Source organism: Pseudoxanthomonas sp. 68-E7 (assembly GCF_057773145.1).
Window position 1 is genome coordinate 870,025 of record NZ_JBYMTI010000001.1, and the last position, 56,491, is coordinate 926,515.

A 56,491-nucleotide genomic window follows, 5' to 3' on the forward strand; every position below is an offset into this window, starting at 1 on the left:
GTGGAGGGCGTGTCATGTCGGGACTGCCGGGAAGGACGATGGGCCGCTACGGCGTGGTGTTGGTGGCGGGGGCGGCGTTATGGCTGCTGATGGCCGGGCCCCGGAAGGTACTGGGCCTGGATCCCGGCCATCTGGGCATGATCCTGCTCGTGGCCAGTGCCTGGGCTGCCCTGTATTTCGTGCAGTTCTCTTCGCGGGATGAAGCGGAACACGCGATTTCGCCGGGCGAATGGCGCGCCCGCATCGGTTTCGCGTTCATGCTGGGGGCGGTGGCCTACTTCGTGGCCAAGCTGGATCTGTTCGCCGGGCCCGGTGCGGCGGACAGCGCCGACGCCCGCGCGGTGGCTCGCAACCTGGTCATGCTGGGCATTGCCTGGGCGGTGCTGGGCCAGGCCATGGCCTCGCGCTGGAAGGGCAGGATCCAGGAAGACGAGCGGGATCGCGAGATTGCCCGGCACGCGGGCCAGTGGGGACGCGGCATGCTGGTGTTCTGCATGATCGCGCTGGCCGTCACGCTGGGTTTCTCCCCCGCGCACCGGCTGCAATGGGCCACGCCCTTCCTGCTGGCCAACCTGCTGGTGCTGGCCCTGATGTGGGGTTGGCTGTGCGAGTACGCGGCCACCGCCGTGTATTACTGGCGGGATCGCCGATGACCGGAACCCCGATCGCCAACGACATCCGCCGCCTGCGGACCGAGCGCGGCGACATGACCCAGCAGGGGCTGGCCGATGTCTGTGGAGTGACCCGGCAAACTATCATTGCGTTGGAGGCGGGGCGTTACGCGCCCTCGCTGGAACTGGCGTTCCGCATCGCGCGGGCGTTTGGCGTGGGCGTGGAAGAGGTGTTCCGTTGGGAATCGAAATGAATCGCTGGCTGCCGCTGGCCGGCATCGCCGGCCTGGTGGTGTTCACCGCCGCCGTGGTCGGCTTCGGCGCCGCGCTGCCCGGTTTTTCGCATGTGACCCATCCGGTCGCGGTGCTGGGCGCCAAGGGCATCCCGCACGCCAATGCCTTCAATCTGCTGGGCCTGATGCTGCCGGGCCTGCTGGCGTGCTCGGCGATGCTGGCGCTGCGCCAGCGCCTGCCGCGCGATGCCGGCTGGACCGTGCGGATCGGCGCGCAGTTGCTGCTGCTGTCGGCGCTGGGCGTGGTGGCGCTGGGATTGCTTCCGCTGGATCCGACGGACCTGCACAACCCCGCCAGCAGCTACCACGCCACCGCGTGGATGCTGTGGTGGGTGGCGTTCGTGCCGGGTGCGTTGCTACTGGCGGCGGGACTGCGGGGCAGGGATGGCTGGTGGCTCGTTGCCCGCCTCAGCGTGCTGGCCGCGGCGGGCGTGCTCTACGCGGTGCTGTTCGCGGTCGACACGCTGCCGGCCGGTATCGCCCAGCGGCTGGGTTTCGGGATCTGGTGGCTGTGGATCGCCTTTGCCGGCTGGGTCGCGTGGCGGGCCTCGTCCCGATCCGCCTGACCGCTCACGGCTGCTTGAACAGGACGCCGTCCTTCATCACCAGCGCGACTTCGAGCACGCGCTGGATGTCGGCGATCGGATCCCCGGGCACGGCGACGATGTCGGCGCGCTTGCCGGCCTCGATCACGCCCTGATCATCCACGCCCAGCACTTCGGCCGCGCGCACGGTGGCGGCCTGCAGGGCCTCGGCGGCGGGAATGCCGGCTTCCACCATGTAGATGAACTCGCGTGCGTTGTCGCCGTGCGGACCCACGCCCATGTCGGTGCCGAAGGCGATCTTCACCCCGTTGCGATACGCCTTGGCGGCGGTGTCCTGGATCTGCGCGCCGATGCGGGCGGCCTTGGGCCGCACCACGTCCGGGAAGTAGCCATCCACCTTGGCCTTGTCGGCCACGAAACGGCCGGCGTAGATCGTCGGCACGTACCAGGTGCCGTGCTGCTTCATCAGCCGCATCACCTCGTCGCTCATGTAGGTGCCATGTTCGATGCTGGTCACGCCGCCCAGCACTGCGCGCTTCATGCCCTCGGTGCCGTGCGCGTGCGCGGCGACCTTGTAGCCATAGTCGCGCGCGGTCTCGACGATGGCCTTGACCTCGTCCACGGTGAACTGCGGCGCGTCGCCGGACCTGGCGTAACTGAGCACGCCGCCGGTGGCGGTGATCTTGATGACATCGCTGCCATCCTTGTAGCGCTGGCGCACCGCCTGGCGGGCGTCATCGATGGAATTGATCACACCTTCGGTCGGGCCGGGCGGACCGATCAGGTGGGCCAGATGGTCGTTGTAGCCGTTGCTGGGATCGGCGTGCCCGCCGGTGGTGGCGATGGACTTGCCGGCCGCGAAGATGCGCGGCCCCTTGACCAGGCCCTGGTTGACCGCGTCACGCAGATGGGGCGCGATTTCGCCCCCCAGGTCGCGCACGCTGGTGAATCCCGCCATCAGGGTCTTTTCGGCGTAGCCCACCGAGCGGTAGGCGAAGTCGACGGGATCCAGGCGGAATCCCTCGGAGTAGCTCTGCGGGTTGGATTGGCTGCCCAGGTGGACATGCAGATCGGTCCAGCCGGGCAGGCAGGTGTGGCCGGCCAGATCGACGGTGCGGGCGCCAGGAACCTCCACCCGGCCCTCCAGCACCTCGGCGACACGGCCGTCGCGCACCACCACCGTCTGCGCCGGCAGCAGTTTTCCGCTGCGCGCCTCGAACAGCCGCTCGCATTGGAGCGCCAGCGGTTCGGCGGCGGTGGCTGACAACGGGACGAGCAGGAAGGTCAGGGCCAGGGGCAGGGCGGGACGGGACATGCGGCTCTCCGGAGCGGGTCCGGCCCATGGTATCGGAGCCCCCGGCGCGGATCCGCCAATCGGCCCGTGACCTTCCGGAGTGGAGCCCCCTGCTGCACTGCGGTACCCTTGCCGACTTTGCCGTCGCCTTTCCCGCCAACGCCTGCCATGTCCGCTGCCGAACCCGTCGCCTACGAACCGAAATCCGTCGAATCCGCCGCCCAATCGTTCTGGGAGACTCGCCGGGCCTTCGAGGTCGACGAACAGTCCGACAAGCCCAAGTATTACTGCCTGTCGATGCTGCCGTATCCGTCGGGCGCGCTGCACATGGGCCACGTGCGTAACTACACCATCGGCGACGTGATCAGCCGCTACAAGCGCATGACCGGCCACAACGTGCTGCAGCCGATGGGCTGGGACGCGTTCGGCCTGCCGGCCGAGAACGCGGCGATCAAGAACCGGACCGCGCCGGCCAAGTGGACCTACGCCAACATCGATCACATGCGCAGCCAGCTGAAGCTGCTGGGCTACGCCATCGACTGGTCGCGCGAATTCGCCACCTGCCGCCCGGAGTACTACGTCCACGAGCAGCGCATGTTCACCCGCCTGCTGCGCAAGGGCCTGGCCTACCGCAAGAACTCGGTGGTGAACTGGGATCCGGTCGACCAGACCGTGCTGGCCAACGAGCAGGTCATCGATGGCCGGGGCTGGCGTTCCGGCGCGGTGGTCGAGAAGCGCGAGATTCCGCAGTGGTTCCTGCGCATCACCGATTACGCCCAGGAACTGCTGGACGGCCTGGATGAACTGCCGGGCTGGCCCGACGCGGTCAAGACCATGCAGCGCAACTGGATCGGCCGTTCCGAGGGCCTGGAGATCCAGTTCGCCGTCGAAGGCAACGAGCCGCTGACCGTGTTCACCACCCGCCCGGACACCCTGATGGGCGTGACCTTCGTGTCGATCGCCGGCGAGCATCCGTTGGCGCAGAAGGCTGCCGCGTCCAATCCGGCACTGGCGGCCTTCCTGGCCGAACTGAAGCAGGGCGGTGTGTCCGAGGCCGAACTGGAAACCCAGGAAAAGCGTGGCATGGATACCGGCCTGCGCGCCGTGCATCCGATCACCGGCGAGAAGCTGCCGGTGTGGGTGGCCAACTTCGTGCTGATGGGCTACGGCACCGGCGCGGTGATGGCGGTACCCGGCCACGACCAGCGCGACTTTGAATTCGCCACCAAGTACGGACTGCCGATCCAGCAGGTCATCGCGCTGAAGTCGCCGCGCAACGAGGAAGAGGCCAGCTACGACGCCACCACCTGGCGCGACTGGTATGGCGACAAGACCCGCGAGGATCTGGAACTGGTCAACTCCGGCGAGTTCGACGGCCTGGGCTACCAGGGCGCCTTCGAGGCGCTGGCCGAGCGCTTCGAACGCCAGGGCCGTGGCCAGCGCCGGGTCAACTACCGCCTGCGCGACTGGGGCGTGAGCCGCCAGCGCTACTGGGGCTGCCCGATTCCGGTGATCTACTGCGACAAGTGCGGCGCGGTGCCGGTGCCGGATTCGCAGCTGCCGGTGGTGCTGCCGGAGAACGTCACCCTGGACGGGGTGAAGTCGCCGCTCAAGGCGGATCCGGAGTGGCGCAAGACCGCCTGCCCGGAGTGCGGCGGCGCGGCCGAACGCGAGACCGACACCTTCGACACCTTCATGGAGTCGAGCTGGTACTACGCGCGCTACACCTCGCCGGGCGCCAAGGACATGGTCGACAAGCGCGGCAACTACTGGCTGCCGGTCGATCAGTACATCGGCGGAATCGAGCACGCGATCCTGCACCTGATGTACTTCCGCTTCTATCACAAGCTCCTGCGCGACGCGCGGCTGGTGGACAGCGACGAGCCGGCGACCAACCTGCTGACCCAGGGCATGGTCATCGCCGAAACCTTCTATCGCGACAATCCGGATGGTTCCAAGGACTGGATCAATCCCGCCGACGTGGACGTGCAGCGCGACGAGCGCGGCCGCATCACCGGCGCCACCCTGCGCGCGGACGGCGCGCCGGTGCGCATCGGCGCGGTCGAGAAGATGTCCAAGTCGAAGAACAACGGCGTGGATCCGCAGGCGATGGTCGACCGCTTCGGCGCCGACACCGTGCGCCTGTTCTCGATGTTCGCCGCGCCGCCGGAACAGTCGCTGGAATGGAACGAAGCCGGCGTGGAAGGCATGGCGCGGTTCCTGCGCCGCCTGTGGACCCAGGTGCAGAAGCACGCCGCCGATGGCCCGGCGCCGGCGGCCGACCTGGCCGCGCTGAGCGCCGGGCAGAAGGCGCTGCGCCGCAAGACCCACGAGACCATCGACAAGGTCGGCAACGACTACGGCAAGCGGCACAGCTTCAACACCGCGATCGCCGCGGTGATGGAACTGTCCAACGCGGTGTCGAAGTTCGACGACGCCAGCGGCAATGGCCGCGCCGTGCGCCAGGAAGCGCTGGAGGCGGCGGTGCTGCTGCTCAATCCGATCACCCCGCACGCCAGCCACGCGCTGTGGCAGGCGCTGGGCCATGCGGAGACGCTGCTTGAGGATGTCGCGTTCCCGCAGGTGGACCCGGCCGCGCTGGTACGCGATTCGGTGACCCTGGCGGTGCAGGTCAACGGCAAGCTGCGCGGCACCATCGAGGTCGCCGCCGACGCCGCCCGCGACCACATCGAAGCGTTGGCGAAGGCCGAGCCCAATACCGCCAAGTTCCTCGACGGCGCGACCATCCGCAAGGTCATCATCGTTCCGGGCAAGATCGTCAACATCGTCGCCGGCTGATCGCCGGCGACGGGCCAGCCGCCCGCGCCGCATCCGGCACTCGCGCGCCCACGCCGCCATGTGTCCCGCCATCCCGGCGAACGCCGGGATCCATTTGGGGTGTACGGGAAACGTTCCGGATGGCCGATGCGTTCCGCGAAGAATGGATTCCAGCGTTCGCTGGAATGACGGTGGTGGTTTGGCGCCGGTATTGAATGAAGGCATTGCGCGCCCGACAGGGGGCCGCTTGGGCTCCACCCACGGCCCACGCCGTCATCCCGGCGGACGCCGGGATCCATTTGCACGGACGGATGAAGCGTCCCAGGCCGCCCGGGGATTCCGCAAGGCCTGGATTCCAGCGTTCGCGGCAACGGGCGGCCAGGACGCATCACGCGCGACCCGGGTCCATTCCCGGACGTGATCGGGCCGGATCCTCACCGGTATTCACCTGCGGGCGGGCTAGGCTATTGCCGCCTTCCACGGCCTCGTCCAGACTTCGCCCATGATCCGAACCCGACTCATCGCCGCCGCCGCCCTGGCCCTGTTGCTGGCCGGCTGCGGTTTCCACCTGCGCAGCCGCATCGCGCTGCCGTCCGATCTGGGACCGGTCCTGGTCCGCTCCTCCTCGACCTACAGCGATCTGGCCTACAAGCTGGTACGGGGCCTGCAGGTGGCGGGCGCAGACGCCCGCACCCTGACGACGGCGGATGTGGACGTGGAGAAGGCCGCCGCCGCGCGTGGCGAAACGGCGCCCAGGAAGGCCGAACTGGTGATCGTCTCCGAGCGCTGGGGCGACCTGCCGATCGCGGTGGACGCATTGGGCCGCGCCCAGGAATACAGCCTGCGCTACGCGGTCGTGTTCGCGTTCCGCAAGGCCGACGGTACCGACCTGGTACCGCAACAGGTCGTCGAGTTGTCGCGCGATTACGTGTCGCCGCCCGAGAACGCCACCGGCACCACCACCGAACGCGAAATCCTCGCCGACGAACTGCGCCGGGAAATGTCCGCCTCGATCCTGCGCCGCATCGACGGCGTGGTGCGCGCCGGCCAGATGGTCCAGCCGGTCGATGGAACTTAAGCCCGAACAGATCGCCGGGCGCGCCGACGAGCCGCTGCGTCCGGCCTATCTGATCGCCGGGCCGGAAATGCTGCGGGTGCTGGAAGCCGCCGACGCGGTGCGTGCGCAGGCACGCGCCCAGGGCATCGGCGAGCGCGAGGTATTCGATGCCGATGGCCGCGATTTCGACTGGGACGAACTGGATGCCAGTTTCAACGCGCCCAGCCTGTTCAGCGCCCGCCGCCTGGTCGAGGTGCGCCTGCCGGGCGGCAAGCCGGGCAAGGAGGGCGCCGAGGTCATCAGCCGGTTCTGCGCGAACCCGCCACCGGATGTCGTCCTGCTGATCACCGCCGGCGAATGGTCCAAGGCGCACCACGGCAAATGGGCCGACGCGGTCGCGCAGATCGGAATCATTGCCGTTGCGTGGGCGATCAAGCCACACGAATTGCCCGGCTGGATCGAAAGCCGCCTGCGCGTGCGCGGCCTGAAGGCGGATCGTGACGCGGTGCAGACCCTGGCCGAGCGGGTCGAAGGCAACCTGCTGGCCGCCGCGCAGGAAATCGACAAGCTCGCGCTGCTGGCGCAGGGTGAAAGCCTGACGGCGCAGGCCATGCAATTGCTGGTGGCCGACGCCGCCCGCTACGACGTGTTCCGCCTGACCGACGCGATGCTGGCCGGGCAGGGACCGCAGGTGTCGCGGATGCTCGCGGGCCTGCGCGCCGAAGGCGACGTGGTGGCAGGATTGATGCCGATGGTGGTCAAGGAATTGCTGCGCACCGCCCAACTGGCGCGGGTGCAGGCCGCGGGCGGCAACCTGACCGCGGAAATGAAGGCCCAGGGCATCTGGGAATCCAAGCAGGCGCCGTTCAAGCGGGCCCTGCAGCGACATGCTGCGCCACAGCGCTGGGAGCGTTTCGTCGCCGAGGCCTCGCGCATCGATCGCATCGCCAAGGGACGCGCGCCGGGCGATGCCTGGGTCGCGATGGAACGCCTGCTGCTGGCGGTGGCCGAGGCGCGCGCGGTGCGCCTGCTGGTGGCCTGAGCCGGGGCCTTCCCCGGCGACGGCGATCCCCGCACACTGGCTTCCGGTTCCCGGCGAGCAGCCCCAGACACCGCATGCTCCATCTCTTCTATGGCGGCACCTTCGACCCCGTCCACAACGGACACCTGGCGATCGCACGCGCCGCCCGCGACGAACTCGACACGCTGGTCGCGCTGACGCCCGCGGCGGACCCGCCGCACCGCGCACCGCCCGGCGCCAACGCCGCGCAACGCGCGCGGATGCTGGAGCTGGCCATCGAAGGCGAGGCCGGGCTGCACCTGGACCGACGCGAACTGCGGCGCGCGCTGCGTCATCCCGGGCGCCGTTCCTACACCGTCGACACCCTGCGCGAACTGCGCGGCGAGCTGGGGCCGCGGACACCGATCGCGTGGCTGGTGGGAGCGGACAGCCTGGTCGGACTGCCGGGCTGGCATGAATGGCGGGCGCTGTTCGATCTGGCCCATTTCGTGGTGGCCGAGCGCCCGGGCAGCCCGCTGGACGGTGAATTGCCCGCCGCGCTCGCCATCGCGACCGCCGGCCGCTGGGCCACCGATGCCGGCGACCTGCGCGCGTCTCCCGCCGGCCGGATACACCGGCTGCACCAGCCGCTCCAGCCCGAATCCGCCAGCGACGTGCGCCGGCGCATCGCCGGGGGAGGGGACTGGGAGGATCTGGTCCCCCCCGCCGTGGCCGCCTATATCGCGGACGAACGGCTGTACTTCACGTCGGCCGCCGCGAACGGTCCGGTATAATCGCGGCCGAGTACCCGGAGTCACCACGCCTTTGTCCAGCCAAGCGCAAGTCATCAAGACCCGTCTTCCCAGCCCACCGCCGGCCGTGCCGGTCCTGCTCGCCAACGTGCATGCGGCGGTCGAAGAACTGAAAGCCAAGGATGTCGTCGAAATCGATGTGCGCGGCAAGTCCAGCGTCGCCGATTTCCTGGTGATTGCCTCGGGCACCTCCACCCGCCACGTCAAGTCGATCGCCGACGAGGTGGTCAAGTTCGCCAAGAAGCTCGACGTGATGCCGCTGGGCGTGGAAGGCGAGCGCGAGGCGGAATGGGTGCTGGTGGACCTGGGCGACGTGATCGTCCACATCATGCTGCCGCGCGTGCGCGAGTTCTATGCGCTGGAACGCCTGTGGACCGTTGGCGACCAGCCGCCGGAGCATGACGAAGTCGAAACCGGAGCCGAGGATCGGCTGTAACGTTCCGCCCCGCGATGCCAACGAAACAACGGCGCCGAAGGGCGCCGTTGTCGTTTCCGTGATGCCTGCGCGGGCTTACAGCGGCCCGCGTTCCCACGGCCCGGTGATGGCGAAGGTGATACCCGGGGTCTGGATGTTGACGAACAGGGTGCGCGACATCGGATCCCAGCAGGCGCCGCAGAACTCGCTGTCGCGGTAGTCGCCCTCGGCAATCGTCTTGCCGGCGTCGGCAATCTCGGTCGAGGTCACCTGCGCGTTGTTCTTGCACAGGTAGAACGATTCGCCCGCGCGGGTGAGACCGATCAGGCGCGCACCGGGACCGTACTCGTCCGGGCTCTCGCCGCCGTCCTCGCACAGCACCACGCCACCGCGCGCGCTGACGGTGATGTTGTCGGGGTTGTGCGCGGCCAACTGGTGGCCGCTGACGAACAGCGCCTTCAGCTGCTGGGTGAACAGATCCAGCACCCACACCGCGCCGTTGCCGCGGCCCTTGCGGCCACGCTCGTCGACGCCGGTGCTGGTGTCGACGATGAACATCTTGCCGTAGCTGTACCAGATGCCCTCGCCACGGCTCATGCGCAACGCGCCATCGCTCCAGGCCTGCGCGAACGGGCCACTGAGGGTTTCACCTGCGGAAATGTCCGGGAAGCCGGCGGGTGCGGCGATGGTGTCCAGATCCGGTTCCGGAACGTCGACCCATTCCAGCTGGTAGCGGTCGCCGATGGTGGCCACGGTGAGATCGGCGTTGCGCTTGCCGCGCACCCGCGCCGCCTGCAGGCGGCCGCCGTTTTCCAGCGAGCCGTTGCGGCCGCGGCGATCATTGGGAATGAAGCGGTAGAGGCCGGCCTTGTTGCGGTCGTCCTCGGTCAGATAGACGATGCCGGTGCGCGGATCCACCGCGACCGCCTCGTGGCTGAAACGGCCCAGGCCGACCAGCGGACGGCCGCTGGTGCGCTCGTTGTCCGGATCCACTTCGAACACGTAGCCGTGCTTGCGGCCGGCGCTGGAGGTCGCGTCGGTCTTGATCTCCTCGCAGCTCAGCCAGGTGCCCCAGGGGGTCAGGCCGCCCGCGCAATTGACCAGGGTGCCGCCGAGGCTGGGCTCCAGCGCGTTCCAGCCATCGCCGACACGATAAGTCAGCGTGGTCGTGCCGCCGCCGGCCACCTGGCTACCGTCGACGGTACCGGTGTCGTACATGCCTGGCGCGCGGATGGGCGCGCCCGCGCCGCGTTCGTGATTGCGGATGAGCACGTATTCCAGGCCGCCGTGGCCATGGCCATGCCCGCGTCCATGCCCGTGGCCGCGACCACGGTGGGCCAATCGGGTGGCGACCACGGCCATGCCGTCATGCCGATCCGGGCAGGGCTGGCCGTCGTCCATGCGGTCGCCGCTCCAGCCGAACGAGCGATAGCTGAATCCGCGCGGCAACTGCAGCAGCGGCAGGCCGGTGGTGCGGTCGGCGACCGGCGCGATCGGGCCGTAGCGACTGGGAATGGGGGACAGGCGCACCGACTCGGTGGCGGCGAGGGCCTGGCGCGAATACAGCGCGCCCAGGCTGCCGACGGCGCCCATCGCCATGGCGGCGGCGCTGCCTTTCAGGACGTTTCGGCGGGCAGGATCGAACACGGTCATCATGCGACTCCAGCTGGCGGGGAGTCGGTGACGCTAGGCATCGCGTGTAACCGCTGGATGACAAAGGCATGACGCTTGCATGCGGCCCGACGAAAGCGTGGCGCCGGTATCATTGCCGCATGAAGAGCAGGTTGATCGCCACCGGTGAACGCGCCCCGGCCTGGGTCGCGCAGGGATTCGCCGAATACCAGAAACGCCTGTCGCACTGGCTGCCGTTCGAACTGGTGGAAATCGAGCCCGGCCTGCGCGGCAAGGGCCGGGATCCGCAGCGCGCCATCGAGGACGAGGGCAAGCGGGTGCTGGCGGCGGTGCCGAAGAACGCCCACATCGTCGCCCTGGAAGTCACCGGGAAACCGTATTCCTCCGAACAACTCGCGCAGCGCCTGGAGCATTGGCGCGGCCAGGGCAGGGACCTCGCCTTCCTGATCGGCGGCCCCGAGGGCCACGCGACGGACGTGCTGGCCGCCGCGCACGAGAAGTGGTCATTGAGCCCGCTGACCCTGCCGCACATGCTGGTGCGGCTGGTGGTGGCCGAACAGATCTACCGCGCCGCGGCGATGCTGGCGAACCATCCTTACCATCGCGCGTGAGTATCGAGAATATCGCGCACATCCGGGAAATGAAGGCAACCAGATAGGCTCGGGTACTTGTATCGCTCACATTTGCTGAAGATCGCCAACTTTCACGGTCGGTTTTCCACCGCCGCAGTTTCCGTAGCAATCGCCCCCGATTACAGCGAAGCCACTGCCACCGCTGGAGCCGCCGCCGCCGTTGGCACTGCTGCCTCCGTCGTTGGGAGGGCGCGATTGTTCTGTTTCTCGGTCCGCAGCCCTCTGTCCACATTCTTTTTCAAAGTAGACCGTATTGAGGCCACCGGCCGGCGTTGAATACGTTATTTGGCCCTTCCAGCCATTGTCCCGCCAAATATTCGCGCCTAGCAGTGTTTCAGCGCGTTTATCCAATGATTTCAAGAATGCTCGATATAGAGCGCGATTGACGTCGCCAGATTTGATTTCCTGGATGATCGAAAGAGCGCTGACCTTGATGACGCCCATCGGGGGAATCGCGTTGAACGAACACGCCAGGCCAATGGCAGTGACCAGTACCAGAGGGAGACAAGGGAATATCTTTGTTTTGATTTTCATTCCCCTTCAATCCTCGAGTTCAACCACGGGCCTGCGAACGGGGGGAGGGGGCGGCGAGCCGTGCTTGTCCTGGTACATTCGATCCAGCTGGTTGTTCATTCTTATGGCGTCGGCTTCCGCCTGCATCTTTTCAAGATCATCCAGTCTCCTTGGCATCCCGACGTCACGTGCCATCGCGAGGCGGGAGTCGCCGCGCATTTCCGCGACGCGTGAAAGGGAGTAGCCAACTTGAAGGTTGCCATCCTTGCTGCCCATCATGTAGGCGGCGAGGCTGTTGAGAGCAAAAATATTTCCTTCCGCACCGGCCGAGAACAGTCTTGTCTTTGCCTCCGGATCCTCGCGAAGACGGCGTGCGTCGAGCATCGTTCTGGCGACCTGGTCGCCGGAATTTGCGGCCTGCTCCAGTAGATAGTCGGAAGCAGTGGTGTAGGTTTCCCATTGCCTTGCATTGGGGAATCCGTGGGCGTCCAGCCATCTTTGCTCGGCTTCGCTTGTTGGCCCAAATGGATCACTTTCAAGGTCAAGGTTTTTTCGACTCTGGGGTACTTCCGGGAAAGGAGTTCTGGTGGAGAGCGCCGCTGGCGCTTGGGCAGTGCTTGAATCAGCGGTGGCTGGTGTTGCAGGCTTGATTGGAGTATGCGGAATGATCGTGGATTCGTTTGAAAAGGCCACGTTTTCGTGGTGCGCCGTGTCGTTGGTGCTGGAGCCGGAGCCATCGCGATTGCACGCGGCCGCAAGAGAGGCCAGTACGACAAGAGTGATTCCTTTGTAGGTTTTCTCTCTCACAGTTGCATTCCCTCTGGCCGCGAGACGGCATCAATTCCTGGTGTGTCGACGGGTTCTATTTCGATCGATGTCAATCGTCAACTAACATTGAATGCAAGTGCGCAAGGCATCTCTCGAGGCTGGATTTGAAACCGGAAATCCATGCTTGCCGGCGCGGCGAAATCGTTCTGCCTGTTTCATGAAAAAGGCCCGCCGAAGCGGGCCTTTGCGCATCTCGCTGCAATGGCAGTCAGCGCAGCACGAAATCGATGGGGACCAGGCCGTAGGCCTGCACGGCGATGCCGTCGCGCACGGCGGGCTTGAAGCGCCAATGCTTCAACACATGCTGGCGTGCTTCGCGATCCAGATTGCGATTTCCGCTGCTGGTTTCGATCATCACGTCCAATGGCTTGCCGTCCACGTCCACCAGTACGCGCAGCACGACGGTGCCTTCAACGCCGGCTCGGGCCTCACCGCGCGGATACGGCGGTGCCGGGGCTTTTACGTATTGCAACTGCGAACCGACCATCGGGGATGTGTCGGGAGGCGCGATGTTGCCGACAGGCGCGGTGTCCAGTGTGTCGCTGGTGGCTGGAAGCGTGCCCTGATCGACGGCAGGCGCGGTGTCCGGAGTCTGCGTCGGTACCACGGAAACGGGCGGTGTCACCGGTTTGGGCAGCAACTTGTCCTTGATGGGTTCGACGGGTTGCGGCGGCAACGGCGGTGGCTTGATGGGATCGGCCTGCAGGGGCGGCACCGGAACCCGTTGCTCGACGATCGGCGCAAGCTGCGGCGCCGCCATCGGCATCAGCAGCAGCAGGAGGGCGAACACATGCAGGGCGATGGCCGCGGCGATGGCCAGGATGCGGCCGAGGTCCAGACGGGTCGGGGTGCGGAAAGGTAGTGCGCGAACCATGGTCCACCTCCTGAAGGGCTGTGACAGGTACAACGCTCGGCCGCGGGGAGTGGGGTTGCAACGTCCCCCGCGCCGCACCTCCAGACTGTACTCCGCCGTGTGGTGGCCGCAAGAGGGGGGCGACCAAGGTCGAATGGCCAGCCGGGGGCCGGAAACGGCAACGGCGCCCGCAGGCGCCGTTGCGTATGTCGGGACGGGGGGCTCAGCGGCCCAGTTCGAACACCACGTCCAGGTTCACCGACAGGGTGGTTTCGCCCGGGGAGACCGGGGTGGATTCCATCCGACCGGCCTTGGCGTCCATCGCCATCGCCATCATCGGGGCCGGGCGGAAGCCGCCGCCGCCCTCGGAGATGCTGACGATGCGGCGGACGCGCAGGCCCAGCGCCTTGGCGTAGGTCTCGGCGCGGGCCTGGGCCTTCTTCAGCGCCGCCAGGCGGGCCTCGTCATAGACCGGCTCGGGCTGGTCGATCTCGAAGCTGGGGCCGTTGATCTGGTTGGCGCCGACCGCCGCCAGGGCGTCCAGCACCTTGCCGAGCTTGGCGATGTCGCGGACCTTCAGGCTGACGGTGTTGCTGGCCTGGTAGCCGGTGATCTTCGGTGGCTCGTTCTCGGCGTAGCGGTACTGCGGATTGAGGCTGATGCCGCTGGTCTGCACGTCCTTCTCCGGGATGCCGGCGGCCTTGATCGCCGCGACCACCTTGGCCATCTGCTCGGCGTTCTGGCGCATGGCGGCGTTGCCGTCGGCGGCCTGGGTGACCACGCCGGCGGACAGGGTCGCCACATCGGGCACGCGCGAGGCTTCGGCCTGGGCCGAGACATTCAGCAGGGTGCCGTCGGCGGGCACGGCGTAGGCGGGGGCGGTCTGGGCTTGGGCGGTCATCGTGACGGTTCCTAGGGCCAGGGACAGGGCGAGCAGCAGTGGGCGGAGCGGGTGGTGGCGCATGGGATCTCCTTGTATGCGTCGGTGGCCAGGGGCCAGTGGGAGTGAAGCGTGTTCAGTACACGATGAACGCGTTGTGAGCCGAATCGGGTTTCGCCGTCCACGGGAACGCTCAACCGGCGTTCAGTCAGTCGCCTCAGGTTATCCTTTCCCGATGCTGCATCTGGCCTCCCAATCTCCCCGCCGCGCCGAATTGCTCACCCGTCTGGGCCTGGACTTCGGCCGCATCGATCTCGACATTCCGGAGCATCGCCAGCCCGGCGAGTCCGCGGAAGATTACGTCCGCCGGGTCGCCCGCGAAAAGGCCGGGGCCGGGTTGCTGAAGGTGATGACCGTGCCGGGCGCGGTGGTGCTGGGCGCGGATACCGAAGTGATCCTGGACGACGAGGTGTTCGGCAAGCCGGCCGACGCCGCCGATGCCGCCGCCATGCTGCGGCGCCTGTCGGGGCGGACCCATCGGGTCATCTCGGCCGTTTCGGTGGTCAGCGCCGCCCGCGAGGAGCAGGCGGTGTCCACTTCCGAGGTGAGCTTCGCCGAACTGTCGGAAGCGGACATCGCCGCCTACGTCGCCAGCGGCGAGGCGATGGGCAAGGCGGGCGCCTATGGCATCCAGGGCCGTGCCGAACAATACGTGACCCGTCTTTCGGGCAGCTTCTCGGGTGTCATGGGGTTGCCCCTGCACGAGACCGCCCGCCTGCTGCGCGCGTTCGGGGTGCTGGCATGACGGCAGGTGCGGCGCAGGCCGCCCGCCGCCGCGACTCCCTGTTTTTTCCTTCCAACGGACGGTGACATGAGCGAAGAAATCCTGGTCAATGTCACCCCCCGCGAAACCCGCGTCGCCGTCATCGAGAACGGCATGCTGCAGGAACTGCACATCGAGCGCGGCTGGCGGCGCGGCGTGGTCGGCAACCTGTACAAGGGCAAGGTCCAGCGGGTGATGCCCGGCATGCAGGCGGCGTTCGTCGAGGTCGGCCTGGATCGCGCGGCGTTCCTGCATGCCAACGACATCGTCCGGCCGGCGCCGGTCGCCAACGGCGAGGCGGTCGAGGCCCCGCTGCCGCAGCCGCCCTCGGTACCGATCATGGACCTGCTGCGCGACGGCCAGGACGTGGTGGTGCAGGTGGTCAAGGACCCCATCGGCAGCAAGGGCGCGCGCCTGACCACCCAGATCAGCATTCCCTCGCGCTATCTGGTGCTGCTGCCGCAGTCCAAGGTGGTGGGCGTTTCGGCGCGCATCGAGGACGAGGCCGAACGCCAGCGCCTGAAGTCGCTGGTGACGGATCTGGCGGCCGCGCACGGCGGCCACGGCTACATCATCCGCACCAATGCCGAGGGCCAGCCGGCCGAGGCGCTGGCCGAGGATATTTCCTACCTGGCGCGGGTCTGGGCGCTGGTGGAGCAGCGCAGCCGCGACGCCGCGGTGGGCGCCTGCATCTACGAGGACCTGACCCTGCCGTTGCGCGCGGTGCGTGACCTGATGCGGCGCGACGTGGAAAAGGTGCGGGTCGATTCGCGCGAGACCAGCGAACGGCTGCAGGCCTTCGCCGCCAAGTACATGCCGGTGCTGGCCGAGCGCATCGAGCACTACAGCGGCGAACGCCCCATTTTCGATCTGTATGGCGTGGAGGACGAAATCGGCCGCGCGCTGGACAAGGAAGTGCCGCTGAAGTCCGGCGGCTACCTGGTCATCGACCAGACCGAGGCGATGACCACCATCGACGTGAACACCGGTTCGTTCCTCGGCCAGCGCAATCTGGAAGAGACCGTCTACCGCACCAACCTGGAGGCGGCGCAGGCGGTGGCGCGGCAGCTTCGCCTGCGCAACCTGGGCGGCATCATCATCATCGATTTCATCGACATGGATGATCCTGAGCATCGCCGCCAGGTGCTGCGCACGCTGGAGAAAGCGCTCTCGCGCGATCACGCCAAGACCACGGTGTACGAGTTCTCGCCGCTGGGCCTGGTGGAGATGACCCGCAAGCGCACGGTGGAGAGCCTGGAACGGCAGTTATCCGAACCGTGCCCGGAGTGCGGCGGACGCGGCAGCATCAAGACCGCCGAAACGGTCACCTACGAAATCTTCCGCGAGATCACCCGCGCGGTGCGCCAGTTCGAGGCCGCCCGCCTGCTGGTGATCGCCTCGCCCAAGGTGGTGGCGCGCATCACCGACGAGGAATCCCAGTCGGTGGCCGAACTGGAGGAATTCCTCGGCAAGTCGATCCGCTTCCAGGCGGACGAGCAGTACCTGCAGGAGCAGTTCGATGTCGTGCTGCTTTGACGGGAGTCGGGAATGGGGAATGGGGAATCGTAAGAGCGCTTCGCGCTTGAACGGCAACTGTTTCCACGTGCTGGAGAAAAATCCTGCGCGGCATTCGCTTTTCCGATTCCCCATTCCCCATTCCCCATTCCCGGCGAAAGCCTGATGCCGACCCCGTTGCGCCGTCGCCTGCGTCTGGCCCGCCGTGGTGCCGTTTACGGCATCGCGATCGTGCTGGTGTGCATGGCCGTGGTGCTGGGCGTGGCCAGCCAGGTGCTGCCACTGGCCGAGCGCCATCCGGAGCGTGTCGCCGCATGGCTGAGCGAGCGTGCGGGACGGCCGGTGGCGTTCGATCGGGTGCAGACGCAATGGACCCGGCGCGGCCCGCTGCTGCAACTGGACGGGCTGCGGATCGGCGAAGGCGAGGGGGGCGTGCGCATCGGCCAGGCCGAAGTGCTGGTCTCGATGTATGGCGGATTGTTGCCGGGACATTCGTTCACCGAACTGCGCCTGCGTGGCCTGTCGCTCACCCTGCAGCGCGCCGACGACGGCGCGTGGTCGGTGCGTGGCCTGCCGGGACAGCAGCAACCGGGCGGGGATCCGCTTTCCAGCCTGGAAGGCCTGGGCGAGCTGCAGATCATCGATGGTCGCCTGACCGTCGATGCCCCTTCGATCGGCTGGCAGTTGCAGGTACCGGACATCGATCTGCGCCTGCGGGTGAACGGCGATCGCGTACGGGTCGGCGCGCGCGCGCGCATCCGCGCCGACAGCGCGCCGCTCCACGTCGCGGTCGACTTCGATCGCCGCAAGGGCGATGGCCGCGCCTACGCAGAGGTCACCGCCCCGGACATCGGCGCCTGGTCGCCGCTGCTGCGGTACGCCGGCGTGGTGGCCGATCGCGGCAGTGGCCAGTTGCAGGGCTGGGTGTCCCTGCATCGCCACCGCGTGGTGATGGTCACCGCCGAGGCCCACGTACAGGAACTGGGCCTGCGTGGCGCGCCGCTGGTGGGCGGCGGCGCGCTGCCGCGGGTGGCTTTCGACCAACTGGACGCCCGTGCGCGCTGGCGCCTGGCCAGCGGCGGCTGGCGCCTGGATGCGCCGCTGCTCCGGGTGGGCGGCGACGGGCGTACCCAGACCCTGGATGGCCTGCTGCTGGCCGGTGGCCGTGATCTGGCGCTGGTCGCGCGACAGGTCGATGCGGCGCCGCTGTTCGCGGTGCTGGGCTTGAGTGACCGGGTTGATGACGGCATGCGCCGCTGGCTCGGCCAGGCCCGGCCCACCGCGCGGCTGGCGCGGCTGGAGATCGCCGGCAATCGCCAGGACGGCCTGCGCGGACATGGCGAGGTGGTGGAGGTCGGATTCGCCCCGGTCGGCCGTTCGCCCGGCCTGAGCGGACTCGCCGGTGACTTCGAGGGCGATGCCGACGGCATGCGCCTGCGCCTGAAACCGGCGTCGCGGCTCAAGTTCGACTGGCCCAGCGGTTTCGGCGTGGTCCACGACGTCACCCTGGATGGCGAAATCGTCGGCTGGCGCGAAGGCGCGGGCTGGCGCGTGGGGACTCCCGCGCTGCGGGTGCGCGGCAAGGACTACGGCGCGCACGTCCGCGGCGGCCTGTGGTTCCAGAACGATGGCACCCGGCCGTGGATCGATCTGGCGGCCGATCTCGATCAGGCGCAGGTGCCGGCCGCCAAGGGATTCTGGATTCACCACCAGATGCCGAAGGCGGCGGTGGACTGGCTCAACGCCGCGCTGGTCGGCGGCCAGGTGAACCATGGCCGCGCGATCGTGTCCGGCGATCTCGACGATTGGCCGTTCACCCGCCACAACGGCCGCTTCGAGGCGGTCGCGCACATCAATGGCGGACAGTTCAAGTTCCAGCCGGACTGGCCGGCGCTGGAACAGGTGGATGCGGACATCGCCTTCATCGGCAATGGTTTCTCGCTGGATGGACGCGGCAGCCTGGGCGGCGTGGCGGTCGAGAAGTTCAGTGCAGGCATCGCCGATTTCCACGCGTCCAACCTGCAGGTCGACGCGGTGACCCGTACCGATGCCGGCCGGCTGTTGGCGATGCTGCGCCAGAGCGCGCTGCAGAAAACCTACGGCGAGACGCTGTCCGATCTGGAAGCCTCCGGCAGCACCCATGCGACCTTCCACCTGCTGCAACCCTTGAAGAAGGATTCGCCCACCCGCGCGCGGCTGGAGGGCGAGGTGGAACTGACCGCGGCCAGGCTGACCGGGAAGCGCTGGAACCTGGCGTTCACCGATGTCACCGGCAAGGCCCGCTACGACAATGGCGGTTTCGCGTCCGAACCGATGAAGGTGATGCTGCAGGGCCAGCCCGGGATGCTGTCGCTGCGCGCGGGCAGTGGCGTGCGGGATCCGCTGCAGGCATTCGAAGCCGAACTGGCCGCGCGCCTGGATGCGAAGGAATTGCTGGACCGCGCGCCGGAAATGGCGTGGCTGAAGCCCTACGTCGATGGGCGCTCGGACTGGAACGTCGGCGTCACCATTCCGCGTGGCGCGGCCAGCGACGCTCCCAGCCAGTTGCAGTTGCGTTCGCAACTGGTGGGCACCACCTTGGGCCTGCCCGCGCCGCTGGAAAAGCCGGCGTTCGCCGCCTTGCCGACCGTGGTGCGCACCTCGATGCCGCTCGGCAGCGGACAGATCGAGGTCGCGTTCGGCCAGCGCCTGGCCCTGCGCGCGCGCAACAACGGCCAGCAGACCGGCGTGCGCGTCGTCCTGGGCAGCGATACCGTCGCGGAAGCGCCGCCCGCATCCGGCCTGATCGTCAGCGGACGTACCCGACAGCTCGACGCGCTGGACTGGATCGCGCTGTTCAAGGGCGGCGAGGGGGATGACGGCGGATTGCCGCTGCGCCATGTCGACATCACCGCCGCGCGCTTGCTGCTGATTGGCTCGGTGTTCCCCGATACCCGCCTGCAGCTGGCGCCGGCGCCGAACGCGCTGGCGGTGACCCTGGAAGGGCCGGCGTTGTCCGGTGGCCTGCTGGTACCGGAGTCGCGCGGCGGCGCCATCGTCGGGCGGCTGGCGCGCCTGCACTGGCGGAACGCCTCGCCGCCGGCGCCTGGCGTGACGGCGGCCATCGCGACGCAGGGCCGCGCGTCCACCGGCGACGGCACCACGGCGCGCGCGGGCATGCCCGTCGCGGCTGTCGACGATGGCGTCGATCCGGCCGGAATTCCGCCGCTGTCGCTGGACGTGGACGAACTGCGCGTCGGCGATGCGAAGTTGGGCAGCGCGCGCCTGCGCACCCGGCAACTGCCCGCGGGCATGCACATCGAGCAATTGCAGCTGCGTTCGCCGCAGCACGACATCGAGGTGGCCGGTACCTGGCTGGGGCGGGGCGCGCACGCGCGGACCCAGTTGCAGGCGAAGGTGGACAGCCGCGACTTCGGCGCGCTACTGGCCGATGCCGGCTACGGTGGCCGCATCCGCGGTGGTCATGGAAACCTGCAGGCCACCGCGGGTTGGCGTGGCAGTCCCGGTGCGTTCAAGCTCAGTGAGCTGGATGGCAACGTCAGCGTGGATGCGCGCGACGGGCACCTGCTGGAACTCGAACCCGGCGCCGGGCGCGTGCTGGGCCTGCTCAGCGTGGCTGAACTGCGCCGCCGCTTGACCCTGGACTTCAGCGACTTCTTCTCCAAGGGTTTCGCCTTCAACCGGATGGAAGGCAAGGTCGCGCTGGGCAATGGCCAGGCGCGCACCGACGCGCTGGTGATTGACGGTCCCGCGGCGGAGATCCGCATCAGCGGCACCACCGATCTTCGCGCGGAACAGTTCGACCAGGTGGTCGATGTGCTGCCCAAATCGGCCAACGTGCTGACCGCGGTCGGCGCCGTCGCCGCCGGCCCGCTGGGCGCGGCGGTCGGCGCGGTCGCCAACGCGGTGCTCAAGCGTCCACTGGGCGAGATGGGCGCCAAGACCTATCGCGTGACCGGACCGTGGAAACAGCCCAAGGTGGAGGCCGTCTCGCGCGAACAATCGCGCGAACAGGCACCGCCATCCCCCGTGCATGCCGGCCTGCCCTGAATCCGGCGGCTGCGCCCGGCTTGCACCTTCCGTCTTCACCCCCATCTTCCTGCCATGACCGCATCGCTCACGCTCGCTGAAACCCGTCTTCTCCTGCCTGCCGGCCTCGACCAGCACGGGCTGGACCGTGCGTTCGGCGCCTTGCTGGGCCCCGGCGTCGATTTCGGCGATCTCTATTTCCAGCACGCCCGGCGCGAGAGCTGGACGGTGGAGGACGGCATCGTCAAGGACGGCGCCCATTCGATCGAACAGGGCGTCGGCGTGCGCGCGATCTCGGGCGAGAAGACCGGATTCGCCTATTCCGACGACATCAACGCGGTCACCCTGCTGGACGCCGCGCGCTCGGCGCGCGCGATTGCCCGCGATGGCGCCGCGCAGGCGCCACGCGCGCTGGTGCGTGGCGGTGGCCGCGCCCTGTATGGCGCAGACGATCCGATTGACGCGATGGACAACGCCGCCAAGGTCGAAGCGCTGCGCGCGGTCGACCGGTTCCTGCGCGCCGCCGATCCGCGAGTGCAGCAGGTGACGGTGAGCCTGTCCGGCGGCCTGGACACGGTGCTGGTGGCGCGCAGCGACGGCGTGCTCGCCGCCGACGTGCGCCCGCTGGTGCGCCTGAACGTGCAGGTGCTGGTGGAGCAGAACGGCCGCCGCGAATCGGGTTATGCCGGCATGGGCGGTCGTTATTCCTACGCCGAGTTGCTCGGCGGCGGCCAGCCGGAGGAACTGGCGCGCGAGGCGCTGCGGCAGGCCTTGGTCAACCTGGATGCCATCGATGCGCCGGCCGGCGTGATGCCGGTGGTGCTGGGCGCCGGCTGGCCGGGCGTGCTGCTGCACGAGGCGGTGGGCCACGGCCTGGAAGGCGACTTCAATCGCAAGGGCACCAGCGTCTACGCCGGTCGCATGGGCCAGCGGGTCGCCTCGCCCGGCGTGACCATCGTCGACGACGGCACACTGCCGGGGCGGCGCGGTTCGCTCAACATCGACGACGAAGGCACGCCCACGAACTGCACCACGCTGATTGAGGACGGCGTGCTGGTCGGCTACATGCAGGACACCCTCAATGCGCGCCTGATGGGCATGGCGCCGACCGGCAACGGCCGCCGCGAATCGTTCGCGCACTTGCCGATGCCGCGCATGACCAACACCTACATGCTCGCCGGGCAGCACGATCCGGAAGAAATGATCCGTTCGGTCAAGAAAGGCCTGTACGCGGTGAATTTCGGCGGGGGCCAGGTCGACATCACCAGTGGCAAGTACGTGTTTTCGGCAACCGAGGCCTACCTGATCGAGGACGGCAAGGTCACCGCGCCGGTCAAGGGCGCCACCCTGATCGGCAACGGGCCTGAAACCATGCAGAAGGTGAGCATGATCGGCCACGACCTCGCATTGGACGCCGGAGTAGGCGTGTGCGGCAAGGACGGACAGAGCGTGCCGGTGGGCGTCGGCCAGCCATCGCTGCTGATCGAAGGCCTGACGGTGGGCGGCACCCGCGCGTGAACCGCGGACGGGTGGACGGCGCCACGCGGGCGCCGGCACGCGGATCAGTCTTCGGCGTCGCCGCCCTGCGAGTCGTCCCCGTCGGCGTCGGCAAGCAGTTCGCGGATCTCGCGGAACAGTTCACGGAACGCGTGCGGCGGCTTGTTCTTCGCACGCTCCTCGCCGGCATTGCGGATCAGCTGGCGCAGGCGTTGGCGATCGGCCTGCGGAAACTCCTCCAGCAGTTCGCCCAGCGCGCTGTCGCCATCGGCGAGCAGGCGTTCGCGCCAGTGTTCGGCGCGGTGCAGTTGCGCCGCTTCGCGCCGGGCCGCGTCGCCGCCTTCGTCCATCGCGTCGCGGATCGCGGCCAGGACGTCATCGTCTTCGCGGCGCATCTGCTTGGCCAGGTACTGCAACTGCCGCTTGTGCGCGATGTGCGAGGTGATGCGCTGGGTTTCCAGGATGTGCGGCATCAGCTCTTCTGGAATCGGCAGCTTGGCCAGGCGGGCCGGCGTCAGCGCCACCAGTTGTTCGGCCAGGCTGCGCACCTCCAGCGCTTCCTCGCGCTGCTGGCTGCGGCTGGGGCTATAGAATTCGCCGGTTTCGGGGTCGCGTCCGCGCATGGTCGATCTCGGTTGCCGGTCACGCGGCGGCGCCTGTGGGGCGCGCCGGGACGTTTTTCACGGGGGAAACCGGGATTTCCGGCTTCCTGCATTGCATAAGGATAAGCCATTGAACGCCATCACCGTTTCCGCCGACGACAGTCTGGCCCGGCTCGACACCCTGGCCGAGTTGTCGCAGCGCCTGCTGGCGGCCGCGCGCGCGCGCGGGGCCAGCCAGGCCGAGGTCAGCTGCAGCGAGGAGCGCGGGTTGAACGTCAACGTGCGCCTGGGCGAGGTCGAGACGGTCGAATCGACCCGCGACCGCGGCATCGGCGTGACCGTCTACTTCGGCCGGCGCAAGGGCAGCGCCAGTACCGCCGATCTGCGCGAGGAAAGCCTGGAAGCCACGGTCGAGCAGGCCTGCGCCATCGCCCGCTACACCGAGGACGACGAGGCGGCCGGCCTGGCCGACCCGGATCGGATGGCGACCGGCTTTCCGGATTTCGACCTCTGGCATCCCTGGCCGGTCCAGGCCGACGAGGCCCTGGATTTGGCCCTGGCCTGCGAAAACGCCGGGCGCGAGGCCGATCGCCGCATCGGCAACTCCGATGGCGCTTCGGTGGGCAGTTCGGAGAGCCTTTCGGTGTACGCGAATTCGCACGGATTCGTCGGGCGCGAGCGCAGCACCCAGCACACCTTGGGCTGCGCGCTGATCGCCGGCGAAGGCGATGGCATGCAGCGCGATGGCTGGTATACGACGGCGCTGGATGCGTCCGCGCTGGAAGCGGCGCAGGCGGTGGGCCGGCGCGCGGCCGAACGCACGGTGGCGCGATTGCAGCCGCGCACCGTCGCCACCGGCGAGTATCCGGTGCTGTTCGCCGCGGAAGTCGCACGCTCGCTGATAGGCCACCTGCTCGGCGCGGTGTCCGGCTCGGCGCTGTACCGGCGCGCGAGCTTCCTGCTGGACCACGCGGGCCAGCGCATCTTTCCCGAGTGGTTTTCCATCGAGGAGCGCCCCTTCCTGCGCCATGGCTGGCGTTCGGCCGCCTTCGATGCCGAGGGCGTCGCCACCCGCGAAACCCCGCTGGTGCGCGCGGGCGTGCTGGAGCGCTACCTGCTGGGCAGCTACTCGGCGCGCAAGCTGGGCCTGCGCAGCACCGGCAACGCCGGTGGCGTGCACAACCTGGACGTCTCGGCCAACGCGGGCGGTTTCGACGAACTCGTGCGCGGGATGGGCCGTGGCCTGGTCATCACCGAACTGATGGGGCAGGGCGTCAATCCGGTGACCGGCGACTACTCGCGTGGCGCCGCTGGTTTCTGGGTGGAGCAGGGCGAGATCACCCATCCTGTGGACGGCATCACGATTGCGGGCCATCTCAAGCAGATGTTCGCGGGCATCGAAGCGGTCGGCAGCGACGTGGATCCACGCTCGCACGTGGCCTGCGGGTCCATCCTGCTGGGCCGCATGACCGTTGCCGGCGCCGACTGACGTGTCTTGACAGGGATCGCCCGGGCCCCGAAAGTGGCGCCCGGGGTTGTTCCATACCACCAAACTCAACAAGGAATGGGGATACACGCATGAGCGAGTTCGAGAACGTCACCACACCGCCGCCGCCGCCGGTCTCCGGCGCACCCAGTGCGGAAGAAAGGCAGTGGGCGCTGTTCGCCCATCTTTCCGCGCTGGTGGGCGGCATCGTCACCTCCGGCTGGGCCGGCAGCCTGGGCTGCTTCATCGGCCCGCTGATCATCTGGCTGGTGAAGAAAGACACCATGCCGTTCGTCAATGATCAGGGCAAGGAAGCGCTGAACTTCAACATCACCGTGGGCATCATCTTCCTGGTGCTGTTCCTGCTGACCATCGTGACGCTGGGTATCGGCGCGCTGCTCACCCTGCCGCTGATGGTAATCGTCGGCCTCGCCTGGCTGGTGTTCACCATCATCGCCGCGATCAAGGCCAACAACGGCGAAGCCTATCGCTATCCGCTGACGCTGCGGTTGATCAAGTAAGCGAAGTTGGCGAGTCGAAGAAAAAGGCCCGGTCTGACCGGGCCTTTTTCATTGCGGCGCCGCCCGTTCGGTCACCGCGGCTCAATGATTGCGGCGGACCGCCAGTTCGCCGAGCGCGCGCAGGGAACGGGCTGTCTCGCCGAAGGGCGACAGCGCATCGCGCATCGCCGCGTCGAGTTCGCCCAGGCGCGTCTTGGCGCCGTCCATGCCGAGCAGGGCCGGATAGGTCGATTTGGCCTGTGCGGCATCCTTGCCGGCGGTCTTGCCGAGCTGTTCGGAGCTGCCTTCCACGTCCAGGATGTCGTCGCGGATCTGGAAAGCCAGGCCCAGCGACGAGGCAAATCCATCCAGGCGCTCCAGCATGTCCGGGCTGGCGCGACCGGCGAGGGCGCCGAGCCGCACCGATGCGCGGATCAGCGCGCCGGTCTTCCAGGCATGCATGCGCGCCAGTTCGTCCAGGCCCTGTTGGCGTCCGGTGGCATCGATATCGAGCGCCTGCCCGCCGCACATGCCGGCGACGCCGGAAGCGCTGGCCAGCGCCTGTATCCAGGCCAGGCGGATGTCGGCATCGGCGGAAGCCTGCGCCAGTACCTCGAACGCGCGCGTCTGCAGGGCATCGCCGGCGAGGATGGCGGTCGCCTCGTCGAAGGCCACATGCACCGTCGGACGCCCGCGACGCAGGTCGTCGTCGTCCATGGCGGGCAGATCGTCGTGGACCAGTGAATAGGCATGGATCAGCTCGACCGCCGCGGCGGGTGCGTCGAGCAGTTCCTCCGGCGCGCCTGACACGGCACCGGCGGCGTAGACCAGCAACGGACGCATCCGCTTGCCGCCGCCCAGCACGGCGTGGCGCATGGCCGCATGCAGCCGTCCGGGCGCCTGGTCCGGGGACGGCAGGGCCTGGTCGAGGGTGGCTTCGGCGCGGGCGGCCCAGGCCGCGAAACGGACCTCAGTTGCCATCGGGCAGGGGCGCGAAGGGCTCGGCGCTGTCCGGATTGGCGGGGTCGCTGAGCAGGCGCACCCGCAACTCGGCCTGCTCCAGCGCGGCCTGGCACTGGCGGTACAGGCCGACGCCGCGCTCATAGGCGGCCAGCGAGTCCTCCAGGCTGAGCTCGCCGTGTTCCATGCGGTCGACCAGGCGCTCGAGTTCTTCCAGCGACTGTTCGAAGTTCGCCACCGGGGACGCGTCGGGGGTGTTTTTCTTGACCATGCGCGAAAGTGTGCGGAGCCGCCGCGGGAAGGTCAACGCGTGGCGTTCAGGCGCCCGTGCGTTCCCAGCGCAGGGTGGCGCCGTTCGCCCTCAGCCAGTCGTCCAGGCGCGCGCCCAGCAGCAGGTCGCCGGCGGCCAGCAGTTCGCCGTCGGCATCCCGGAGCAGGGGCAACAGGCGGCGTTCCCAGGGCGGAATCCCCTCGGCCTGGAGCAGCTTCTTGAGGACATGGCTATGCGCGCGGCCCGGCAGGCGCAGGCGCTCGCCGCCGTGGCGCGCGCCGACCCGCAGCGGCGTCGGCCAGGCGGCGCCTTCCAGGATCAGCGTGTCGCCGGTCGGCAGCCGCAACGGGAAGCGCGTATCCCATTTGGTTTCCCAATCGGCGGACAGGGGCGCCCGCGCGCGTTCGGCATGCAGCAGGTCGCGCCAGCGGCGGACGACTGCATCCTGCCAGGCGAACTCCGCTTCGCCATCCGCCGCGGCGGTCAACAGATCCTGTCCGATCCGGCGTACGCCTTCAGCCGGAAGTGGGGGCAAACCGCATTCCTCCAGCCAGCGGCGCAACACGCGCGCCCGGCGCGCGGGTGGAAGCGCGAGCAGGGCGGTGGCCGACAGCGCCGCCGGATCCAGCGTGCGCGTCATCGCCAGTGCGTCCGCGTCTTCCTGTTCGAGCAGGCTGGCGCTTTCGCCCGCCAGCGCGGCGCTGCGGGCGAGTGCGGCCGAGGCGTGTGGCCAGTGCTGTTCCAGCAGCGGCATGACGTGCTGGCGCAGGAAATTGCGCGCATGCGCGGTGTGCAGGTTGCTGGGATCCTCGATCCAGTCCAGACCGTGATGCCGGGCATGCGCTTCCAGGGTGGCGCGCGGGATGTCCAGCAGCGGACGCCAGTGCCAGCCTTCGGCGAAAGCGCGCCAATCCCGCATCGCCGCGAGCCCATCCACGCCCGAGGCGCGCAGTGCGCGCAGCAGGAAGGTTTCCGCCTGATCCTGCAGGTGGTGCGCGGTCACCAGCACTTCGCCCGGTCTGATGATCCCGGCGAAGGCGGCATAGCGCGCGTGGCGCGCGGCCGCTTCCAGACCCTGCCCGCGAGGAGGAGAAACCTTGACGCGCGCCACTTCCAGGGGAATTTCCCAGGCGTCGCAGACCTGCCGGCAGTGCGCGGCCCAGTCGTCGGCCGCGGCCTGCAGGCCGTGGTGCACATGAACCGCGCGCAGGCCGGCGCCATTGAACGCGGGATCGTGCCGCAGACGATGCAGCAGCACGGTCGAATCCAGGCCGCCGCTGAATCCGATCAGGAGCGACGGCGCGTCGGCGGGCAGGGGCGGCAGGGCGAACATGCCGCCAGTCTAGCGGTCGCGTCGGCGCCGGGCGCGCCGCCCGCGCGCTATCGCAGCTTGTTCAGGATGACGATGATGGCGGCCAGCCAGCAGACGCTGACGAACAGCCCCAGAACCCAGTTCTGGTTGACGCCGCTCCGGTGCCAGCGCAGGCGGTTATAGAGCAGGCCGACAATCATCGGCAGGACGAACAGGAAGAGCGGTACGAGCCACCATGGATGCAGCAGGTCCATCGCGATTCCCCGGTGAGCCGGCCACTGCCGGCAACGGAATCCTAGCGCGGGTGGCCGGGGTGCGCCTGCGTCGGAATGTCGCGGCTGGCCCGGCCGGTGGACGTCGCCGAGGAGCCATCAATCGGTGGGAGGAGGGCGCCTCGTGAGGTGGCACTGGTTGGTCAAGGATGCATCCACAACAGCAGCGCGCACGCCACTGAAATCAGGACAAGCAGCCCGATGAGCAGGGACCAGGCACGCGGGCTGCGCGCCTGGCCCAGGAAGTCGAACAGATGGCCTAGAACCTGGGCCACGAAGTCAGACATGTCCGAGGCCTCTCACATGCCCATGGAAGCCAGGTGCAGCGCGCTCCTCCAGTTGCGGGCGCATGGTATTCGACCCGAATTGGCGCATGTCATCTCCAGTGAGCGTTGAACGAGATGACTGGATAACCCATCTTGCGGGATGGGGAGTGACACACCTTGTCGCGTCGAGGAAGATCTCTTGCCGAAAAATCGTTGCGGGCGCGACGATTGCCTGGCGAAGTTCCGTCGAACCCCGGACGGTGGCGATTCGGGTTTCATCGAAGGCCGGAACGCACCCGCGGCGGAACGTCGCCGGCAGATCAGGACGAGGAAAGACTCGCCAACTCGCTGCGCGCCAATGCGATCCACTCACGTTGATCGCGCTGGTAGTACTTCGGCAGCGCGTCGGAGCGGGTCAGGATCTCCTGGAACACGGTCCGGGCCTGGGCCAGGTTCCCCTGGCGCTTGAGCAGCAGGCCGTAGCGCGCCCGCGCCTCCTCGCCGGGATAGCCCTGGACCACCGCTTCGTATTCGTGAAGGGCGGCCGCCGGATCACCGAGGTCCTCGACCGCGCGCGCGTACAGCAGATGCCCGTCGGTAGAACGGAAACCGGGATTGGCGGCGATCAGCGCATCCAGCGTTTCGCGGGTCTCGCGCGCCTTGCCCTGTCCGTACTGGGCCCTGGCGAGGCCTAGCATCAGATCCGGATCCGTGCGGTACAGGCCCATGAGTGCATTGGCGAACAGATCCTCGGCGTGCGCGAAATCCGCGCTGCGCAGGCATTCTTCCGCGAGTTGGCGGCGGGTCTCGGGCGTATCCGACAGGCCCAGCTTGCGATCCGCCTTGCGCTTCTCATGCTCGGGATCGATGCGCGAGCGGACGCTGCGCGCGGCACGGCGGGCAGACGGATTGTGGCGCAGGTCCGGCAGCACTTCGGCGATGAAGTAGACCAGCACCGCGATGTAGGAGAACAGCAGCAGGATGAAGACCCAGTACAGCGGTCGCCCGGTGCGCACGACGTGCACGCAGCAGGCGATCTGGAGGAGCAGCGACAGGATGATGATGGGGCTCATGCGGCGATGTGATGGATTGGAACTGGAATGAGGGCGGCGGCGGGCAGGGACGGGCTGTTGCAGGCAACGGGACGCAGGCGTTCGCGTGCCCGCGCCAGTGTGGCATCCGTGTCCGCGATGCCAAGGCGCGCGGACAGGAGACGAAAGCGCTGGTTGAAACGGGCCGGCCGGCAGAGCGGGTCGTAGTAGGAGGGACTTCGCGCCAGCGTGAGCAGGGCCAGTGATTCCTCCGGGCGCAGCGCCTCCGGTGGGAGGTCGTACCAGGCTTCGGCGGCGGCGGTCAGGCCACGCGCGTCGGGGCCGAAATACCCTTCGTTCAGCACGGTGGCGATCTGCTCGTCGACCGACCATGCGCGGCTGACGTATATCGCCGCGGCGAGGTCGGCGGCGCCCCGCCGCAGGCCACCGACGTGGCGTCCCGAACGCTGCAGCAGAATCCGGCCCGCATGAGTGGGAAGCTGCAGATCATTCGACGCCGGGGAGCGCCCGCGAAAAAGATACCGCCATACCGTCAGCGGATTCAGGCGGACGCCGTCCGCGCTCCGGATGCCTTCGCTGGCGAAGTACTGGGCCCGCAGCAGCGGTGACGGGATTTGATGGCTCGGTTCGCGGTTCGCCGGAAGCGCCCCGGCGCCCCACAGATATAACCCGACGCACAGCAGGACGTAGCCGAGCACCGGCGCCAGCAGCAGGGCAGACATCCATTTCTGCCAGTTCGTCATGCTGCTATCAGGCGGCCTCGTAGGCCCCGTAGCCGCGCAGGCGTTCATAACGTCGCTGCAGGAGCTGCTCGGCCGGAATCTGCTCCAGCGCGTCGAGCTCGTTGAGCAGGACCGCCTTCAGGCGGGTCGCCATCTGGCGCGGATTGCGGTGGGCGCCGCCAATCGGTTCGCGCACCACCTTGTCGACCAGTCCCAGCGAATGCAGGCGTTTGGCGGTGAGGCCGAGCTGTTCGGCGGCGTCCTTGGCCTTGTCGGCCGACTTCCACAGGATCGAGGCGCAGCCTTCCGGGGTAATCACCGAATAGGTGCTGTATTCCAGCATCAGGGTGCGATCGCCCACGCCGATGGCGAGCGCGCCGCCGGAGCCGCCTTCGCCGATCACGGTGCAGATCACCGGCACCTTCAGTTCCGACATTTCCAGCAGGTTGCGGGCGATCGCCTCGGACTGGCCGCGTTCCTCGGCGTCGATGCCCGGCCAGGCACCGGCGGTGTCGATGAAGGTCAGCACCGGCAGGCGGAAGCGCTCGGCCAGCTTCATCAGGCGCAACGCCTTGCGGTAACCCTCGGGCTTGGGCATGCCGAAGTTGCGCTTGATCTTTTCCTTTGTATCGCGGCCTTTCTGATGACCGATGATGACCAGCGAGCGGCCATTGATGCGGGCCAGCCCGCCCACGATCGCCTTGTCGTCGGCGAAGGCGCGATCGCCGGCCAGTTCCTGGAACTCGTCGCAGATCACGCGCACGTAATCCAGGGTGTAGGGGCGGGCCGGATGACGGGCCAGCTGGGAGACCTGCCATGGGGTCAGGTCGCGGAAGATCTGGGCGGTGCGGACGCGCAGCTTGTCCTGCAGGGCATGGACTTCGGCATCGACATTCACCGCCGGTCCAGCGCTGGCGTTGCGCAGCTCCTGGATCTTGGCTTCCAGATCGGCGATGGGTTGTTCGAAATCGAGGTAGTTCGGATTCATCAAGCGGGCCATGGGCCGGAAAGAGGGGAGTTTATCCCAGCCGGGGGCTCCATACCGAGCCGTGCTGAGGGCGCCGGGATGGGGGCGGGCGGGGCGTCAGTGGGTCCAGGGGCGGCCGACGGCCAGCTTGACCGCGCGCACGCCGGGCGTGGCCCGCAGGGCGTCGACCAGCTCGGTGTCGACCCGGACCGACAGGCTGCCATTGACGTCGAGCATGCCGGCAGTGGCCGATTGGCCGGACGGCAGGACCAGATCCAGGCGCAGCGGGGTGTTGCCGGGGCGGTGGCGGGCGAGCAGGGCGTCCACCCGCGACCACAGGCCAGGCTGGCGCAGATCCAGGCGCAACGACAGGCGTTGCGCCTGCTGCGCGCACAGCTGCGAGTAATCCCAGCACTGGCGGATGCGCAGGCTGAAGCCGCCGTTGAACTCGTCCTCGCGCAGGCCGCCCTTCATGATCAGGATGCGATCACGGGTGAGCAGCGGCCCGAATTCGGCCATGGCGTCGGAGAAGGCGCTGCACTCGATGCGGCCGCGTCCGTCTTCCAGTTGCACGAACACCTGGCTGTCGCCCTTGCGGCGTACGCCGACCACCTGGCCGGCGATCAGCGCGCTGACTTCCGGGCGCCAGCCCTTCTTCTCGCCCGGTGACTGGTTGCTCCAGAGCTTTTCCAGATCACCCAGGTCGCTGCCGACCAGGGCGCGCAGATCCTCGCGATAGGGATCCATCGGATGCCCGCTGAGGTAATGCCCCAGGGTTTCGCGCTCACCGCTCAGCAGCTGGCCGAGCGGCCATTCGTCGACCTCGGTCAACACCACTTCCAGCGCGGGCGTGGCATCGCCGCCGCCGAACAGCGAACTCTGCCCCGCCGCGCGTTCCTTGGCGAGCTGATCGGTGGCCTTGAGCACCTCCGGCAGCTGCAGCATCAGTGAGGCGCGGTTGCGGCCCAGCGCGTCGAGCGCGCCGGCGTTGACCATCGCTTCCAGCGCGCGCCGGTTGAGCTTGGAGGAGTCGACCCGCTTGCAGAAATCCAGCAGGTCCCGGAACGGGCCGCCCTGGCGGCGTTCGGCGACGATGGTTTCGCACAGGCCCTGGCCGACACCCTTGATCGCGCCGATGCCGTAGCGGATGGTGCGCGGGTCGGTCGCCTCGAACATGTAGTCCGAGTGGTTGATCTCCGGCGGCAACACTTCCAGATCCAAGCCGCGCGCCTCGTCCAGGAAGCCGACCACCTTGTCGGTGTTGTCCATGTCCGAGGACAGCACCGCGGCCATGAACTCGGCCGGATAGTGGCACTTCAGCCAGGCGGTCTGGTACGACACCAGTGCGTAGGCCGCGGCGTGCGACTTGTTGAAGCCGTAGCCGGCGAACTTCTCCATCAGGTCGAAGATTTCGTCGGCCTTCTTCTCGTCGACGCCGCCCTTGCTGGCGCCTTCGCGGAAGATCTCGCGGTGCTTGGCCATTTCCGCCGGCACCTTCTTGCCCATCGCGCGACGCAGCAGGTCGGCGCCACCGAGCGAGTAGGCGCCGACGATCTGCGCCATCTGCATCACCTGCTCCTGGTACACCATGATGCCGTAGGTGTCCTTCAGGATGGCTTCGGTGCGCGGATCGGGATATTCCACTTCCTCGCGCCCGTGCTTGCGGTCGACGAAGCTGGGAATCAGGTCCATCGGGCCGGGGCGGTACAGCGACACCAGCGCGATCAGATCCTCGAAGCGGTCGGGTTTGGCGTCCTTCAGCAGCCGGCGCATGCCGGAGGATTCGAACTGGAACACCGCGCCGGTGTTGCCGGAAGCGAAGACCTGGCGATAGGTGGCGGCGTCGTCCAGTGGAATCGTCGCGATGTCGATCGGCGGCACGCCCGCGCGCTCGTGGCGGCGATTGATCGCCTTGACCGCCCAGTCGATGATGGTGAGCGTGCGCAGGCCCAGGAAGTCGAACTTCACCAGGCCGACTTCCTCGACGTCGTTCTTGTCGAACTGGGTGACCGGGTTCCGGCCCCGCATGCCCTCGTCGTGTTCGGCGAACAGCGGGCAGAAGTCCGACAGCGGCGACGGCGCGATGACCACGCCGCCGGCGTGCTTGCCGGCATTGCGGGTCAGGTCTTCCAGCTGTCGCGCCAGGTCGATGAGATCGCGGACGTCGTCCTCGCTGTTGTAGCGCTCGATCAGTTCCTGCGAGGACATCTCGCTGTTGCCTTCGCCCATCGCATCCTTCAGGCTCACGCCGAGGATGTTGGGAATCAGCTTGGCGACGCCGTCGACCAGACCGTAGGGAAAGCCGAGCACGCGGCCGGCGTCGCGCACCACCGCCTTCGCCGCCATGGTGCCGTAGGTGATGATCTGGCTGACCCGGTCGCGGCCGTACTTGCGCGCGACGTAGTCGATCACCTCGTCGCGCCGATCCATGCAGAAGTCGATGTCGAAGTCGGGCATCGACACGCGTTCCGGATTGAGGAATCGCTCGAACAGCAGGTTGTAGGGCAGCGGATCCAGATCGGTGATCTTCAGCGCCCACGCCACCAGCGAGCCGGCGCCCGAACCACGGCCCGGGCCAATCGGGATGCCTTGGTTCTTGCCCCACTGGATGAAGTCGCCGACGATCAGGAAGTAGCCGGGGAAACCCATCTTGATGATGGTGTCCAGCTCGAATTCCAGACGTTCGAAGTAATCCTCGCGGGACTTGCCCGGGGCGAGCGGGTTCTTCTCCAGCCGTTCTTCCAGGCCGGCCCGGGCCTGGCTGCGGATCCAGCTGTCCAGGGTCTCGTTTTCCGGCACCGGATAGGCAGGCAGGAAGTAGGTGCCCAGCCGCATCTCGATATTGCAGCGCTGCGCCAGCGCCAGCGTGTTGTCGATGGCGTCCGGCACGTCGGCGAACAGCGCGGCCATCTCCTCGGCCGACTTCATGTACTGCTCGGCGCTGTATTCGCGCGGCCGCTTGGGATCGTCCAGCACGCGGCCGGAGGCGATGCACACGCGTGCCTCGTGCGCGTCGAAATCGTCCGGCGACAGGAAGCGCACGTCGTTGCTGGCGATGACCGGCAGGCCGCGCTTGGCCGAGGCGTGCAGCGCGAAGGCGTTGAACGCCTCCTCGCCCTCGCGCTGGGTGCGGGTGAGCTCCAGGTGCAGGTCTTCGCCGAAGCTGCGCTGCCACTCGGCCAGATGCTGTTCGGCCAGTTCGTGCCGCCCGCTGAGCGCGAGCCGGCCGGCATGGCTTTGCCGCCCCATCAGCGCGAACAGACCCTCGCGGTCTTCATGCAGCCACTGCGGATCGATGGCGACGCCGTCGGTGCGGTGGCCTTCCATCCACGCCCGGGTGAGCAGGCGGGACAGCGACAGGTAGCCTTCGCGATCCCGGCACAGCAGGGTCACCGGCCATGGGGTCTCGTTGCCTTCGGCCACCAGCACGTCGGCGCCGGCGATCGGCTTGATGCCGACGCTTTCGGCGGCCTTGTAGAACTTGACCAGGGCGAACAGGTTGTTGCGGTCGGTGACCGCCAGCGCCGGCATGCGCAGTTCCACCGCGCGGCTGAGCAGGTTGGCCTGCTTGGCTTTCTTGGGGTCGGCCTGATCCGGTTTCTCGGGCACGCGGATGATCGAATCCGCCATCGAGAACTCGGTGTGCAGGTGGAGATGAACGAAGCGGGAGGACATGCCGGCTCGGAAGACTGTCCGGGCAGGTTACCGGCGGGGTGGGGGAGGGGCAAGGCTTGACATCGCCGCCGGGGCCGACCGGCGAGCCGCCGATCGGCGGGAAGTCCAGGCGGGGCGGGCGCCGGCAGGCCGGCGGCGCCGTTCAATGGATCCGGAACACTTCGGAGGGCGACGGCGTGTAGCTGGCCTCGCGGACGTGGCGCTGGTGCTCGCGCAGCGCCGATTCCTGGTCGCGGGCATGCTCCCAGTCATGGCGGTCGAACGGGAAGCCGCCGACCGGCGCATGCCGCAGGCTGGACTCCAGCGCGCGCAGGCGCAGGAAGTCGCCGTAGGCTTCGAGTTCGCGCGCCAGGCCGGGCCAGGACACGTCCATTGACAGCGGCATCCCGGCATCGCCGGTGCCGAGGACCCGATCGAGCACCGCGGCCAGGCCATGCCGGATCGCGGGCTCGCAGGCCCAACTGGCATCTTCCAGCAGCGCGGCCATCCGTTGCGCGCAGCCGGCGTCCACCGGTGGCGCATCCGGACAAAGCGCGCGCACGAGCGCCACCAGGCGCTCATGGTGGGTGTCGACGTTGCCGGTGTTCGAGGGGGAGGGCGGGCCGCGCGCTGGCGGCCCGGAATCCGGAGCGGGGTTGTGTCGGTGCAGGTTCATGGCAGTTCTCGCGAGACCGTCGGGGGCCGGTGCGCATCACCGTGATCCTTGGACAGCGGTGTTGCTCCTTGAGGAGATGCGAGGACAGCGTGCAGGGTCGCGCTGCGGGTTTCGACTGCGGAAAGTCGGCGTGACCAAGGACAGGGCCACCTGTTCATCCGACCGGCGGCGATCCGGCGCGGGAACTCCGCGCTCAGCGCATGCCGTGCGCTTCCAGTGCGATCCGCACCGGCGCGAAGCTGCGGCGATGCTGCGGGCAGGGACCGTGGCGGGCCAGTGCGGACAAGTGTTCGGGCGTGGAATAACCCTTGTGGTTGGCGAAGCCGTACTGCGGGAACTCCGTGTGCAGTTCGACCATCGCCCGATCCCGGGTGACCTTGGCGAGAATCGAAGCCGCCATGATCGCCGCATCCAGGCGGTCTCCACCCACCAGCGCCTCGGCGGGGCAGCACAGGCGCGCCGGAATGCGGTTGCCGTCGATGCGCACCAGCTCGGCCTTGGGCTGCAGCGCCTTCACCGCGCGCCGCATGCCTTCCATCGTGGCCTGCAGGATGTTGAGCTGGTCGATTTCCTCGCGATGGACGAATTCGACGCGCCAGGCCAGCGCGCGTTCGATGATCAGCGGGTAGAGCGTCTCGCGCTGCGCTTCCGTCAATTGCTTGGAATCGTTGAGGCCGTCGATGGGCCGATCCGGATCCAGGATCACCGCGGCCACCGAAACCGGTCCGGCCAGTGGGCCGCGGCCGGCCTCGTCCACGCCGGCGATCAGGCGGAACACGGGCGCGGGAAACAGCGAATCGACCGGCAGCATGGCGTGATCCTAGCCGACCGCGCGCCGCGGCGTGGACGACCCAAGCAGTTCCACCACCGCATCGGCCGCGCGCGCGGAGGCATCCTGGCGCAACTGCTCGTGCAGTTGCAGATACTTCGGCTGCAAGGCGGCGACGTCCCGCGGCGCACGGAACCAGTGCAGCACCGCGTCAGCCAGCTTTTCGGGCGTGCAGTCTTCCTGCATCAGTTCCGGTGCGAGATCCTCGCCCGCCAGCACGTTGGGCAGCGCATAGCGCTGCACCTTCAGCAGGCCGAGGGCCTTGACGATGCGGTAGGTCATCGGCGCGACCTTGTAGCCGACCACCATCGGCCGCTTCGCCAGCATGGTCTCCAGGGTCGCGGTGCCGGACGCCAGCAGCACCACGTCGGCGGCGTAAAGCGCGGTGCGCGCATGGCCATCCAGCAGGCGCAGGTCGGGTACCGACAGGCGCGGATCGGCCAGCAGGCTTTCCAGCAGCGCGCGGCAGGCTTCACTGGCGGCGGGGACGCAGACCCGCAAGCCCGGTACCTCCGCGACGAGCCGGCGTGCGGCTTCCAGGAACGGCGGCGCGAGCCGCTGGATCTCGCCCAGCCGGCTGCCTGGCAGCAAGGCAAGCACCGGTCCCTCCACGGGCAGATCCAGCGCCCGCCGGGCGGCGGCGCGATCCGGTTGCAGCGGCATGTCGTCGGCCATCGGATGGCCGACGAAGCGCGCGTCGATGCCGTGGCGGGCGTAGATGGGCGGTTCCATCGGAAACAGGCACAGCACCCGATCGGCGCTGGCCCCAATCTTCTGCGCGCGCTTCTCGCGCCAGGCCCAGACCGACGGGCTGACATAGTGCACGGTGCGGATGCCGCGCTGCTTGAGCCAGCGCTCCACGCCGAGATTGAAGTCAGGCGCGTCGATGCCGATGAACACGTCCGGTTGCCAAGCCAGCACGCGCTCGCGAAACGCTCGCCGCAGGCTCAGCAGGCGGGGCAGGTGGCGCAGAACCTCTGACAGTCCCATGACCGCCAGTTCGCCGGCATCGAACCAGGTCTGGCAGCCTTCCCCGCGCATGGCGTCGCCACCGATGCCGGCGAATTCGGCTTCCGGGCAGCGTTCGCGCAGCGCCGCGATGAGGCCGGCGCCGAGCCCGTCGCCGGACGCCTCGCCTGCCACCAGCGCGATGCGCGGACGCCGTGCCGGCGCGTTCATCTCAGCAGCGGCCGCTCGCCGCGCTCGATGAAATCGAGCAGGGCGCGCACGTCTTCGCTGGACTGGGCCTGCTCGGCCAGCTGCTGCTTGGCTTCGGCCAGCGGCAGGCCGGCGACGTACAGGGTGCGGTAGGCGCGCTTGATCGCGCTGATGCGCTCGGCGTCGAAGCCGCGTCGCTTCAGTCCTTCGCTGTTGATGCCGCGCGGACGGCCGAGCGAATCGCTGCCGACCATCGTGTATGGCGGCACGTCGCCATTGACCAGCGCGCCCATGCCGATGAAGGCATGCGCACCGATGCGGCAGAACTGATGGGCGCCGGAGAAGCCGCTCATGATGACCCAATCCTCGACCGTGACGTGCCCGGCCAGGGTCGAGTTGTTGGAAAACACGCAGTGGTTGTGGATCACGCAGTCGTGGGCGACGTGCGTGTAGGCCAGCAACAGGTTGTCGTCGCCGATGCGGGTGATGCCGCCGCCGCTGCCGGTGCCGCGGTTGAGGGTGACGAACTCGCGGATGATGTTGCGATCGCCGATGACCAGCTCGGTACGTTCGCCGGCGAACTTCTTGTCCTGCGGATCACCACCGGCGGCGACATGTCCCACCAGGTGGTTGTCGCGACCGATCCGGGTCGGGCCGGTGACGCTGCAGTGCGGGCCGATGACCGTGCCGTCGCCGATTTCGACATCGGCACCTATCAGGCTGAACGGACCGATGCGCACGTTCGCGCCCAGCCGCGCCGCGGGGTCGACCACCGCGCTGGGATGGATGCCGGTGCTCATGCCGGGGTCTCGGCGCACAGTACCTCGGCGCTGGCGACCTCGTTGCCGGCGACCTTGGCCACGCAGGTGTACAGGGTCATGTTGCGGATCACACGCTTGATTTCCACATGCAGTTCCAGCACGTCGCCCGGTACCACCATCCGCGAGAAGCGCACGTTGTCGACCTTGACCAGGTAGAACAGGCGATCACTGCCGCACAGGCCGCGCGAAATCTGGGTCAGCACGCCGCCGGCCTGGGCCAGGGCCTCGATCACCAGCACCCCGGGCATCACCGGATGGCCGGGGAAGTGGCCCTGGAAGAACGGCTCGTTGATGGTCACGTTCTTGATGCCGACGATGCGCTTGTGCGCTTCGAACTCCACCACCTTGTCCACCAGCAGGAACGGATAGCGGTGCGGCAACAGCTTCTGGATGGCGACGACGTCGATGGGCAGCTTTACTTCGGGTTCGGTCATGTTCATTCCTTGTCCGCAGCCAGCACGCGGCGTGCCAGTGCGTCGAGTTGCTTGAAACGGGCGGCGTTCTTGCGCCAGGTCCGGTTGTCGGTGAGGGGAGTTCCGGACGAATACTCGCCGGGCTCATGGATGGAACTGGTCACCAGCGACATCGCGGTAATGACCACGCGATCGCAGATCTCCAGATGGCCGAGGACGCCGGCGGCGCCGCCGATCAGGCAGTAGCGGCCGATCTTCGCGCTGCCGGCCGCGGCGCTGCAGCCGGCCATCGCGGTATGCGCGCCGATGCGGACGTTGTGGCCGATCTGGATCTGGTTGTCGAGGCGGACATCCTCTTCCAGCACGGTGTCGTCGAGTGCTCCGCGATCGATGGTGGTGTTGGCGCCAATCTCGCAATCGTCGCCGACCACCACGCCGCCCAGTTGCGGTACCTTGATCCAGTGGCCGGCATCCATCGCCAGGCCGAAGCCGTCGGCGCCCAGTACCGCCCCGGGGTGGATGAGCACGCGCTCGCCCAGGCGGACGCGGGTGACCAGGGTGACCCGCGCGATCAGCTCGCTGCCGGCGCCGACCACGCAGTCCTCGCCGATCACGCAGTGCGGGCCGATGATGCAACCATCGCCAATCTCGGCGCGTGCGCCGATGCTCACGAACGGGCCGATGTGCGCGCCCGGTGACACCCGGGCAGTGGGGTCGACCACCGCGCTGGAGTGGATCCCCGGGGCGTGGACCGGGCGTTGTTCGAACAGCGCCGCGATCCTGGCGAAGGCGGTGTAAGGGTCACGGGCTATCAGCGCGGTGCCCGGCGCGGCCTCGGCATCGGCCTCGCGCAGGACCACGATGCCGGCGGTGGATTCCGCCAGCTGGGAGCGATAGCGCGAATTGGCCAGGAAGGCGAGCTGGCTGCGGCCTGCCCGGGCCAGGGTGGCGACGCCGTCGACGGCGACGGCACCGTCGCCGTGCAGGCCCAGCGAGAAGCGCTCGGCGAGCGCGGCGGCGGTAAAGGGGGACACGGTCATGGGGCGCAATTGTAGCGCCTCGCCCCGCCTCACCGCCGGGCCGGCAGGGCGCGGGAAACCGGGGCTACACCATACGGGGGGCGATGGTGCAGCCCGTCAATCCATCGGTTGGCGATCAGAAACCGCCGCCGAAGGTGAACTGCAGGCGTTCGATCTCGTCGCCGTCCTTCTTCTTGAGCGGGAAGGCATAGCTGATCGAGATCGGACCCACCGGCGCGCGCCACAACAGCGCCACGCCCGCGGATGCACGCAGTTCACCGGCATCGAAGTTGTCGTAGCCGTCGAACACGTTGCCGAAATCGAAGAACGCCGAGATGCGCGCCGCGTTGGAGTCGAACAGGCGCGGGAAGTACATTTCCAGCGAACCCACCGTCTTCAACGAGCCGCCCAGCGGCTGGCCGCGCCAATAGCCCTGGGTGACCTCGGAACGAGGGCCAAGCGTGTTGTCGCTGAAGCCGCGCACCGAGCGCACGCCGCCGGCGTAGAAGTTCTCGAAGAACGGCAGGCCGGTGGCGGTAAGGGTGCGATCCAGCACCGAGCCGGGCGCGCAGGCGCCCGTGCTGTCCACGGCTGCCGCCGGGTTGGCCTGGCCGGGAATGGCCGGATCGGTCGGAAGCATGCGGCAGACATTGCGCGAGCTGTCGCTGCCCCAACTGTCGCCGTAGCCGAAGTCGAAGCGGGTATTCAGCACCAGTGACGGCGTGAGCGGCCAGTACTTGGAGAACTCGTAGTTGAGCTTGTAGTACTCGACGGTCGAGCCGGGCAGGGTGATTTCGGCCGACACACGCTGGTAGGTACCGGCGGTGGGCATGAAGTAGTCGTTGCGGGTATCGCGCGCCCAGCCGATTTCGGTGCGCCAGGCGTGGAAGGTACGCTGGCCGATCGCGTTGATGTAGTCGACGATCTGCGCGGGGGTATAGAGGTTGTAGTTGATCTGGTTGCGATCGATGCCGAACAGCAGCGACACGCTGTCCGTTTCGGTCAGCGGCAGCCCCAGTACGGCCTGCGCGGCGGCGCTGGTGGTCGAGTACTGGGCGGCGTTGAAGTCGGAATAGTCGTACTCGCGCCACCACAGGTTGTAGCCGAGCGACATGCCCTCGTCGGTGAAGAATGGATTCAGGAACGAGAACGAATAGCGTTGCAGGTAGTCGCTGCGCTGCGCCTCGACCGATACCCGGTTGCCGCTGCCGAGGAAGTTGTTCTGCGAAAGTTGGATCGAGGTGGTCATGCCGGACAGCTGCGAATAGCCGAGGCCGAACACGAAGCTGCCCGAGGTGGTTTCCTTGACCGTGTAGACCACGTCGACCTGGTCGTTGGTGCCGGGGACGGCGGGGGTCTCGACGTCGACCGTCTCGAAGTAGCCCAGGCGCTGCAGGCGGATCTTGGAACGATCGATCGCCGCCTGCGAGTACCAGGAGCCCTCGAACTGGCGCATTTCGCGGCGCATGACTTCGTCGGAGGTGCGCGCATTGCCCTTGAAGACGATGCGGCGGACATTCACGCGCGGACCCGGAACGACCTGGAAGTTGAGCGAGACGGTGCGCTTCTCGCGGTCCACCGACGGAATCGGATTGACCTGGGCGAAGGCGTAGCCGATGTTGCTGAGGGTGGCGGTGATGCTGTCGGAGGTGATTTCCAGCAACCGGCGCGAGAAGATCTGGCCGGGCTTGACGATCACCATGCGCTCTACGTTCTCCTGCGGCAGCACGGTGTCGCCGGTGACCTTCACCTCGGAAACCTTGTACTGCTCGCCTTCGGTGATGCCGGCGGTGATGAACATGTCGCGCTTGTCGGGGCTGATCGACACCTGGGTGGAGTCGATGCTGAAGTCGACGTAGCCGCGATCCAGGTACCAGGAATTGAGCTTCTCCATGTCGCCGGAGAGTTTTTCCTTGGAATACTGGTCGTCACGGCGATACCAGGAGAGCCAGTTGTGTTCCTTGGACTCCCAGGCCTTGAGGATGTCCTCGTTCTGGAACTTCTCGGTGCCAACCAGGTTGACGTGGCGGATCTTGGCCGCCTTGCCTTCCTTGACCGCGATGGCGATGTCGACGCGGTTGCGGTCCAGCGGGCTGACCGTCGGGGTGATCTCGACGTTGTACTTGCCGCGGTTGTTGTACTGCTTGATCAGCTCCTGGGTAACCCGGTCCAGGCTGAGGCGGTCGAAGGTATCGCCTTCGGCCAGGCCGATGTCCTTCAGGCCGGTCATCAGCTGTTCGGTCTTGATGTCCTTGTTGCCGGTGACCGTCAGCTTGTTGATGGCGGGCCTTTCGACCACCGTGACCACCAGGATGTTGTCCTGGCGATCCAGCCGCACGTCCTGGAAGAAACCGGTCTTGTACAGCGCGCGGATGGCGTCGCCGACACGCGACGGGGACACCGTGTCGCCGCGCTCGATGGGCAGATAGGTCAGGACCGTACCGGCGGAAATGCGCTGCAGGCCGTCGATGCGGATGTCGCTGGCGGTGAAGCTGCCCGCTTCGGCCTCGGCCGGCGCGACGATGGGAGGCAGGGCCGTCTGCGCCCAGGCAGGGGCGGTGAGGGCCGAGGCCAGGGCCAGGGCGAGCAGGCGGCGGGTGGGCTGTCGCGTCATCATCACATCCGATAGGTGGCGGACCTGCATGGCAGGCGTTTGCCGGGAAAAGTCATGCTGGGGGCTGGCGGGCTTTGAGCAGACCGGCACAAAAAAGTTCAAAAGCATCAAGTCACCAGACGGAGGATGTCGTTGTAGAACGCAAGCCCCATCAGGCCCGCCAGCAAAGCCAGGCCGACATATTGCCCGGCAGCCATGCTGCGTTCGCTCAACGGACTGCCCTTGACCAACTCAATAAGGTAATACAGCAGGTGTCCGCCGTCCAAGACGGGGATGGGCAGCAGGTTGAGAATGGCCAGGCTCAGCGAGACCAGCGCCAGGAAGTACAGGAACCAGGCCGCGCCGCGCTTGGCCGTGCTGTTGGCGACCCGCGCGATGGTGATGGGGCCGGAGACGTTCTTGACCGAGGCATGCCCGGTCAGCATGCGCCGGATCATGCCCAGCGAGTCCGCGGTCATCTTGCCGGTCTCGCGCAGCGCGGCCGGGAGGGCGGCGAGCGGGCCGAACTGCTGGAGGGCGTCGTATTCGGCCGGTGGCAGCGACTTGGGTGGTTCCACGCCCAGGGCCCAGACCGTCTCGCCGGTCTCCGGATTCTTGAGTTGGCGGGGCTGCAGCTCGAAGGCGTGCCGCTCGCCGCTGCGGTCGACCTCGATCATGGCCGCGCCGCCACGCTGGCCCAGTTGGCTGATCAGCGGGGGGAGGTCCGCGAACTGGCGGACCGGCTGGCCGTCGACCGCGGTGATGGTGTCGCCCGGGAGGAGCACGCCGTCGGCGGCGCTGCCCGGGGCGGTCTTGCCCACGGCCGCTGGCAGCAGCAGGTGGCGCCAGGAGAGCCCGGCCGCCCCGCCCACGTTTTCCTGGTTGAAGCCGACCGGCAACCGGGACAGGGCCAGGGTCTTTTGCTGTTCGTTGCCGTTGGCGTCGACGATCTGCAGGCGCGCGTCGCGGCCGTCCATCGCCGCCATGGTCAGGGTCTGCAGGGCCTCCATCCAGGTATTGATGGCGCGGCCGTCGACGGCCTCGATGCGGTCGCCACCATGCAGTCCCGCCGCGGCGGCGATGCCGGTGGTCGGGCCCAGGGTCGCGGAATAGTCCGGGCGGCCGATGACGAACATCGCCCAGAGCAGGGCCACACACAGCACCAGGTTGGCGATCGGGCCGGCAGCCACGATGGCGATCCGCTGCAGGACTGGCTTGCGATTGAATGCCCGTGGCTGCTCGGCGACCGGAACGTCGGCTTCGGCCTCGTCCAGCATCTTGACGTAGCCGCCCAGCGGGATGGCGGCGATCGCGAACTCGGTGCCGTGGCGATCCCGGCGCGACCACAGCGGACGGCCGAAGCCGACCGAGAAGCGCAACACCTTGACCCCGCAGCGGCGGGCGACCCAGTAGTGGCCGAATTCATGGAAGGTGACCAGCACGCCGATGGCGACGATCATCCACAGCAGGGAGCCCAGCACCTCGCTCATCGGAACCGCTCACAGGTTGTGAAAGGGTGCTCAAGCACGGGCGGTGCGACCTGCGATGGTGGTTTCGGTGATCCGTCGGGCCCGCGCATCGGCTTCCAGCAGCACTTCCAGCGAATCCGCCGGCGCCGCGGGCAGCGCGGCGAGGGCTTCCTCGACCAGCGCGGGAATGGATAGGAAACGGATTTTGCCCTGAAGAAAGGCTGAAACGGCCACTTCGTTGGCCGCGTTCAGGATGGCCGGCGCGGTACCCCCCGCGTCCAGCGCCTCGCAGGCCAGCCGCAGGCAGGGGAAGGCATGCGTATCCGGGGCTTCGAAGTCCAGTCGTCCCTGCGCCAGCAGGTCCAGTCCGGCCACCCCGGAATCGATCCGGTCCGGCCAGCCCAGCCCGACCGCCAGCGCGGTCCGCATGTCCGGCAGGCCCAACTGCGCGAGCGTCGAGCCATCCACGAATTCCACCAGCGAATGCACCAGGCTCTGCGGGTGCACCAGCACGCCCAACCGGTCCCCGGAAAGGCCGAACAGGTGGTGGGCCTCGATCAGCTCCAGGCCCTTGTTCATCAGTGTCGCCGAATCGACCGAGATCTTCGGCCCCATCGACCACTTCGGGTGCGCGACGGCCTGCTCGGGCGTGACGTCTTCCAGCTCGGTCCGGTGCCGGCCCCGGAACGGGCCGCCGGAAGCGGTGAGCACGATGCGGCGGACGTCGTCCTTAGCCTGGCGTGAACGCAGGCACTGGAAGATGGCGTTGTGCTCGCTGTCGATGGGAATGATGTCCGCACCTGCGGCATCGGCGGCCCGCGTCATCAATTCGCCGGCCAGCACCAAGGACTCCTTGTTGGCCAGCAGCAGGCGCTTGCCGGCGCGGGCGGCGGCCAGGGTCGAAGACAGCCCGGCGGCGCCGACGATGGCGGCCACGACCGTATCGCACGCATCGCCGGATGCCAGGCCGTCCAGCGCGGCCATGCCGGCATGGGCCTCGGTCTCCAGGCCGCGTTGGCGCAGGCCGTCGCGCAGGGCGGTGAAGCGATCTTCGCGGGCGATGACGGCGTGCCGGGGACGATGCCGCTGGCACAGGTCCAGCAATGCTTCGACCTGGCTGCCGGCGGCCAGCACGCTGGCCTGCAGGCGCCGGGGATGGCGCGCGATCACATCCAGCGCCGAGGCACCGATGGAACCGGTGGCACCGAACACGGCCACCCGCTGGGGCATGCTGCCGGAGGTCATGGTCAGAACCCGAACAATTCCTTGCCCAAGGCGAAGATCGGCAGCGCGGCCAGCACGCCGTCCACGCGGTCGAGCACGCCGCCGTGGCCAGGGATGACGTCGCCGGAATCCTTCGCGCCCACGTGGCGCTTGAGCAGGCTTTCAAACAGGTCGCCGACCACCGAGAACAGCACGGTCGCCACCGCCACGATCAGCACATAGGGCAATTCGACCAGGCCGGCGCCGGCGAAGAACGTTCCGCCCAGCGCGACCAGCAGGCCCGCAACCACGCCACCGAACACGCCTTCGATGGTCTTGTTCGGGCTGATCCGCGGGGCGAGCTTGCGGCTGCCGAACAGGCGTCCGCCGAAATGGCGGCCGGCGAAGTACGCCCCGCTGTCGGCCGCCCAGACGATCGCCAGGGCCACGAACAGCCAGCGATGGCCGTAGGGCTGGCCGGCATGGATGAGGCAGAGCGCGCACCAGGCCGGCACGATCGCCAGGGTGCCCGCCGCCAGCTTGAAGCCGCGCGCCCAGGTTTCATGGTCGGAGGCGAAATTGAAGAATCGCAGCCACAACAGGGCCAGCACCCACCAGAACACCCCCAGCAGCGATACCAGCCGCAAGGGCACCAGGTCTGGTGAGCCGGCCGAGGCCCAGACCAGCAGCACCATGAGCAGCAGGTTGGCGACCAGCAGCAGGGTGCGCGGCAGGGTGTCGTCGATTTCGGCCAGCTTGAACCATTCCCACAGGCCGACCAGGAACACCAGCGCGGCCAGCGCGGCCAGCCACGGGGTGGGCAGCAGGAGGATGGCCGCGATGGCGATCGGCGCCATCGTCAATGCCGCGATCACGCGGACCTTGGTGCCGCCGGACTGGGTCATGCGGAAGTACTCTCCGTCGCGTCTTGCGCGAGCTGGGCGCTGGTCAGGCCGAAGCGGCGTTCGCGGCCGGCATAGTCGTCGAGCGCGCGTTGCAGGGTCGCCGCGTCCATGTCCGGCCACAGCAGTTCGGTGAACCACAGTTCGGTATAGGCCAGCTGCCACAGCAGGAAGTTGCTGATCCGGTGATCGCCGCCGGTGCGGATGAACAGATCCGGCGGCGGCAGATCGGGCAGGGCGACGCACCGGCCCATCGCCGCCTCGTCGATGTCCTCGGGCCGCAGCCGGCCCTCGGCAACCTCGACGGCCAGCGTGCGCGCGGCCTGGGCGATGTCCTGGCGTCCGCCATAGCTGGCGGCGATGACCAGGCTCAGCCCGGTGTTGCCGCGGGTCTGCGCCTCGGCCGCTTCCATGCGCTGGCGGATCGCCGGCGAGAAGCGCTCGCGCTCACCGATGAAGCGCACCCGCACGCCACGCCGGTCGAGTTCGTCGACTTCGCGATCCAGCGCGTTGAGGAACAGCTTCATCAGCGCGCCGACTTCTTCCTCCGGCCGGCCCCAGTTCTCGCTGGAGAAGGCGAACAGGGTCAGCGCCTCGATGCCGCGCTCCAGGCAGAAATCGATGCACACATTGACCGCGCGCGCGCCGGCGCGATGGCCGATCACGCGCGGGCGCTTGCGGCGCTCGGCCCAGCGCCCGTTGCCGTCCATGATGACGGCCAGATGGCGTGGAATTCCGGGTCTGACGGGTGACATGGCAGTCCTCAGACCGCCATCAGTTCCTGTTCCTTGGCCTTGACCACGTCGTCGACGTCCTTGATCGACTTGTCGGTCAGCTTCTGGATCTCCTCTTCCGCGCGGCGCTCTTCGTCCTCGGTGATCTGCTTTTCCTTCAGCAGATCCTTGACCTGCTGGTTGGCGTCACGGCGGATGTTGCGGATGGCGACCTTGGTGTCCTCGCCTTCGCCGTGCACGACCTTGGACAGTTCGCGGCGGCGCTCCTCGGTCAGGGCGGGCAGGTTGAGGCGGATGGTGGTGCCGGCGGTGTTCGGGGTCAGGCCCAGGTCGGAGGCCAGGATGGCCTTCTCGACGGCGCCGACGATCTGCTTTTCCCACGGAGTGATGGTGAGCGAGCGCGCATCGGACACGGCGACGGTGGCGACCTGGCTCAGCGGCACGTCGGAACCGTAGTAGTTGACCTTCAGGTGTTCGACCAGGGCGGTCGAGGCCCGGCCGGTGCGGACCTTGACGAGGGTGTGACGCAAGGCTTCGATGCTCTTGGTCATGCGCGCCTGCGCGTCTTTCTTGATGTCGTTGAGCATCACGGGTCCCGTGGAAATCCTTAAACGCCCGATTATAGGCGTTCCAGGCTCCTTTGCGGACTCCGCGCCGCCGCCGCCGGGGGCGGCTCAGTGGGAATGGTGCGGCGCCGCATCGTGCAGATCGTGGCCGCACTGGCTGCCGCGCTCGATCTGCAAGGTCGCGTGGTTGATCCCGAACCGTTCGTCCAGCGCATGCAGGGTGCTGTCGATGAAGGCGTCGTGGTCCTCGTTCTCCGCCCGTACCAGGTGCGCGGTCAGGGCGATTTCGCCGGCGCCCAGCGGCCAGATATGCAGGTGGTGGAGCGCCTGCACGCCGGGCAGGCCAGCCAGGAAAGCCTGGACCTCGGCCTGGTCGATGCTGGTGGGGACCGCGTCCATGGCGGCATTGAAGCTGTCCCGCAGCAGGCCGAAGGTGCCGATCGCGATCACCACGCCGATCAGCAGCGCGGTTGCCGGATCCAGCCAGGCCCAGCCGAAGGCGAGCATGCCGAGTCCCGCGATCACGGCCGCCAGCGAGACCGCCGCGTCGGCCACCAGGTGCAGGAAGGCGCCACGCTTGTTCAGGTCGTGGGCATGTCCGTCCTTGACCAGCCAGGCGGCGCCCAGGTTGATGGCGATGCCGATGGCGGCGACCACGATCACCGGCGTGGCGGGAATCTGCGGGGGCGCGCTGAAGCGACGGACCGCTTCCCAGCCCAGGGCGCCGGAGAACACCATCAGCAGGATTGAATTGGCCAGTGGCGACAGCAGGGTGGCCCGCCGCCAGCCATAGGTATGGCTGCCGGTGGGCGGGCGTCGCGCCAGCGCGGCGGCGGCCCAGGCCAGGCCCAGCCCGAGCACGTCGCCCAGGTTGTGCAGGGCGTCGGACAGCAGCGCCAGCGAATTGGTGTAGAAGCCGTAGCCCGCCTCAAGTGCGGTGTAGGCCAGGTTGATCAGCGTGACCAGCGCGAAGGTCCGGGTGGCCGAACCGTGCGCGTGGGCGTGCGAGCCGTGTGAATGTCCCATGGCGCAAAGCGTGCCTCGCCTTGGCGGCGGACACTATTACAGCGAAGGGATTGGGGATTCGGGAGTGGGGATTCGATTCGGGCGCGGGCGGCAGGGCTGTCAGCCGCGGCCCTTCACCAGGGTGCCGATGTTCTCGCCGCGCAGGATGCGCATCAGGTTGCCGGGCGCCGACAGGTCATAGATGCGCAGCGGCACGTCGCTGTCGCGGCAGAGGGCGAATGCGGCGGTGTCCATTACCTGCAGGTCCCGGGCGATGACCTCGTCGTAGGTCAGCTGGTCGTAGCGCTTGGCGTCGGCGTGCTTGCTCGGGTCCTTGTCGTAGACACCGTCCACCTTGGTGGCCTTCAGCAGCAGGTCCGCGCCGATTTCGATCGCACGCAGCGCAGCGCCCGAATCGGTGGTGAAGAACGGGTTGCCGGTACCCGCCGCGAAGATCGCGATGCGGCCTTTTTCCAGGTGGCGGACGGCGCGGCGGCGGATGTAGTCCTCGCACACGTCGTTGATCTTGAGCGCGCTCATCACCCGGACCTTGGCACCGAGCTTCTCCAGCGCGTCCTGCATCGCCAGGGCATTGATCACGGTGGCCAGCATGCCCATCTGGTCGCCGGTCACCCGGTCCATGCCGCCCGCGGCCAGGCCGGCGCCACGGAAGATGTTGCCACCGCCGATCACCAGCCCGATTTCGGCCCCGGCTTCGCGCGCTTCGATGATCTCGCGGGCGATCCGCCCGATCACCACCGGGTCGATGCCGTAGTCCTCCGACCCCATCAGCGCCTCGCCGGAAAGTTTGAGCAGGATGCGGCGATAGGCGAGGGGCTGCATGGGCGACCTTGGCTGGCGAAGGGAGACGACATTTTACTACGTGTGCCGGTAGCCAACGCTTTCTCCATATTCCCCCGCCAGCAAGATCGAGATTACATATTCGTTAAAACGATATGAAGATTACGTTTTTGTACTGCTATAAGTAACGGGTTGGGCTACCTGTTCCGACTACATTCATCAAGATAATTTCTCGGGGGAGACACTTTGAACACAAACATTGGTTCCGGCAGATCCCGGATCAGTCGTACGTTGGCCAAAACCGCACTCAGTCTTTCATTGAGCCTATGTCTGGCGTCCGGCGTTCATGCGCAGTCGAACGCGACCGGCTCGATCTTCGGGCAGGTCGAGGCCAAAGACGGAACCAGCGTCGTTATCAAAAATCCGGCCACCGGTTTCACCCGCACGATGCCGGTCGATACCGGCGGCCGCTTCCGTTTCGCCTCGCTGCCGCCGGGCACTTATTCGGTCGAACTCGTCCGTGACGGCAAGACGGTCGGTGTCCGCGAAGATATCGGCGTGACCATTTCCAGCGGTACTCAGGTCGATTTCGGGGCCGCGGCGAGCGCGGCTGGCGCCACCAATCTGGAAACCATCACTGTCACCGGCATCGCGTCCGCGATCGATGTGTCCTCGACCGATACACGGACGGTGTTTACTGCCGAGCAGCTCGAAAAGCTGCCGTTGGCCCGTGATGTCACCAACATCGCCCTGCTGGCACCCAGTGTCATCTCGAGCACGAACTACCAGAACACGTCGACCGGTGGCCAGGTCACCAGCTTCGGTGGTTCCGCAGCGTCCGAGAACGCCTACTACATCAATGGTTACCCGGTCACCAACCCGCTGACCAACATCGGCTTCACCGAATTGCCGTATGACGCAATCAGCCAGGTGCAGGTACTGACCGGTGGTTACGGGGCCGAATTCGGCCGCTCCACCGGCGGTGTCATCAACGTGCTCACCAAGCGCGGTACCAACGACTGGAAGTTTGGTGGCATCGTCACCTGGGAACCCGAGCAGGGACGTGCCGAACGCGTCAACCAGTACTATCCGAAAACCGGATATGCGCCGACGACCGACGGCATCCTCTACTCGTACCGCAAGGACGACAATTTCTGGCGCATGTCCTACGGTGCCTATGCCAGCGGCCCGATCATCAAGGACAAGCTGTTCTTCTACGCCTCCGGTGAAATCGTCAAGCGCCAGGGCGATGCGGTCAATGTCAACGCCACCTCAGCGACTACCTCGAGCACGCAGGGCTGGAACCGGTACAAGTACAAGCTGCCCCGCTGGATCGGCAAGGTGGACTGGAACATCACCGACAACCATCAGTTGGAACTGACCGCTGTCAATGACACCACCGAGTACACACCACGGCTTTCCGGCTTCTCGTACAACGGCAAGGTGCGGAACCATGTCGACGTCGGCGGATTCGACCGTGAGGACGAAAGCCGCCTGTATATCGGCAAATACACCGGTTATCTGACCGACAACCTGACCATCACCGCCCTGTATGGCCAGCAGAAGATCGATCACACCAACATTCCGTTCAACTACGACCCGTCCTGCCCGAGAATCAACAACAGCCAGGATCCGCTGAACCAGCTGCCGGGCCTGAACTATGTCCAGCCCTGTTCATCGGCTGCCTCCGTGCTGCTGCCTGGCGCGAACGACAAGACCGAAGGCGGCCGTTTCGACCTCGAATACCGCATCGGTAGCCACGACCTGCGGTTTGGCGTCGATGATCAGAAGGCCACGTCGGTGACGGGATCGCAGATCGGCGGCGGATACAGCTGGAACTATCAACGCATCGCAAACAGGGATGCGCCGATCGATGCTTCCAACGGCGTGGGTTCGGCCGCATCGGGCGGGGGGTCCGGCCTGGGCGCGCCGGGCAGTACCACCGGCTACTACGTGACCCGCGGCATCACCACGTTGAATGCCGATGTGCAGGTCAAGCAGCGGGCTTTCTACCTCGAGGATCGCTGGCAGTTGAATGACGCCATGCTGTTGACGCTCGGCTTGCGAAACGAGAGCTTCAAGAACTACAACAGCGATGGCGATATTTACATCGAGCAGAAGAACCAATGGGCGCCGCGGCTGGGTTTCAGCTGGGACGTTCTGGGTGATGCATCGTTGAAAGTGTTTGCCAATGCCGGCCGTTATCACCTCGCGGTTCCCAACAACGTGGCGGTTCGCGGCGCATCGGCCGCGATCAACACGGTCGAGTATTTCACCTATACCGGCATCGACCAGGCAACCGGCGCGCCAACCGGCCTGAACCCGATTCCGGTGGACCCCGCGGCGGGCCGTCTTTGCCCGGGAACGAACCAGGTGTCCTCGAACCTGGAGTGCGGCGAACAGCCGGACCCCAATACCGTCGCGGCGAAGGACATCAAGTCGCACTTCCAGGACGAGTTCACGGTCGGCATGGAGCACCTGCTCAACCCCTCCTTCAACTATGGCGTGAAGGCAACCTATCGCACGCTGCAAAGCGCCATCGACGACACCTGCTCGCAGGTGCTGGAAGGGCATTGCTTCCTGTTCAATCCGGGCGAGACCAACACCTTCCGGGTGGCCAACGAGGCGGGCGGCTATGACGAAATCACGTTCACCACCCAGCAGTTGGGCTATCCGAAACTGAAGCGCAAGTATTGGGCGCTGGATCTCTATGCCGAGCATCCGTTCTCGAACAACTGGTACGGAAAGATCGAATACACCTGGTCGAAGAACTACGGAAACACCGAGGGCCAGTTGAACTCCGAAACAGACACCGGCGCCGGTGGACAAGCGGATGTCTCGGTTACGCAGGACTGGGATCTGCCGCAGCTGATGGTGGGAGCGAACGGCCTGTTGCCGAACCATCGCGAGCATCAGATCAAGGCGTTTGGATTCTACGAGTTCACTCCGGAATGGCGGGTGGGCGCGACGGCCATCATCCAGTCCGGGCGTCCGATCAGTTGCACCAGCTTCTATCCGACGCCGGACCAGGGTCTGTACAACAATGCCACCTACCGCTTCTGCGGCTTGCCGGGCACGGGTACCGATCCGGAAGCGCCGGGGTACGTTGCTCCCTCGAGCGATTACAAGTTCTCGCCACGAGGCAGCCGCGGTACCACGCCGTGGACGTACATGCTCAACCTCAGCGTCGCCTACACGCCGGAGTGGGCTGGCAAGCACCTGACCCTGGGCCTGGACGTGCTGAATGTCCTCGATCGCCAGACGCCGCAGTACATCTACCAGCGATCGGCGACGAACCGGGTGACCCGCAATCCGCGGTTCGGCCAAGAGCTCTACCAGACCGAGCCTCGCTCGATCAGATTGTCGGCGCGCTGGGACTTCTGAGCACGCTGGCATCGAAAATCATCTGAAGGAAATGCTCTCTCTATTGCGGCCGCCTTGTGAAAGGCGGCCGCTTTTTGTTCGCTGGCACCACGGCCGCTCCTCGCGGGTCCGGAGTGCAATGATCACGACGTGGCAATGCCGGGCGCGCAGGCTCGACTGCTGAATTTGTCTCGGCGATTTCGTGGGCGGTTGCGGGTACTGCGATGGCCGGATGTCCCTGCCCATCGGAGATGTGGCTCAAGGGCAGGTCAGTTTTCCACCAGGCCCGCCACGACCCGGTTGCGGCCCTCGCGCTTGGCGCCGTACAGCGCCTCGTCGGCGGCCTGCAGGAGCTGGTCGACGTGGGTGAACTGCTCCAGTGCGCCATGGGTGGCCAGGCCGGCGGAGAAGGTCACGTGAAGTGCCCGGCCATCCACGCGGGTCATCGGTTCCTGGCCGACCTCGCTGAGGATGCGGCGCATGACCCCGAGTGCCGACCGTTCGTCGGTGCCGGGGAGGACGATGAGGAATTCCTCGCCGCCATATCGGGCGACGATGTCGCTGCTGCGCAGATGCTTCTGCAGGGTGGAGGCGAAGCTGCGCAGCACCTGGTCGCCGACCAGGTGGCCCCAGCCATCGTTGATCTTCTTGAAGTCGTCGAGATCGACGAAGGCGATCGACAACGGCCAGCCATGCCGCGAGGAGGTCTCGAACTCCTTCTCCAGCACGCTTTCCAACTGGCTGCGGTTGTACACGCCGGTAAGCGGATCCCGTCGCGCCTCTTCGGCGAGCCGCTGGGCGCGATGTTCGAATTCGTCCGCGTCCTTGCGCGCGCGCGCCGCGTCCTGGATCTCGCGCAGGTTGCGCAGCACCAGCAGTTCGCGCGCTTCCTGCAGCAGCGCCGCGATGCGCCGGGGCTGGGTGATGCGCACCTCGAACAGGGTGGCCACCTCGGGCAGCATGCCGCTCATCTTCTCGATGACCCCGTCGACGGTTTCCGGCGACAGGCCCAGCAGGCGGTGCCCGGCTTCGATGGCGCGCAGGCGCGCGGCTTCGGTGTCTTCCAGGAGCCAGAGATCGGCCAGATGGCCGGAGACGACCACGCAGGCCTCGAAAGGTGAGCCGGGCTGCGGCGATTCGCTGGTCCCGATGGCTTCCTGGAGCAGCGGCGGCAGATTCCAGTGGCGCGCCATCCAGTGGCCGACCTCGGCATGGTCGCAGCCGAAATGCTCGCGTTCGCGGAGCAGCAAGGTGGCGTTGTCCGGGTAGGCCGCCAGCAACGGGGCATAGCCCTTGCGATCGAGCTGTAGCAGGCCGAGCACGCCGATGTCCTGCAACAGGCCGGCCAGCATCAGTTCCTCCAGCCTGCGCTGGCCGGTCTGCTCGCCGAGCAGGCGGCTGGCCAGGGCGGTGATGACGCTGCGCCGCCAGACCCTTTCCTCGCCATGTTCGTCGCCGTGCTGGCGCGAACGCATGCCGGAAGCCAGCGAGAAACCGAGTGCGAGGGTCAGGGTGGCGTTGAGGCCCAGCAGGGTGAGGGCCTGGCTGAGATTCTCGACCCGGCGCCGGCTGGCATACAGCGGCGAATTGGCGATGCGCAGCATGCGCGCGGTGAGCGCGGGATCCAGGCCGATGGTGTCGGCGGCGGTGGCCATCACCACGTCCGGATCGCGGGCGAGCGCGAGGATGCGCAGGGCCACGCCCGGTGGGGAGGGCAGATCGCGACAGCAGGAAAGCTTGGCTTCGAGTTCGGCTCGCATCGCGCGCGCTGGACCTTGTTGTGTGGCGGCAGCGTTCCTGCCACCCTCGCCTCGCTATCGGCCGGGAGGCGGCGAAGTTTAGTGGCGATTTCTCCGGTCGGCCGACGGGATGCGATGCGCCTGCCGGAAGCGGACCCGACCGTTCCCGCCAGAAACAGAAAAGCCGCGGTTCCCCGCGGCTTTTCCGGTGCTACGTGAAGGAGGAAATCAGGCCAGGCCGGCCTGCTTCATCACTTCGGCGGCGTAGTCCTCGACCACCTTCTCGATGCCTTCGCCCACGGCCAGGCGCTGGCTGCTGACGACTTCGGCGCCGGCGGCCTTCAGCACGGCTTCCACGGTCTGGTTGGTGTCCAGCACGTACGGCTGGCCGTACAGGGTGACCTCGTTGACGATCTTGGCGATCTTGCCGCTGATGATCTTCTCCAGGATCTCGGCCGGCTTGGCCTTGTCCTTCTCGGACATCTTGGCCAGCTCGATTTCCTTTTCCTTGGCGACGAAATCGGCCGGCACGTCGGAGGCCTTGATGTACGGCGGGTTCATCGCCGCCACGTGCATCGCCAGGCCACGGGCCAGTTCGGCGTCGCCGCCCTTGACCTCGATCAGCACGCCGATGCGGCCGCCGTGCACGTAGGCCGCGACGTTGTTGTCGCTGTCGGCGCGGACCAGGCGGCGGACCTGCACGTTCTCGCCGACCTTGGCGATGACGGCGGCGCGGGTTTCCTCGACGGTCTCGCCGGAAGGCAGCTTGGCGGACTTCAGGGCTTCGGCGTCGGCGGCGCCGGAGGCCAGGGCGGCCTGGGCGACGGCGTCGGTGAAGCCGACGAAGTTACCGTCCTTGGCGACGAAGTCGGTTTCGGAATTGATTTCCACCAGCACGGCCTTGTTGCCGTCCTGGGCGACCGCGATGCGGCCTTCGGCGGCCACGCGATCGGCCTTCTTGTCGGCCTTGGCCAGGCCGGACTTGCGCAGCCACTCGGCGGCCACGTCGATGTCGCCATTGTTCTCGGTGAGCGCCTTCTTGCACTCCATCATGCCGGCGCCGGTGCGCTCGCGCAGTTCCTTGACCAGGGAAGCGGTGATTTCCACGGGATTACCTCGATTTGCGGATTTCGTTGGGCGGGCGGGGAGCCCGCCGGCGGATTGAATAAGGCGGGTCATGGCCCGCCTGTAGGCATCGGTTGCCGCCGCGCACTGTGGCGCGGCGGCGTTGCAGCGCGATTACTCGGCGGCGGCTTCGTCGGCCTTCTTGGCGGCCTTCTTGGCCGGGGCGCGACGGCCCTTGCCTTCCTCGTCGGACTCCACGAACTCTTCCTCGCGGACGGTCGCGGCGTTCGGCGAAGCGGCCTTGCCTTCCAGCACGGCGTCGGCAGCGGCGCGGGCGTACAGCTGCACGGCGCGGATGGCGTCGTCGTTGCCGGGGATGGCGTAGTCGACCAGGGCCGGGTCGTAGTTCGAGTCGACCACCGCGATCACCGGGATGCCGAGCTTCTTGGCTTCCTTGATGGCGATGTCTTCATGGCCGATGTCGATGACGAACAGGGCGTCCGGCAGGCGGTTCATGTCCTTGATGCCGCCCAGCGAGGCTTCCAGCTTCTCGCGCTCGCGGCGCAGGCCCAGCACTTCGTGCTTGACCAGCTTCTCGAAGGTGCCGTCGGTTTCGGCGGCTTCCAGTTCCTTCAGGCGGGCGACCGACTTCTTCACGGTGGCGAAGTTGGTCAGGGTGCCGCCCAGCCAGCGCTGGGTCATGTACGGCATGCCGCAACGCTCGGCTTCTTCCTTGATGGCTTCGCGCGCGCTGCGCTTGGTGCCGACGAACAGCACGGTGCCGCGCTTCTGGGCAACGCCCGAGAGGAAGTTCATCGCGTCGTTGAACAGCGGAACGGTCTTCTCGAGGTTGATGATGTGGATCTTGCCGCGGGCGCCGAAGATGTACGGCGCCATCTTGGGGTTCCAGTAGCGGGTCTGGTGGCCGAAATGGACGCCGGCTTCCAGCATCTGGCGCATGGTGACTTGGGGCATTGCATGAACTCCATGAACGTGGAACCGGCCGCCGGGAATGGGAAGGCGGTTGCCCGCGAGGGCAGGGTTCCGGGGTTGGGCCTCCCTGCGGCTTCCGTGTCCGAACCTTGGATCCCTAAGGGAATGATCCCAAAGGAATTTTCAGGCACCCCGGCACGGAGGTTGGCAGCAGGTGTGGATTCGCCGGTGACGCCCGGCGTGGGCAGCCTGGACGGACGGGGTCCGGCCAAGCCGCGGAAGTATAGCGGGAACAATGAGTTGCCGGCAACAAACCCCGGTCCGGGCGCTCAAAGGGGGGCGAAATCGGCGATAATCCCGGCCATGGCCATCACCCTCAAGACCCCCGAAGAAATCGAGCAGATGCGCATCGCCGGCCGGCTGGCCGCCGAAGTCCTGCAGATCGTCGCCCCCCACGTGAAACCGGGCGTGACCACCGCCGAACTGGACCGCATCTGCCACGATCATATCGTCAACGTGCAGAAAGCCATCCCGGCCAACATCGGCTACGGCGGCGGCCACGGGCGGATTCCGTTCCCGTCCACGGTGTGCACCTCGGTCAACAACGTCATCTGCCACGGCATGCCCAGCGAGGGCAAGGTGCTGAAGGACGGCGACATCCTGAACATCGATGTGACCGTCATCAAGGACGGCTGGCACGGCGACACCAGCCGGATGTACTTCGTCGGCACGCCGTCGGTCATGGCCAAGCGCCTGGTGGATACCACCCGCGAGGCGATGTTCCGCGGCATCCGCGCGGTCCGCCCGGGCGCCACCCTCGGCGACATCGGCCATGCCATCCAGCAGTACGCCGAAGCCGAGCGCTTCAGCGTGGTGCGCGAGTACTGCGGCCACGGCATCGGCAAGGTCTATCACGACGAGCCGCAGGTGCTGCATTACGGCCGTTCCGGCGATGGCGTGGTGCTGAAGCCGGGCATGACCTTCACCATCGAGCCGATGATCAACGAAGGCAGCCGCTTCTCCAAGGTGCTGCCCGATGGCTGGACCGTGGTGACCAAGGACCGCAAGCTCTCGGCGCAGTGGGAACACACCGTGGCGGTGACCGCGGACGGCGTGGAGATCCTGACCCGC

General features: G+C 67.5%; 49 protein-coding genes and 1 pseudogene (1 of these 50 cut by a window edge). 17 read left to right on the forward strand and 33 right to left on the reverse strand.

Features of this window, described 5'->3' with window-relative positions; all coding sequences use genetic code 11:
- Nucleotides 1-14: 14 nt before the first annotated feature.
- From AC3DE2_RS04090 to AC3DE2_RS04100, 3 genes are read left to right on the forward strand one after another with little or no spacing between them, the layout of a single operon-like run.
- Nucleotides 15-653, forward strand: coding sequence for a hypothetical protein (locus AC3DE2_RS04090; RefSeq protein ID WP_488425146.1), 639 nt, complete (start codon nt 15-17; stop codon nt 651-653).
- Nucleotides 650-865, forward strand: a complete 216-nt coding sequence (locus AC3DE2_RS04095) for a helix-turn-helix transcriptional regulator (RefSeq protein ID WP_295382122.1) — start codon at nt 650-652, stop codon at nt 863-865. The genes AC3DE2_RS04090 and AC3DE2_RS04095 overlap by 4 nt, the downstream gene beginning before the upstream one ends.
- Nucleotides 862-1,470, forward strand: a complete 609-nt coding sequence (locus AC3DE2_RS04100; RefSeq protein WP_295382123.1) for a DUF998 domain-containing protein — start codon at nt 862-864, stop codon at nt 1,468-1,470. Before AC3DE2_RS04095 ends, AC3DE2_RS04100 begins: the two co-directional genes overlap by 4 nt.
- A 4-nt stretch (nt 1,471-1,474) precedes the next feature.
- Here the strand turns inward: AC3DE2_RS04100 and AC3DE2_RS04105 are convergent, their stop codons facing one another.
- A complete protein-coding gene (locus AC3DE2_RS04105) occupies nt 1,475-2,764 on the reverse strand; it encodes a metal-dependent hydrolase family protein (protein WP_295382124.1) in 1,290 nt (429 codons plus the stop codon).
- A 147-nt stretch (nt 2,765-2,911) separates the two neighbouring features.
- Between AC3DE2_RS04105 and leuS the strand changes: the two genes are divergently transcribed.
- The 5 genes from leuS (at nt 2,912) to rsfS (ending at nt 8,826) form a co-directional block, all read left to right on the forward strand.
- Nucleotides 2,912-5,542 (forward strand): leucine--tRNA ligase, encoded by a 2,631-nt coding sequence (gene leuS, locus AC3DE2_RS04110; protein WP_488425148.1) that lies wholly within the window; start codon nt 2,912-2,914, stop codon nt 5,540-5,542.
- A gap of 481 nt (nt 5,543-6,023) precedes the next feature.
- A complete protein-coding gene (locus tag AC3DE2_RS04115) occupies nt 6,024-6,599 on the forward strand; it encodes an LPS-assembly lipoprotein LptE (RefSeq protein ID WP_488425150.1) in 576 nt (191 codons plus the stop codon).
- Nucleotides 6,589-7,620 carry a DNA polymerase III subunit delta gene (gene holA, locus AC3DE2_RS04120; RefSeq protein ID WP_488425152.1) on the forward strand — a complete coding sequence of 344 codons (1,032 nt, stop codon included), beginning with the start codon at nt 6,589-6,591 and terminating at the stop codon, nt 7,618-7,620. The genes AC3DE2_RS04115 and holA overlap by 11 nt, the downstream gene beginning before the upstream one ends.
- A 74-nt stretch (nt 7,621-7,694) precedes the next feature.
- Entirely contained in the window at nt 7,695-8,372 is a 678-nt protein-coding gene (gene nadD / locus AC3DE2_RS04125) for a nicotinate-nucleotide adenylyltransferase (protein WP_488425154.1), read from the forward strand.
- Between the two features lie 31 nt (nt 8,373-8,403).
- A complete protein-coding gene (gene rsfS, locus AC3DE2_RS04130) occupies nt 8,404-8,826 on the forward strand; it encodes a ribosome silencing factor (RefSeq protein WP_295382131.1) in 423 nt (140 codons plus the stop codon).
- A gap of 75 nt (nt 8,827-8,901) precedes the next feature.
- Here the strand turns inward: rsfS and AC3DE2_RS04135 are convergent, their stop codons facing one another.
- Nucleotides 8,902-10,458 (reverse strand): alkaline phosphatase PhoX, encoded by a 1,557-nt coding sequence (locus tag AC3DE2_RS04135; protein WP_488425156.1) that lies wholly within the window; start codon nt 10,456-10,458, stop codon nt 8,902-8,904.
- 119 nt (nt 10,459-10,577) lie between these two features.
- On the opposite strand from AC3DE2_RS04135, the gene rlmH reads away from it, so the two are divergent.
- Entirely contained in the window at nt 10,578-11,048 is a 471-nt protein-coding gene (gene rlmH / locus AC3DE2_RS04140; protein WP_488425157.1) for a 23S rRNA (pseudouridine(1915)-N(3))-methyltransferase RlmH, read from the forward strand.
- 66 nt (nt 11,049-11,114) lie between these two features.
- Here the strand turns inward: rlmH and AC3DE2_RS04145 are convergent, their stop codons facing one another.
- From AC3DE2_RS04145 to AC3DE2_RS04160, 4 genes are all read right to left on the reverse strand, one after another.
- Nucleotides 11,115-11,603 (reverse strand): hypothetical protein, encoded by a 489-nt coding sequence (locus tag AC3DE2_RS04145; protein ID WP_488425158.1) that lies wholly within the window; start codon nt 11,601-11,603, stop codon nt 11,115-11,117.
- Nucleotides 11,604-11,609: 6 nt separating this feature from the next.
- Nucleotides 11,610-12,389 carry a hypothetical protein gene (locus AC3DE2_RS04150; RefSeq protein WP_488425159.1) on the reverse strand — a complete coding sequence of 260 codons (780 nt, stop codon included), beginning with the start codon at nt 12,387-12,389 and terminating at the stop codon, nt 11,610-11,612.
- Nucleotides 12,390-12,618: 229 nt separating this feature from the next.
- Nucleotides 12,619-13,284: an energy transducer TonB gene (locus AC3DE2_RS04155; protein WP_488425160.1), complete on the reverse strand. Its 666-nt coding sequence runs from the start codon at nt 13,282-13,284 to the stop codon at nt 12,619-12,621.
- 202 nt (nt 13,285-13,486) lie between these two features.
- Complete coding sequence (locus AC3DE2_RS04160) at nt 13,487-14,227, reverse strand: SIMPL domain-containing protein (RefSeq protein WP_295379357.1); 741 nt, start codon at nt 14,225-14,227, stop codon at nt 13,487-13,489.
- Nucleotides 14,228-14,378: 151 nt separating this feature from the next.
- Between AC3DE2_RS04160 and AC3DE2_RS04165 the strand changes: the two genes are divergently transcribed.
- The 4 genes from AC3DE2_RS04165 (at nt 14,379) to tldD (ending at nt 22,028) form a co-directional block, all read left to right on the forward strand.
- Nucleotides 14,379-14,948 (forward strand): Maf family protein, encoded by a 570-nt coding sequence (locus AC3DE2_RS04165; protein WP_488425162.1) that lies wholly within the window; start codon nt 14,379-14,381, stop codon nt 14,946-14,948.
- A 66-nt stretch (nt 14,949-15,014) separates the two neighbouring features.
- Complete coding sequence (gene rng / locus AC3DE2_RS04170) at nt 15,015-16,502, forward strand: ribonuclease G (protein WP_488425163.1); 1,488 nt, start codon at nt 15,015-15,017, stop codon at nt 16,500-16,502.
- A gap of 144 nt (nt 16,503-16,646) precedes the next feature.
- The gene (locus AC3DE2_RS04175; protein ID WP_488425164.1) at nt 16,647-20,531 is read left to right on the forward strand and encodes a YhdP family protein; all 3,885 of its coding nucleotides are present in this window, start codon (nt 16,647-16,649) and stop codon (nt 20,529-20,531) included.
- 54 nt (nt 20,532-20,585) lie between these two features.
- On the forward strand, nt 20,586-22,028 hold the full coding sequence (gene tldD / locus AC3DE2_RS04180) for a metalloprotease TldD (protein WP_488425165.1): 1,443 nt from the start codon (nt 20,586-20,588) through the stop codon (nt 22,026-22,028).
- A 44-nt stretch (nt 22,029-22,072) separates the two neighbouring features.
- Here the strand turns inward: tldD and yjgA are convergent, their stop codons facing one another.
- A complete protein-coding gene (gene yjgA / locus AC3DE2_RS04185) occupies nt 22,073-22,630 on the reverse strand; it encodes a ribosome biogenesis factor YjgA (protein ID WP_295379344.1) in 558 nt (185 codons plus the stop codon).
- 109 nt (nt 22,631-22,739) lie between these two features.
- On the opposite strand from yjgA, the gene pmbA reads away from it, so the two are divergent.
- Nucleotides 22,740-24,098 (forward strand): metalloprotease PmbA, encoded by a 1,359-nt coding sequence (gene pmbA / locus AC3DE2_RS04190; protein ID WP_488425166.1) that lies wholly within the window; start codon nt 22,740-22,742, stop codon nt 24,096-24,098.
- An 89-nt stretch (nt 24,099-24,187) separates the two neighbouring features.
- Nucleotides 24,188-24,616: a DUF4870 domain-containing protein gene (locus tag AC3DE2_RS04195; RefSeq protein ID WP_295379341.1), complete on the forward strand. Its 429-nt coding sequence runs from the start codon at nt 24,188-24,190 to the stop codon at nt 24,614-24,616.
- A gap of 81 nt (nt 24,617-24,697) precedes the next feature.
- On the opposite strand, the gene AC3DE2_RS04200 is transcribed toward AC3DE2_RS04195, so the two are convergent.
- The 23 genes and pseudogenes from AC3DE2_RS04200 to pyrH all read right to left on the reverse strand — a co-directional run bounded on the left by AC3DE2_RS04200 (nt 24,698) and on the right by pyrH (nt 48,302).
- Nucleotides 24,698-25,576, reverse strand: coding sequence for a polyprenyl synthetase family protein (locus tag AC3DE2_RS04200; RefSeq protein WP_488425167.1), 879 nt, complete (start codon nt 25,574-25,576; stop codon nt 24,698-24,700).
- Nucleotides 25,566-25,826, reverse strand: a complete 261-nt coding sequence (locus AC3DE2_RS04205) for an exodeoxyribonuclease VII small subunit (protein ID WP_295379336.1) — start codon at nt 25,824-25,826, stop codon at nt 25,566-25,568. The genes AC3DE2_RS04200 and AC3DE2_RS04205 overlap by 11 nt, the downstream gene beginning before the upstream one ends.
- Nucleotides 25,827-25,872: 46 nt before the next feature.
- The gene (tilS, locus tag AC3DE2_RS04210; protein WP_488425168.1) at nt 25,873-27,159 is read right to left on the reverse strand and encodes a tRNA lysidine(34) synthetase TilS; all 1,287 of its coding nucleotides are present in this window, start codon (nt 27,157-27,159) and stop codon (nt 25,873-25,875) included.
- Between the two features lie 47 nt (nt 27,160-27,206).
- Nucleotides 27,207-27,392: a hypothetical protein gene (locus AC3DE2_RS04215; protein WP_440470432.1), complete on the reverse strand. Its 186-nt coding sequence runs from the start codon at nt 27,390-27,392 to the stop codon at nt 27,207-27,209.
- A gap of 161 nt (nt 27,393-27,553) precedes the next feature.
- Entirely contained in the window at nt 27,554-27,697 is a 144-nt protein-coding gene (locus tag AC3DE2_RS04220; protein ID WP_488425169.1) for a hypothetical protein, read from the reverse strand.
- A 299-nt stretch (nt 27,698-27,996) separates the two neighbouring features.
- Nucleotides 27,997-28,749, reverse strand: a complete 753-nt coding sequence (locus AC3DE2_RS04225) for a tetratricopeptide repeat protein (RefSeq protein ID WP_488425171.1) — start codon at nt 28,747-28,749, stop codon at nt 27,997-27,999.
- Nucleotides 28,746-29,471 carry a transglycosylase domain-containing protein gene (locus AC3DE2_RS04230; RefSeq protein ID WP_488425172.1) on the reverse strand — a complete coding sequence of 242 codons (726 nt, stop codon included), beginning with the start codon at nt 29,469-29,471 and terminating at the stop codon, nt 28,746-28,748. Before AC3DE2_RS04230 ends, AC3DE2_RS04225 begins: the two co-directional genes overlap by 4 nt.
- A gap of 7 nt (nt 29,472-29,478) precedes the next feature.
- Nucleotides 29,479-30,438 carry an acetyl-CoA carboxylase carboxyltransferase subunit alpha gene (locus tag AC3DE2_RS04235; protein WP_488425173.1) on the reverse strand — a complete coding sequence of 320 codons (960 nt, stop codon included), beginning with the start codon at nt 30,436-30,438 and terminating at the stop codon, nt 29,479-29,481.
- Between the two features lie 96 nt (nt 30,439-30,534).
- On the reverse strand, nt 30,535-34,092 hold the full coding sequence (gene dnaE, locus AC3DE2_RS04240; RefSeq protein ID WP_488425174.1) for a DNA polymerase III subunit alpha: 3,558 nt from the start codon (nt 34,090-34,092) through the stop codon (nt 30,535-30,537).
- A gap of 142 nt (nt 34,093-34,234) precedes the next feature.
- The gene (locus tag AC3DE2_RS04245; RefSeq protein WP_488425175.1) at nt 34,235-34,747 is read right to left on the reverse strand and encodes a hypothetical protein; all 513 of its coding nucleotides are present in this window, start codon (nt 34,745-34,747) and stop codon (nt 34,235-34,237) included.
- Between the two features lie 193 nt (nt 34,748-34,940).
- On the reverse strand, nt 34,941-35,558 hold the full coding sequence (gene rnhB, locus AC3DE2_RS04250; RefSeq protein WP_488425177.1) for a ribonuclease HII: 618 nt from the start codon (nt 35,556-35,558) through the stop codon (nt 34,941-34,943).
- A gap of 9 nt (nt 35,559-35,567) precedes the next feature.
- Nucleotides 35,568-36,749, reverse strand: a pseudogene (lpxB, locus tag AC3DE2_RS04255) (lipid-A-disaccharide synthase); the annotation flags it as partial.
- Nucleotides 36,750-36,751: 2 nt separating this feature from the next.
- Entirely contained in the window at nt 36,752-37,534 is a 783-nt protein-coding gene (gene lpxA, locus AC3DE2_RS04260; protein ID WP_488425178.1) for an acyl-ACP--UDP-N-acetylglucosamine O-acyltransferase, read from the reverse strand.
- Complete coding sequence (gene fabZ, locus AC3DE2_RS04265; RefSeq protein WP_295383175.1) at nt 37,531-37,989, reverse strand: 3-hydroxyacyl-ACP dehydratase FabZ; 459 nt, start codon at nt 37,987-37,989, stop codon at nt 37,531-37,533. The genes lpxA and fabZ overlap by 4 nt, the downstream gene beginning before the upstream one ends.
- A 2-nt stretch (nt 37,990-37,991) precedes the next feature.
- Nucleotides 37,992-39,008 carry a UDP-3-O-(3-hydroxymyristoyl)glucosamine N-acyltransferase gene (lpxD, locus tag AC3DE2_RS04270; RefSeq protein ID WP_488425180.1) on the reverse strand — a complete coding sequence of 339 codons (1,017 nt, stop codon included), beginning with the start codon at nt 39,006-39,008 and terminating at the stop codon, nt 37,992-37,994.
- Between the two features lie 115 nt (nt 39,009-39,123).
- On the reverse strand, nt 39,124-41,601 hold the full coding sequence (bamA, locus tag AC3DE2_RS04275) for an outer membrane protein assembly factor BamA (protein WP_488425182.1): 2,478 nt from the start codon (nt 41,599-41,601) through the stop codon (nt 39,124-39,126).
- A gap of 107 nt (nt 41,602-41,708) precedes the next feature.
- On the reverse strand, nt 41,709-43,070 hold the full coding sequence (rseP, locus tag AC3DE2_RS04280) for an RIP metalloprotease RseP (protein ID WP_488425183.1): 1,362 nt from the start codon (nt 43,068-43,070) through the stop codon (nt 41,709-41,711).
- 30 nt (nt 43,071-43,100) lie between these two features.
- Complete coding sequence (gene dxr, locus AC3DE2_RS04285; RefSeq protein ID WP_488425184.1) at nt 43,101-44,294, reverse strand: 1-deoxy-D-xylulose-5-phosphate reductoisomerase; 1,194 nt, start codon at nt 44,292-44,294, stop codon at nt 43,101-43,103.
- A gap of 2 nt (nt 44,295-44,296) precedes the next feature.
- Nucleotides 44,297-45,157, reverse strand: coding sequence for a phosphatidate cytidylyltransferase (locus AC3DE2_RS04290; RefSeq protein ID WP_295382680.1), 861 nt, complete (start codon nt 45,155-45,157; stop codon nt 44,297-44,299).
- The gene (gene uppS / locus AC3DE2_RS04295; RefSeq protein ID WP_295382681.1) at nt 45,154-45,909 is read right to left on the reverse strand and encodes a polyprenyl diphosphate synthase; all 756 of its coding nucleotides are present in this window, start codon (nt 45,907-45,909) and stop codon (nt 45,154-45,156) included. The genes AC3DE2_RS04290 and uppS overlap by 4 nt, the downstream gene beginning before the upstream one ends.
- Before the next feature lie 8 nt (nt 45,910-45,917).
- Complete coding sequence (gene frr / locus AC3DE2_RS04300) at nt 45,918-46,475, reverse strand: ribosome recycling factor (protein ID WP_295382682.1); 558 nt, start codon at nt 46,473-46,475, stop codon at nt 45,918-45,920.
- 87 nt (nt 46,476-46,562) lie between these two features.
- On the reverse strand, nt 46,563-47,480 hold the full coding sequence (locus AC3DE2_RS04305; protein ID WP_295382683.1) for a cation diffusion facilitator family transporter: 918 nt from the start codon (nt 47,478-47,480) through the stop codon (nt 46,563-46,565).
- A gap of 99 nt (nt 47,481-47,579) precedes the next feature.
- A complete protein-coding gene (pyrH, locus tag AC3DE2_RS04310; protein WP_488425186.1) occupies nt 47,580-48,302 on the reverse strand; it encodes a UMP kinase in 723 nt (240 codons plus the stop codon).
- Between the two features lie 249 nt (nt 48,303-48,551).
- Between pyrH and AC3DE2_RS04315 the strand changes: the two genes are divergently transcribed.
- Entirely contained in the window at nt 48,552-51,644 is a 3,093-nt protein-coding gene (locus tag AC3DE2_RS04315; RefSeq protein WP_295382685.1) for a TonB-dependent receptor, read from the forward strand.
- 248 nt (nt 51,645-51,892) lie between these two features.
- On the opposite strand, the gene AC3DE2_RS04320 is transcribed toward AC3DE2_RS04315, so the two are convergent.
- The 3 genes from AC3DE2_RS04320 to rpsB all read right to left on the reverse strand — a co-directional run bounded on the left by AC3DE2_RS04320 (nt 51,893) and on the right by rpsB (nt 55,402).
- A complete protein-coding gene (locus AC3DE2_RS04320; RefSeq protein ID WP_488425187.1) occupies nt 51,893-53,383 on the reverse strand; it encodes a sensor domain-containing diguanylate cyclase in 1,491 nt (496 codons plus the stop codon).
- Between the two features lie 207 nt (nt 53,384-53,590).
- Nucleotides 53,591-54,469, reverse strand: a complete 879-nt coding sequence (gene tsf / locus AC3DE2_RS04325; protein ID WP_488425188.1) for a translation elongation factor Ts — start codon at nt 54,467-54,469, stop codon at nt 53,591-53,593.
- A gap of 132 nt (nt 54,470-54,601) precedes the next feature.
- A complete protein-coding gene (gene rpsB / locus AC3DE2_RS04330) occupies nt 54,602-55,402 on the reverse strand; it encodes a 30S ribosomal protein S2 (RefSeq protein ID WP_295382688.1) in 801 nt (266 codons plus the stop codon).
- Nucleotides 55,403-55,723: 321 nt separating this feature from the next.
- Here rpsB and map point away from each other — a divergent pair, with 321 nt between their 5' ends.
- Nucleotides 55,724-56,491: the 5' portion of a type I methionyl aminopeptidase gene (gene map, locus AC3DE2_RS04335; protein WP_295382689.1), read on the forward strand. Its footprint extends 27 nt past the window's final position; the window shows 768 of its 795 coding nt (coding positions 1-768); the start codon lies at nt 55,724-55,726; its stop codon lies beyond the right edge, outside the window.

What these genes read in the sequence shown, in the direction of transcription:
- pyrH (WP_488425186.1), bottom strand. Translation starts at nt 48,302, where the DNA reads ATGCAGCCCCTCGCCTATCGCCGCATCCTGCTCAAACTTTCCGGCGAG.
- bamA (WP_488425182.1), bottom strand. Translation starts at nt 41,601, where the DNA reads ATGACGCGACAGCCCACCCGCCGCCTGCTCGCCCTGGCCCTGGCCTCG.
- AC3DE2_RS04230 (WP_488425172.1), bottom strand. Translation starts at nt 29,471, where the DNA reads ATGACGAACTGGCAGAAATGGATGTCTGCCCTGCTGCTGGCGCCGGTG.
- rng (WP_488425163.1), top strand. Translation starts at nt 15,015, where the DNA reads ATGAGCGAAGAAATCCTGGTCAATGTCACCCCCCGCGAAACCCGCGTC.
- tldD (WP_488425165.1), top strand. Translation starts at nt 20,586, where the DNA reads ATGACCGCATCGCTCACGCTCGCTGAAACCCGTCTTCTCCTGCCTGCC.
- AC3DE2_RS04305 (WP_295382683.1), bottom strand. Translation starts at nt 47,480, where the DNA reads ATGGGACATTCACACGGCTCGCACGCCCACGCGCACGGTTCGGCCACC.
- uppS (WP_295382681.1), bottom strand. Translation starts at nt 45,909, where the DNA reads ATGTCACCCGTCAGACCCGGAATTCCACGCCATCTGGCCGTCATCATG.
- AC3DE2_RS04215 (WP_440470432.1), bottom strand. Translation starts at nt 27,392, where the DNA reads ATGGACCTGCTGCATCCATGGTGGCTCGTACCGCTCTTCCTGTTCGTC.
- AC3DE2_RS04100 (WP_295382123.1), top strand. Translation starts at nt 862, where the DNA reads ATGAATCGCTGGCTGCCGCTGGCCGGCATCGCCGGCCTGGTGGTGTTC.
- yjgA (WP_295379344.1), bottom strand. Translation starts at nt 22,630, where the DNA reads ATGCGCGGACGCGACCCCGAAACCGGCGAATTCTATAGCCCCAGCCGC.
- rseP (WP_488425183.1), bottom strand. Translation starts at nt 43,070, where the DNA reads ATGAGCGAGGTGCTGGGCTCCCTGCTGTGGATGATCGTCGCCATCGGC.
- AC3DE2_RS04225 (WP_488425171.1), bottom strand. Translation starts at nt 28,749, where the DNA reads ATGAGCCCCATCATCATCCTGTCGCTGCTCCTCCAGATCGCCTGCTGC.
- lpxA (WP_488425178.1), bottom strand. Translation starts at nt 37,534, where the DNA reads ATGAGCACCGGCATCCATCCCAGCGCGGTGGTCGACCCCGCGGCGCGG.
- rnhB (WP_488425177.1), bottom strand. Translation starts at nt 35,558, where the DNA reads ATGCTGCCGGTCGATTCGCTGTTTCCCGCGCCCGTGTTCCGCCTGATC.
- AC3DE2_RS04115 (WP_488425150.1), top strand. Translation starts at nt 6,024, where the DNA reads ATGATCCGAACCCGACTCATCGCCGCCGCCGCCCTGGCCCTGTTGCTG.
- AC3DE2_RS04200 (WP_488425167.1), bottom strand. Translation starts at nt 25,576, where the DNA reads ATGGCAACTGAGGTCCGTTTCGCGGCCTGGGCCGCCCGCGCCGAAGCC.
- dnaE (WP_488425174.1), bottom strand. Translation starts at nt 34,092, where the DNA reads ATGTCCTCCCGCTTCGTTCATCTCCACCTGCACACCGAGTTCTCGATG.
- AC3DE2_RS04160 (WP_295379357.1), bottom strand. Translation starts at nt 14,227, where the DNA reads ATGCGCCACCACCCGCTCCGCCCACTGCTGCTCGCCCTGTCCCTGGCC.
- rpsB (WP_295382688.1), bottom strand. Translation starts at nt 55,402, where the DNA reads ATGCCCCAAGTCACCATGCGCCAGATGCTGGAAGCCGGCGTCCATTTC.
- AC3DE2_RS04290 (WP_295382680.1), bottom strand. Translation starts at nt 45,157, where the DNA reads ATGACCCAGTCCGGCGGCACCAAGGTCCGCGTGATCGCGGCATTGACG.
- AC3DE2_RS04105 (WP_295382124.1), bottom strand. Translation starts at nt 2,764, where the DNA reads ATGTCCCGTCCCGCCCTGCCCCTGGCCCTGACCTTCCTGCTCGTCCCG.
- AC3DE2_RS04320 (WP_488425187.1), bottom strand. Translation starts at nt 53,383, where the DNA reads ATGCGAGCCGAACTCGAAGCCAAGCTTTCCTGCTGTCGCGATCTGCCC.
- fabZ (WP_295383175.1), bottom strand. Translation starts at nt 37,989, where the DNA reads ATGACCGAACCCGAAGTAAAGCTGCCCATCGACGTCGTCGCCATCCAG.
- AC3DE2_RS04155 (WP_488425160.1), bottom strand. Translation starts at nt 13,284, where the DNA reads ATGGTTCGCGCACTACCTTTCCGCACCCCGACCCGTCTGGACCTCGGC.
- lpxD (WP_488425180.1), bottom strand. Translation starts at nt 39,008, where the DNA reads ATGACCGTGTCCCCCTTTACCGCCGCCGCGCTCGCCGAGCGCTTCTCG.
- AC3DE2_RS04175 (WP_488425164.1), top strand. Translation starts at nt 16,647, where the DNA reads ATGCCGACCCCGTTGCGCCGTCGCCTGCGTCTGGCCCGCCGTGGTGCC.
- AC3DE2_RS04090 (WP_488425146.1), top strand. Translation starts at nt 15, where the DNA reads ATGTCGGGACTGCCGGGAAGGACGATGGGCCGCTACGGCGTGGTGTTG.
- rlmH (WP_488425157.1), top strand. Translation starts at nt 10,578, where the DNA reads ATGAAGAGCAGGTTGATCGCCACCGGTGAACGCGCCCCGGCCTGGGTC.
- frr (WP_295382682.1), bottom strand. Translation starts at nt 46,475, where the DNA reads ATGCTCAACGACATCAAGAAAGACGCGCAGGCGCGCATGACCAAGAGC.
- holA (WP_488425152.1), top strand. Translation starts at nt 6,589, where the DNA reads ATGGAACTTAAGCCCGAACAGATCGCCGGGCGCGCCGACGAGCCGCTG.
- AC3DE2_RS04165 (WP_488425162.1), top strand. Translation starts at nt 14,379, where the DNA reads ATGCTGCATCTGGCCTCCCAATCTCCCCGCCGCGCCGAATTGCTCACC.
- AC3DE2_RS04195 (WP_295379341.1), top strand. Translation starts at nt 24,188, where the DNA reads ATGAGCGAGTTCGAGAACGTCACCACACCGCCGCCGCCGCCGGTCTCC.
- AC3DE2_RS04245 (WP_488425175.1), bottom strand. Translation starts at nt 34,747, where the DNA reads ATGAACCTGCACCGACACAACCCCGCTCCGGATTCCGGGCCGCCAGCG.
- dxr (WP_488425184.1), bottom strand. Translation starts at nt 44,294, where the DNA reads ATGACCTCCGGCAGCATGCCCCAGCGGGTGGCCGTGTTCGGTGCCACC.
- AC3DE2_RS04235 (WP_488425173.1), bottom strand. Translation starts at nt 30,438, where the DNA reads ATGAATCCGAACTACCTCGATTTCGAACAACCCATCGCCGATCTGGAA.
- AC3DE2_RS04095 (WP_295382122.1), top strand. Translation starts at nt 650, where the DNA reads ATGACCGGAACCCCGATCGCCAACGACATCCGCCGCCTGCGGACCGAG.
- leuS (WP_488425148.1), top strand. Translation starts at nt 2,912, where the DNA reads ATGTCCGCTGCCGAACCCGTCGCCTACGAACCGAAATCCGTCGAATCC.
- AC3DE2_RS04220 (WP_488425169.1), bottom strand. Translation starts at nt 27,697, where the DNA reads ATGTCTGACTTCGTGGCCCAGGTTCTAGGCCATCTGTTCGACTTCCTG.
- nadD (WP_488425154.1), top strand. Translation starts at nt 7,695, where the DNA reads ATGCTCCATCTCTTCTATGGCGGCACCTTCGACCCCGTCCACAACGGA.
- AC3DE2_RS04205 (WP_295379336.1), bottom strand. Translation starts at nt 25,826, where the DNA reads ATGGTCAAGAAAAACACCCCCGACGCGTCCCCGGTGGCGAACTTCGAA.
- AC3DE2_RS04145 (WP_488425158.1), bottom strand. Translation starts at nt 11,603, where the DNA reads ATGAAAATCAAAACAAAGATATTCCCTTGTCTCCCTCTGGTACTGGTC.
- tilS (WP_488425168.1), bottom strand. Translation starts at nt 27,159, where the DNA reads ATGTTCGCCCTGCCGCCCCTGCCCGCCGACGCGCCGTCGCTCCTGATC.
- AC3DE2_RS04135 (WP_488425156.1), bottom strand. Translation starts at nt 10,458, where the DNA reads ATGACCGTGTTCGATCCTGCCCGCCGAAACGTCCTGAAAGGCAGCGCC.